The sequence below is a fragment of the Flagellimonas hymeniacidonis genome (assembly GCF_008040165.1).
Taxonomy (GTDB): domain Bacteria; phylum Bacteroidota; class Bacteroidia; order Flavobacteriales; family Flavobacteriaceae; genus Flagellimonas; species Flagellimonas hymeniacidonis.
In genome coordinates, this window is sequence record NZ_VRUR01000001.1 from 380458 (window position 1) to 438128 (window position 57671).

Below are 57671 nucleotides of genomic sequence, written 5' to 3' on the forward strand. Positions count from 1 at the left end.
CAGTGACCGTATAGTCCACCGTTATAACACCACCGCTGCTGTTCGCAACATCAAGGCTGACCGTATATTCCCCCGTGGTCGTGCCAAGCTCCGTGGCCGTCGCATCCGTGGCCGATATCGTGGCAACGGGGTCCGCAGGGGCAACATCATCGCTCGTTATCGTGACATCGGCACTGTTCGGGGCACCAACCGTATAGCCCGTGCCCGCATCCAAGGTCACGGTGACCGTCTCGTCCGGCTCCACATCGGTATCGTCTATGGGGGTCAAAAGTATCGTCGCGGTCTGTTGCGTGTCAGGGATGTCAACACTGCCCGTAAGGGCAACAAAGTCGCTCCCCGAGGTCGCCGTGCCAGTGACCGTATAGTCCACCGTTATAACACCACCGCTGCTGTTCGCAACATCAAGGCTGACCGTATATTCCCCCGTGGTCGTGCCAAGCTCCGTGGCCGTCGCATCCGTGGCCGATATCGTGGCAGTATAAGTGTCATCATCAAGTATCGTGTTGGTCGCCGTTAGGTTTGCAGGCACTGGGTCTAAAGTTGCAGTCCCAGAGGTTACTCCTGTAAGTGTGATTATTACCGTTTCGTTATCTTCATCTATTGCATCTTCAAGTACTGGGATCGTAATCGTTGTACTTAGCTGATTCGCCGTAATGGTAGCAGTGCCGCTTAAAGCAGTATAGTCCGCACCTGAGGTGGCCGTACCAGCGATCGAGTAGCTTACATCTGTATTCGTTATCGTGGTCGAGGTCTGGGTAATTGTCAACACACCATTGGTCACAACACCAGCACCATTCTCAGAGCCATCGGTAGTATTCAAAATGCTTACGGTTTGCCCTAATCCTAAATTAAAACCGAAAAATAAAAGTGCAATAACAAGTATATTCCTTGTACAAGGAATAGAAAAAGACAAATCTGAAGCTTTTTTTAAGAAGGATAACATTACCTATTCAACGATTTTCAGTATAGTTCTTTAATACGGTTAGGTAGGTTATTTGGGAAGAACCAATATTACTAAAAAATGAAGGAACTCCACAACTTAACAGACTAAATCTATCTTTCTCGGATGAAATGCCTTGAAGGTCAGAAAAATCCTAATTTATAAGGCCGCAGAAGCAGTTTCTGCCTCAGAATTTATCTTTCTTACCAAGCCTTGTAACACTTTTCCAGGACCAACTTCAACAAACGATTTTCCTCCATCCTTTACCATTTGCTGCACACTCTGCGTCCATTTTACCGGTGCTGTCAATTGCGAAATCAGGTTAGCTTTAATTTCATCTGCATTAGTAATCGCGGTCGTGGGTACATTTTGATAAATTGGACAGGCTGGGGCATTAAAATTCGTTGCTTCGATTGCCGCTGCCAACTCTTCTCTGGCTGGCTCCATTAATGGGGAATGGAATGCTCCTCCAACTGGCAGTAATAAAGCTCTTCGCGCTCCGGCTTCTTTTAATTTTTCACAAGCAGCATTAACTGCATCAACTTCTCCAGAAATCACCAATTGACCCGGACAATTGTAATTGGCTGGAACGACAATGCCTTGGATTTCGCCACATATTTTCTCAACTACCTCATCTTCTAAACCTAAAACCGCAGCCATTGTACTCGGTTGAATTTCACAGGCCTTCTGCATAGCTAACGCCCTTTGTGATACAAGTTTCAATCCATCCTCAAAATTAAGGGTTCCATTTGCCACAAGTGCAGAAAACTCGCCTAAGGAGTGGCCAGCGACCATATCTGGTTTGAAGTTTTCTCCTAAAACCTTGCTTAAAATAACCGAATGCAAAAAGATTGCAGGTTGTGTTACTTTGGTTTGTTTTAAATCTTCTGGGGTTCCTTCAAACATAATGTCTGTTATGGAAAATCCTAAAATATCATTTGCTTGCTCAAATAAATCTTGAGCCAAAGGATGGTTTTCATACAGATCTAGTCCCATTCCAACGAATTGGGCGCCTTGTCCAGGAAAAATATATGCGTTCATTTAGTTTAGTTTTATAGCGCTGCTAAAATAGGTATAATTTACGCTTTTTGAGGGATAGAAATTTTGGGTATTAGAGGAATAGAATTTCCTTTATTTTTCCATTTCTTCTTTAAACCAACCTGAATAAGTTACATAAGCATCAGCGATACGATTTATTTCTCCAGAACTTAGTTCTGGGCTGACATCCTTAATTTTTTTTGCGGGTATTCCCGCATATATACTCCCTGCTTCCACATGCGTTCCTTGGGTCAAAACTGCTCCTGCTGCTATTATTGAATTACTTTCCACTACACAGTCATCCATAATGATACTTCCCATACCCACCAAAACATTGTCTTTTATGGTACATCCATGCACTAAGGCATTATGCCCAATAGAAACATTGTTTCCAATGGTAGTGGGAGATTTTTGATAGGTGCAATGGATCACGGCACCATCTTGCACATTTACCTTGTTGCCCATTTTAATGAAATGAACATCTCCGCGAATTACTGTACTGTACCATATACTACATTGGTCTCCCATACTTACTTCTCCAACAATTACAGCATTCTCGGCAATAAAACAGTCATTCCCGATCTCCGGTGTTTTTCCTCTAACGGATTTGATGATCATTATAAAAGTTTGAATTTATTGAAAATATGATAATAGCGTTGCCTTTTTAGATGCGGATACGGACAGTTCTTTGCCATTGGAGAGCACTACGCTCCCTCCTTTTCCTTTTTTATATTTTACCACTTCGCCCACATTCACCAAATAAGATTTATGAATTCGTGCAAAAGCATATTCCGTAAGTGCATTTTCAAAGTATTTTAAGGTCTTGCTTACCACAATCCTCTTATGTTCTAAATAGATTTCCGTGTAATTGTCATCTGCCTTACAAAAGTAAATATCTTTAACATCCAAAACCTGAAATCCGTCTTGTTGCGGCAAGGTTATTTTCCCTTCGGTTTTACTTGGCTTTACCTCTAATACTTGTCCCTCCAGAGCATTTTCTTTCTCTTTTACTTCTTTAACATAGTCCACCGCTTTTATCAACTCATCTATATTTATCGGCTTCATTAAATAGTAAGCAGCATGATTGTTAAGGGCATCTATTGCATATTGGTTATAGGCCGTTACAAAAACGGTTTCAAAAGTACGATCAGGGACTTTATCCAACAAATCAAAGGCATTCCCAAATGGCATTTCAACATCTAAAAACACTAGGTTTGGGTTGTGTTTTTGAATCAGCTCCAAACCTTCTGAAATATTGGAAGCTTCGCCTAAAAGTTTTACTCCATCACAATATTTGGTAATATAATTTCGCAGTATCTCCCTGCTATTTGCCTCATCTTCTATTATGATTGCCTGTAAATCCATTAGTCTTTTTTAAGCTTGAGAGAAACTTTGGTTCCGGTTTGGTCATCATATAAATCTGAAATAGACACATCAACCTTATTCTTATACATATCATTAAGAATACGAATTCGTTTTTTGATATTGCCCATTCCTTTTGATTTTTGCTTCTTTTGGTTATCGGTCTTTAATTCTGCTGATTTTTTTCGACCTATTCCATTATCCGTAATTATGATTTCCAAAAGTCCATTCATTACTTCAGCAATTTCAATCTTCAAAAAGCCTTTTTCTTCTTTGTAACGAAGTCCATGCCAAATAGCATTTTCTATATAGGGCTGAAGCAACATCGGAGGGATTTCAAAAGCATCGATGTCTATTTTTTCATCTATTTCGATATTGAAATCAAACTTATCTGAAAAACGCGAATGTTCCAATTTCACATATAGCTCCAACAATTCCAATTCCTTGGAAAGCGGAATAAAATCTTCTTCAGAATTTTCCAGAACACTGCGCATCAAAACCGAAAAATCACTCAAAAAACGATTTGCGCTACGCTCATCACTTTTTGCAATATAATTGTTGACCGAGTTAAGGGCATTAAAAATAAAATGTGGATTCATTTGTGTGCGCAACGATTTTAGCGCCAATAGGTTATTGGCCAATTTCTGCTGTTTATTGCTCCTATAAAACAAGAATGTGGTCAGTGCCATTAGTGCAAGTCCAAAAACCAACGAATAAATAATCCACTTTTGTCTTTTGCTGGTTTCCTCATACAACTCTTGTTCGGTAACCGCCAAACTGTATTTACTCTGAGATAATTCACGTTCTTGTTCTAAACTGGAAATCCGATTCTGTTTGGTAGCAATTTCACGATTGAATCTGGCAGCCCTTGAAATTTCCTGCTCTTTTCGCACATATAAGCTATCTACAACGGCTACATAATCTTGATATGACTCCAAAGCTTTAGTGAAATCACCTTTGTATTTATATACTTCAGAAAGTTTTCTTGTTGCATCTTTTTGCACCACTAAATCATCTTCTGTATCAGCTTCCACAATACTACGCTCCAAATACGGAATGGCTTCATCCAACTTATCCTGAGCTATATAGGCATTTGCAATTTTGTAATTTATACGTTGCGAAGAAATGGAATCAGGTATGGCAATGCCTTTGTTTTCCTTTGCCACCGTTTGTCTGGGAAGTTGTTTTAATTCGTTTAAACTTTTTTTACGAAGTTGAATCTCATCATCATACCTATTTTCATCATTATAAAAATCTGCCACCTTTTCATTCTCTTCAATGAGCCTTTCAGGGGCAACTTTTTTAGACAAATCCAACGAGTTGTTATAAAAGCCCTCGGCTTCTATAAATCGGTTTTCACCGGCATACGCAGCAGCAATTTTGGAATTAAGGTCTATGACCTTGGGTGAAATTTGATTTTTCTGTGCAATCCGAAGCCCTTCTTGATAAAAGTCCAAAGCCTTTTTGAATTCTGACAAAGCTTTATTGGCATCTCCCAATCCTTCATACAATTCAATTCGTTGATACGGAATCATGTTCTTAACCTTTAATAAAGGAGTAAGTGTGGTCTCCGCATTCTGAAATTCGCCATTTAGAATGTATGCCTTACCTAATAGTAAACTGGTTTTGGAAGATTCCCTTGCCGCCAAGGCATCTTTGAAATTTGAAATAGCAAGATCATATTGATTGTGATAGAGGTAAATTTCCCCCAAGGTTGTATAGGAAGACGAAAGCCCATCTTTATTAGCACGCTTGCCTAATTGTGCTATAGATTGAGCAATAAAGTCGATACTCTTTTCTAAATCGGTTCTTTTATAAACATTTGCTGAATCAATAAATCGTTGGTGATTTGAGGCACTTCTTGAACCAAAAATTTCTCTTTTTTTTGACTTCGTTGGAGCACTATACCCTTCTACCAAAACATCGATATCTTCATCCGATTTAATCCTGTGCCGAACGGTTTCGAATTCTGGGCTTTCAAAAATGAGCATGTTTCCAATAGCAGCCTTAATCTTAAATTCCCCTAATCCATTTGTGGTAGTGTAACTTCCAGTATCCGTAGACACTTCCACCCCAGAAATGGGGGCAAAATTCTCTTTTCCCTTCACGGACCCTTCAATTTCAATCTGTAAACGTTCATTGCTTACCTGAGAAAAACCAGAGTACATCGCAATAAAAAAGAAAAATAATATATGTTTTGTTTTAATCATTAAACCTCTAATACTTAGGTAAACTTAGTGCTTCTAGTGCATACTAAAAAATGCCTTCCTCTCCCAAAATGAACAAAAATCCCATCATTTTACCACTTTACAAAACCATTTATACCAGTCACTCATTCCAAGCTGCTGTTCCCTCATTCATAGTTTTTATTCAAAAAAGTTGGAAATACTTTTAACCCATACTTTAAAAACATTGAATTATGAAACATTTTAAACATCTATTAGGAATAACTCTTTTTACTATAGCGATTGGGTCTGCATATGCATGTAACCTTAAAACTCCCGAATATAAAAACACGGCTTTGGTAACTAAATCTATTGGGGACAAACCTGCCAAGCAATTTGTAAAAATTGCATTGTTATTGGATACTAGTAATAGTATGGATGGACTCATCAATCAGGCAAAAGCACAACTTTGGGATATTGTAAATGAATTTACGTATGCTAAGTGCGGAAATGAATCAAGGCCTTCATTACAAATAGCACTTTATGAATATGGTAATGATAACTTGGCTTCTAATGAAGGATATATCAGACAAGTAATAGGGTTTAGTAGTGATTTGGATGAAATTTCTGAAAAGCTTTTTTCACTGACTACCAATGGTGGGGAAGAATATTGTGGACAAGTCATTCAAACTTCCTTAAAGCAATTGGATTGGGGCAAAAACGCTGATGATTTAAAAATGATTTTTATTGCAGGTAATGAACCTTTTACCCAAGGCAGGCTAAACTATAGAGATGCGGCATCTAACGCTACTGAAAAAGACATCATTGTCAATACCATTTTCTGCGGAAATTATGAGCAAGGTATTTCTACTAAATGGAAAAGTGGCGCTACATTAACCGGTGGAGAGTACATGGCTATAGATCATAATAAGCAAGTGGTGCACATTGATACTCCTTATGACGATATCATCATTAAATTGAATGGTCAGTTGAATGGCACTTACATCTCTTATGGAGCTTTAGGTAGAGAAAAGAAAGCAATGCAAGAAGTGCAGGACAGCAATGCTGCTCAAATGAAGCCAGCAGTTGCGGTTAAAAGATCCGTGAGTAAAAGTTCAAGGCTTTATAAAAATTCTAAATGGGATTTGGTAGATGCCATTGAAGATGAAGAACTTGAGGTTGCTGAGCTCAAAGACAAAGATTTACCTTCTGAATTAAAAGGAAAATCTGAAAAAGAGATAAAAGCATACGTTGCCGCGAAAAAAACCGAGCGTGAGGACATACAAAACAAAATTCAAGAATTAAATAAAAAGCGTGAAGCTTATATTGCAAAAAACCAAAAAGAAGAAACAGGTGAATTGGAGAATGCCCTTTTATCAGCTATAAAAAATCAAGCTGCGAGAAAGAATTACAAGTGGGATTAATAATCCAATATTCAAAAGGGAAAGTGGTCCATCATAACAGATGGGCCATTTTTAGTTATTGGCCGCTGGACAATAACAATCATAGCGTTTACCTTGATCACTCTGACCAAAGTCATAACCTAAAGTAATCTGATGAAAGCCTCCATTGTCAAAACGGATATCGCCAGATTGATATGAATAATTATATGAAAACAAAAATTGATTCACATTAACTCCAATAATTGGCGTAAAAAGTTGTAATCGCTGCTCTCCAAAACCGCCATTGGTCTGGAATTGTGCTCCATCAAAACTTCTACGATACGATAGTCCGGCCCATACGGTGCCAAATGCAACATCTTTATACACCTTCGCATTAATATCGACAGTTTTCTCTTTGGTGAAATCAGTCAACTGGAAAAGTACGGAAGGCTCTATTCTAGTTTTTTTACCAAATACATAACCTGCAGAGAGCAAATACCTCCTAAGGTTATCAAACTCGGCAGCTGTATATAAATCACGACCACTCCCAAGAATATTTAAAACAGCAGCATGGGCATAAAATTCAAAAATATTATAGGAAACCCCTAAATCTACATTGAAATAACTGGTGGTGTTTTTAGTTCCAGTCACTACGGGATCAGGAATAACGGACCTAAATTCTGTTTCATCTAAACTACTCAGTATTACTCCGGCACTAAGACCAAACGATATCTGATTTAGCGTCCTAAAATCTCCTGCCAACTGCAAATGATGGGCGTATGTTGCCTTAAAACCTGTTTGTGAGTGATATCCGTTAGAATCATTAAACAAAATACCGCCAACGCCACTTCGTTCACCAACTCTAAAATTTGCATTTAAGGTCTGCAAACTTGGTGCTTCATCTACATTAAACCATTGTTTCCTAGCTGTTAAGCGAATTTTTGCCCCTTCGCTTATTCCAGCCATTGAAGGATAGACTAAGTAATAGTTATCTGCCAAATAATCAAAATATACTGGTATTCCCTCTTGGGCCTTAGCTGACAGCCCAAAAACTAGGGCTATTATTAATGAGGTAAGATAGCGTCTCATGAAACGGTTTTGGGGCTATAGTTGATATTTAAAGGTAATCAAACATTTAGATAACGGTTGAAGCGATACATTATTATATATTTTGCCCCTCATATTTACTTTGGTATTTTTGTACTAAATATGTGCTATGAAAGAATATAACATCACTATAGTTGATACCAACAACCCCAAAATACTAAAATTTGAGGCCAATCACTTCTTGGCGAAAGGCAATTATGAGTTAAAAAACATTGATGAAGCTAAGGATTCACCCCTAGCACAACAGCTATTTTACCTGCCTTTTATAAAAACCGTATATATCTCCGGAAACTTTATCGCCCTTGAACGATTTGATATTGTAGAATGGGAAGATGTAAAAGACGAAGTGGCACAGCAACTTGTAGAATATTTGAACGCTGGAGAGCCCATTGTAAACGAAATCGAAACTACCAAAAAAGAGCCCATTACCGTATATGCTGAAGTTACTCCCAATCCCGCTGTGATGAAGTATGTATCCAACAAACGGATTGTGCCTACTACTTACGAATTTAAAAATATTGATGAAGCATCAGATTCGCAGTTGGCAAGAGAGCTCTTTCATTTTCCTTTTGTAAAAGAGGTGTTTTTTGATGAAAATTATGTCTCTGTTTCTAAATATGAAGTGGCCAATTGGGAGGAAATTACCATGCAGCTTAGAGAATTTATAAGGGATTTCTTGGCAGATGGAAAAGAAGTGGTCTCACAAGCCGCTATAGAAAAATCGAAAGAAACAGCTGAGCAAAGCGTAGCTGACACCCATTATGATGATACATCCAAGCAAATCATTGACATTTTAGAGGAATATGTTAAACCTGCTGTGGCAAGTGATGGTGGCAATATTCTTTTTCAATCTTATGAGGAAGATAGCAAAACGGTAAATGTAATTCTGCAAGGGGCTTGTAGTGGTTGCCCGTCGTCCACATTTACATTAAAAAATGGTATTGAGACCATGCTAAAAAATATGATGGGAGATAAGGTAAATGAAGTCGTTGCACTCAACGGTTAATTTTCAATCTTACCTGCCTCTAATTGTAGTCAATTTTTGCTAACTTGAATAAATTTAAAAATCATTAACTATGTCAGTTTTAAAAGTTATCGAAGTATTGGCAAACTCGGATGAAAGTTGGGAACAAGCCGCAAAAAATGCGTTGGACCATGCTTCCAAGTCTGTTAAAAACATCCGTTCGGTTTATATTAACGAACAAAGTGCCTCTGTAAAAGATGGCAAAATAGACGATTATAGAGTCAATGTAAAAATTACCTTTGAAGTAAAATAATCAAGGGGGTTAGACAAAAAATGCGCCCAAAACGGGCGTTTTTTTTATGTTCAAAACAATCAATATGCTCAACAGAATCACCATTTTAATGGTTTTATTGTCCTTAACCAATGGTTGCACGCAAAAATCAAATAAAGTGACGCACAAACACACCAACGCTTTGGTAAATGAAACCAGCCCATACCTTTTACAACACGCCCATAATCCGGTAAACTGGGAAGCGTGGAAGCCAGAAGTTCTGGAAAGGGCAAAAAAAGAAGACAAACCATTGCTCATAAGCATTGGATATGCGGCTTGCCATTGGTGCCATGTTATGGAAAAAGAATGTTTTGAAGATGAGGAAGTAGCACAAATGATGAATGAAAATTTCATCAACATTAAAATTGATAGAGAGGAAAGGCCAGATGTAGACCAAATTTATATGGATGCCATACAAATGATGTCTGGAAATGGTGGGTGGCCACTTAATATAGTTGCTCTACCCGATGGAAGACCATTTTGGGGAGCTACTTATGTTCCAAAAGATAATTGGGTCAAGTCTTTAAATCAACTCACAGACCTGTATAAAAATGACAAATCTAGAATTGTACAATATGCAACCGATTTATCCAACGGTATAAATGCCATTAACCTAGTAGAGAACAAAGGAGATTCAGATGCATATTCAATGGCCCAGCTTGATACATCAGTGGAAAATTGGTCGAAATATTTTGATAGCTTTTTAGGTGGATATAAGCGAGCACCTAAATTTATGATGCCCAATAATTGGGACTTTCTTTTGCATTATGCAACCGCTAATTCCAAACCTGAAATCATGGAGCACGTTAACGCCACATTGACCCGTATGGCGTATGGCGGTGTTTATGATCATGTAGGTGGGGGATTTTCAAGGTATGCGGTGGACACTAAATGGCACGTACCACATTTCGAGAAAATGTTATATGACAATGGGCAGTTGGCAAGTTTATACGCCAAAGCGTACGCTGTAACCAAAAATGAACTTTATAAAGAAACCGTTGAGCAGACCATTGCTTTTGTGGTAGAAGAACTTTTAGATGAAAATGGAGGCTTTTATTCTTCCCTTGATGCAGATAGTTTGGATGAACATGGCGAGCTTGAAGAGGGTGCCTACTACGTTTGGACCAAAGACGAACTTTCTCAACTTTTAGGAGCCGATTTTGATAGCTTCAAAGATTATTACAACATAAATTCCTATGGGCTTTGGGAAAAAGGAAACTACGTTTTAATTCGAGATAAAACAGATGAGGAAATTGCAAAAAAGCACGACATTTCAGTAGCAGAGTTGAAAAATAAGATGCGTAATTCCCTTACCAAGCTGAAAGAAGTACGTTCCGAACGTCCCAAACCTAGATTGGATGACAAAATATTGACCTCATGGAATGGTCTTATGCTTAAGGGATTGGTTGATGCTTACCGTTACCTTGGCAATGAAGATTATTTGACCCTAGCCCTAAAAAATGCCAAATTCTTAGAAAAAGAGATGATCAAGAATGATGATTCTCTTTTTCGCAATCATAAAGAGGGCACTAGCAGCATAAATGGTTTTTTGGAAGATTATGCATCCGTTATCGAAGCATATCTCGCATTATATGAAGTTACTTTTGATGAAAAATGGTTAAATCATGCAAAAAAACTACTGGATTATACCAGACTGCACTTTTTTGATAAAGCTTCAGGAATGTTCTTTTTCACGTCTGATCAAGATGATTCTCTCATACGAAGAAGCATTGAAACCAATGACAATGTAATTTCAGCATCTAACTCCATTATGGCTAAAAACCTCTTGAAATTCCATAAACTATATCCCGAAGATGGTTATGAGGATATAGCAAAACAAATGGTTAAAAATGTACAAGGTGACTTTGAGGAAAGTGCACAGGGCTTTGCCAACTGGATGCATTTGGTGATTTATGAAAATCAAAACTTCCATGAAATTGCTGTGGTAGGTAAAAACTACAAAGCAATAGGAAAAGAAATTAGCAGTAACTACCTCCCTAACAGCATTTTGGTGGGTGCCGCAGAGGAAGGAGGTATCGACTTGCTTAAAAACCGATATAATGAAGGAGAAACATTGGTTTATGTTTGCATAGAAGGTGCTTGTAAATTACCTGTTACCTCAGCAAACAAAGCGTTAGAACAACTCAAAAATTAATCAAATTTAAAATCAAAACCTTGCACTTCACAAGAGTAAGAATTTGATTTGCAATATAAAAAAGCATGGACGAGCTTCGAAATTTTGAACAACACTTAGAGAAGGCAATTGAATTGTTCTGGGATTTTATACCCAATCTTATCTTGGCAATTGTAATTCTTTTAGTAGGATTATGGATAATTAGACTTATTAACCGTTTGGTATATAAATTCTTTGACCGTAAAGACTATGACCCAACCTTAGAAAGCTTTCTACAAAGCTTTATAAGTATTGCTCTTAAAGTTCTTCTTTTTACAGTAGTTGTAACCCAGCTAGGGGTAAAATCATCATCCTTAGTTGCTATGGTTGGGGCAGCAGGTTTGGCCATTGGTTTGGCATTACAGGGTTCTTTGGCCAATTTTGCAGGAGGTGTGTTGATTCTCCTGTTTAAACCGTTTAAAGTGGGAGATTTTATTTCTGCGCAAGGAATAGACGGCAGTGTAAAACAAATTACCATCTTTAGTACCAAATTGAACACCTTTGGTAATCAGGTTGCCATTATACCTAATGGTCAACTTTCCAATGGAAATATTGTAAATTATAATATGGAAGATACCCGTAGGGGTAAGTTTGATGTAGGAATAGGTTATGGTTCTAACATAAAACAAGCCAAAGAAATATTATTACAAATTTGTGCTGACCATTCAGATATACTAAAAGACCCGGCACCGGAGGTATATGTGGGAGAATTAGGTGATAGTTCCGTCAACCTAACATTACGATTTTGGGCAAAAAATGAGGTTTTCTGGCCAGCACACTTTCATGTAATTGAAGAAACCAAACTTCGTTTTGATGAGGCTGGAATTGAGATTCCGTTCCCACAAAGGGTAGTTCACGATGCAGATTAAGCTTTCTTTTTGGTTTGAAGCACAAAATCTTTAAGATAATAAGGTTCAAAATACGCTACATCTTCAAAAGAACCTTCTTCAAATTTCCGAAAAGCAATTTTTGCCATCTCTCTAGCTGATGGAACTACAGTTGTATCAAAGACAACATTAGAATATCGTATGGGTTCTTTGCACTTTTCTGCACCGCTTCCAATAATATGAATCTTAGTATGGGAGCTGAACTCGCCAAACGAATTCTCATCGATAATTTCCGCCTTTGTAACTCTAATTTCTTTATGATCTGAATTATAAACAGACGAATATACTTCCATTCGTCTTGCATCCAAAACTGGAATGATCACTTCCCCATCCAACACCATCATTTGATTGGCCATACTTTCCAAAGTAGGAACAGAAATCAAAGGTAAATCCAAAGAAAAGCACAGTCCTTTGGCCGCAGACACCCCAATACGAAGTCCAGTATAAGACCCTGGCCCCTTACTCACCGCCACGGCATCTAAATCTGTAAAAGACAAAGAAGCCTCTTGCAAGGCCTCTTTTATAAAAATGTGCAATTGTTCTGAGTGTGAGTAGCTGATTGCATTATTCTCTTTGAGACAAATAATGTCATTTCCCTCTGAAATACTGACCGAACAATTGGTCGTTGCAGTTTCTAAATTTAGTATTCTGGCCATAGCGGCCACAAAGATACTAGTTTAAGGAAATTGGAATACCAAAGTAGAACTCCAATATCTTTAATCGGAAAATATAATCGTATTTGGTACGGATTGCATCTGCTTCTGCATTGTCTACTCGCGATTGTGCTTGACTAAAGTCAAAAGCGTTCATCAGCCCAACATCAAAGCGTTCTTTAGCATATTGGTAGGCCAATCTTCTGGCTTCCAATGTCTTTTCCGCCGCCTCATATGCTTTAAAAAAGGTTGTGACATCCACGTAGGCTTGTTGAATATTGGTCTCTAAATCCAATTTATCCTGTTCAAATTGCAATCTTGCCCTATCCAAATTTATTTTTGAACGTTTTACGTTATTGCGTGTACTCCATCCATTAAAAATGGGAACATTTAACTGGGCTCCGTATGAAATACCATCGAATATCCAAAGTTGATCCGTGAAATTTGGTGTGAACGGGTCGCCATTCCCATCAGGGATTACAGTAACATCTGAATATCTAGTTCCATAATTGAAAAAACCGGTAAGTGTAGGGTAATTTGCCCCTTTTGCAATCACTAAATCTTTTTCGGCCAGTTCTACATTGGATTTTGAAAATTTAATATCATTTCTAAACCCTAGAGCCTTATCAAAAATCACTTTTGCAGAATTATCTAAAATATCTGAAGGCGGAATATCAAAAGATTCATCGGCAACATCAAAATTTTCATAATCGGTTATCTGCAACAACTGAGCCAGATTGATTCTGGAAATCAACACCAAACTTTCTCCATTTACAATTTGCTGTTCTTGGTTGGCAGCAGTGGCCTCGATTTCCAACAAATCCCCTCTAGGGGAAACCCCTGATTCCACCAACTCTTTGGTACGTTTTAAATCTTGTTCCGTAACGGCATATTGAGCGCGAAAGGTTTTAAGGGTTTCTTTGTTTGATATCACCTGCAAATAGGCATTGGCAACGTTCAAACGAATATCATCCTTTAGATCATCCAATCGGTATTGATTTGAAATCGCTGAAAGCCTTGCTCTGTGTAACCTACGGATGTTTCTAAGTCCATTGAACAAGGTAACATTAGAGCTAAAGCCCATATTAACATTGAATGCCGTACTATTTGTAGGCAGGTTATTGGTTGGGTTAATGGAGAATCCTGTATTACTTGAAACCGACGAAGATGCATTTAAGTTGGGAAGCATATTGCCCAAAGCGTCAGATTCATCAATTTGCGAATCTTCTAAATCCAATTGAAACTGCTCTATGGTCAGGTTATTTTCTACAGCAAAGGTTACGCATTCTTGAAGCGTCCATTTTTTCATTTGCGCATTTGTGATGAACATTGCACAAACTATCATGAGTAATGTGATCTTAAATTTCATTCGTTTTTTGATTTTTTTTTGGTTGATTTTGATTGGTTTGCTACTCTAGGAATCGTCATCTTCCTTTTTTTCCAGCTTATTCCAAACTTTGATTTTGGCCTCTTCCTCCAGTCCGGAAACTATCTCAACATCAATTCCATCGCTCACACCCAATTCCAAATCTTTACGCTCAAACTCATTTTCCCCTATTTCAATTTCAACGTATGGCTTTTCTGTTTCTTTATCAAATTGCAACAAAGCTTCTTTTATGGCGAGTACGTCTTTCTTTTCTTCTAATACAATAGAAGCGTTAGCACTATATCCTGCTCTAACGTAGGCACTATCATGAACGACTAAATCTCCTTCTATTCTAAACTGCACCGCTCCCTCTTCCTCAATTCCCTTTGGGGCAATGAATTTTAATTCCGCATTGAACTTGTTTTTTTCAAGGGCACCAAGGCTTATTTCCAAGGGCATTCCCACATGAAGTTTGCCTACTTCCGCTTCATCAACTTCTCCTTCAAAAATCATCTTGGTCATATCTGCAATCGTGGCTATTGTAGTACCATCATTGAAGTTGTTACTTTGAATAACCTGATCGCCTTCTTCTACAGGAATTTCTAAAATGGTACCAGAAACCGTGGCGCGGATGTTAGTGTTGGCACTTGAAGAACCTCCAACAGAACCTTTTCTTATAATCTGATAATCTGCGCGTGAATTCTTTAATTCTTGCTGCGCTTGATCATAGGAAAGCTGTTGGTTGTTAAAATCTTGGCTTGAAATAACACCTTTATCAAATAACGCCTTGTTTCTATCGAACTCAATTTTAGCATTATTCAAGGCCAGCTCCGCATTTCTAACTCGACCTGCAGCCTGATTCAAGGATTGCTCATTGGGTACAACTTTTATTACCGCAATCAAATCTCCAGCCTTAACATTAACTCCTTCTTCCAAATATATTTTATCAATAATTCCAGAAATTTGTGGTTTAATGTTGATTTCATCTTCTGGAATAACTTTTCCCGTCACAATAACTTTATTGACAATGTCCTTTCTTTCCAAAGACTCTGTTTTATATAATTCTGCGGGAGTACTGTTTTGTTTGAGAAAATAAACCATAGCTGCTAAAATGCCTACAACAGCTATACCTATTAACCCGTACTTTACATATTTGTTCATTACTTCTTATTTGATTGTTATCTAATATTTGGCCTATTCTTCTCTTAATGCTTCTATTGGTCTCACTTTTATGGCTTTGTTTGCCGGAATTAATCCAATTAATACGCTCAAACTTACCATAAGCAGAAATGAGATGCTAAATTGTGGAATGCTCACCATAGGGTTTACAAAAGGAAAATCCTTTCCACTTCCCCAAAGGGAATTTAAAATTGATAAAATTCCAACAGAAATGGCAAACCCGATAAGGCCTGCAAAAGCCGTTAGTACGATTGCCTCAACCACAATTTGACGTTTCACCACAATTGGTGTTGCGCCTAGTGCCCTGCGCACTCCTATTTCCTTGGTACGCTCCTTAACCGTAATTAAAAGAATATTACTAATGGCAATAACCCCTGCTAACAGTGTGAAAATTCCAACAAAAAATGAGAACCCTTTTAGCACATTGGTAAAAGATGATATGTTGTTGAAAATCTCTGACATATCAAAACTTCCAATAGCTCTTTCATCATCTGGGTGAATATCATACTTCGCCTTAAGGATATCCTTAATTTGGTTTTCCACTACGGGCACTTTTGTGTTTGGCTCTACCGCAATGGCCATCCATCCCATGCGATCTCCCGAATTGAATGCTTTTTGAAATGTGGTAAAAGGAATAAAAACTGCATTTTCACCATCAATATTGATGTTATTATTTGGTTTGTAGACTCCTACAACAGAAAAGAACACCCCATTGATTCGTATATCTTCCCCGATTGCATTTTCTCCTTTATCAAACAAAAGTTTATAGGTTTCTTCTCCAATAACACAAACTTTTTTAGAGTCTTCAATATCCGTTTTATTCAAAAACCTTCCCTCTACCAATCGCTTTTTGGTAATGTTGTCAATCTCGGGATAATCCCCATAAACCGAGGACCCGCTTGTTTGTCCTTTTCTATAGACCGTCACCACTCCTCTATGATTCCCGAGTTCTATTCTTGGCGCTAAAACCTCAATCTCTGGGATTTGCTTTTTAAGTATTTCTGCATCTTCAATCTTATAGCGTATTCTTCTTCCTCTTTCAAAACCTTTATAAGGTTCAGCAGTGGATTGTCCCCAAACAAAAAGACTATTAGAAGCTGTTCCCGCAAAAACTTTATCAAAACCGTTGCTCATTCCGTTAGCAGAACCAAGTAGCAATATCAAAATAATCATAGCGAATATCACTCCGAGCATAGTTAAAAATGTACGGAACATGTTCTTACCAAGGGTATGAAAAATCTCTATCCATAAATCTCTATCGAACAACCACATTTTACTTATCGCTTAGTGCTACTATTGGTTTAACATTTGCTGCTTTTATCGCTGGAATCAATCCAGCCAATACTCCCGCCACAATTAAAATAATGGTTGCGGTGACTACTGTAGATAGACTTACTGAGGGATTACTGAACGCAGGTGTTTCTATGGTAGGGCCAATCAATGATAGAATAACCCATGCAAAAATCAATCCAATAAAACCTGATAACGCCGTGATAAAAGTAGATTCCAATAGCACCAAATTTATAATTTGTTGTGGCTTGGCTCCTAACGCTTTTCTTACCCCAATTTCTTTGGTACGTTCTTTTATAGTAAACACCATAATGTTCCCGATACCTACGATACCAGCAATTAGAATCAAAAATCCTACACCTATGCTGATAGTGCTCAAAACAGTTGAAAAGCTGCTGATATCACTAAATGCTTCAGCATAGTTCCAAACATTGATACCTGCTTGATCCTCTGGCGAAACCTTATGCCTTCTCTTCATAATATCCTCTAAACGTCCAGAAAACTCAAGCGCTTTTGTTAAATCATACGAAGTATTATACGTTAAGGCTATTGCACTGATATTATTGGTGTTTCCATAAACTCTTTGGAAGGTGCCTATTGGAGCATATATTCTACGCTCAGCATTATCATCACCTTCATCTATAAACACCCCTACAATCCTAAAAAGTGATTCATTAAATTGAACAAACTTTCCTACTGGGTCTTCTTTTTTGAACAGGTCTTCTGCAACTTTTCTGCCGATAACGGCTACTTTCGACTTATTGGTGTGATCCGCATCATTAAAATATCTTCCATTGATCACTATTGTTTTTTCAATCATCTGAAACTCTGGATGCACAGCTTGTATAGGATATGATCCTGTTTCACTTTTATACCTAGCAGATGTGCGACTATAATATCTGGCACTTAAATACTCCACATCTTCTGGAAAACTTTTTCTGATGTATTCCACATCGCCATTCTTAAATTGAATACGACGACCTGCTTCAAAACCAGCATAGGCCTTTGAAGTTGTTCCTGGTCTGATAAAAATGGAATTGGTAGCATCATCATTGAATTGGCCGGTAAATCCATTTTGCATTCCATTTACCGAAGCCAACAACATCACCAAAATAAATATGGCCCACCCAACCGAAAAACCGGTTAGAAACGTCCTCAATTTATTGTTTTTGAGGGTATGAAAGATTTCTTGCCAAATATCTCTATCAAACATACTGTTCGGCCCTTACTTGATCTATTTTTTTGTCTTCAACAATAACACCATCTTTAAGGTGTACAATTCTTTTGCACATATGGGCAATATCCTCTTCGTGGGTTACCACTAAAATGGTATTTCCTTCGTCATTTATCTTTTGAATCAAATCCATTACCTCATATGAAGTGGTACTATCCAAGGCACCGGTAGGTTCATCTGCCAACAAAACTTTCGGTTCTGCCGCCATAGCCCTCGCTATGGCCACCCTTTGCTTTTGTCCACCAGATAGCTCGCTAGGTAAATGTTCTGCCCATTCTTTTAGCCCTACGCGCTCTAAATAACTCATTGCCTTTACCTGACGTTCCTTTCTTCCTACCTTCTGATAATACAAAGGCAAAGCAACATTCTCCAAAGCGGATTTATAATTGATAAGGTTAAAGGATTGAAAGATAAAACCCAAAAACTTGTTTCTGTATTGGGCAGCTTTTGTTTCGGTAAGGTCTTTAATAGGAACACCATCCAAATTATATTCTCCACTATTGGCACCATCCAACATTCCTAAAATGTTAAGTAGTGTTGATTTACCTGATCCAGACGACCCCATTATGGCAACTAGCTCCCCTTCTTCTGCAGTAAAATTAATTCCTTTTAAAACATGGAGGGAATTGCTTCCCATTTTATAGGATTTATGAAGGTCTTTGATTTCTATCATGATTGGTGATGTTAGCTATCTGAGTTTTAACTCCTGTAATAAGACTTACAAGTTGTTAAAATGTTACAAGATTATTTGAAATTTTTTGTTAAATGATTAATTGGCGTCTTCGTCTTCCTCAACAGCATTCCAGACTTTGATTTTGTCTTCTGCATTGAGGCCAGATTTTACCTCAACAAAAATACCATCACTAATGCCCAATTCTATATCCTTACGCTCAAATTGTTGTTCCGAAGTTTCTATTTCTACGAAAGGTTCTTTGGTTTCATCATCAAACTGGACCAAAGCTTCTTTTAAGGCCAAAACACTATCGGCACGAGCCAAGATAATGGAAGCATTAGCACTTAGGCCTGCACGTATAAAGACGGTATCTTGCTTATTAAGTGTACCTTTTATTTCAAATTGAATGGCCCCATTTTCTTCTTTACCCTTTGGAGCAATATAGTCCAATACAGCATCAAAGACTTTGTCTTCAATGGCGCCTACGGTTATTTCTAGCGGTAAATCCTCTTTAATTTTTCCAACCTCTGACTCATCAACTTTGCCTTCAAAAATCATCTTCTCTACATCAGCTATCGCTGCAATGGTAGTTCCCTCATTAAAGTTATTACTCTCTATTACTTGATTTCCGACTTCTACAGGAACTTCCAGCACCATACCGCTCACTGTAGCGCGAATCATGGTATTGGCCGCATTTTTAAAACCGCTTGTGGTTCCTGTTTTTACAATATCGTATCGTTTGTTTGCCGCTCCGTAGGATTGTCTTGCCTGATCATAAGTTACTTGAGCGCGTTCTAAATCAGCTTTAGAAATTACCCCCTTATCAAAAAGTGATACTTGGCGTTCGTAGTTTCTTTTTTGATCATCCAAATTAATTTTGGCCTCGTCTATGGAATTTCTGGCATCATTCAATGCATTTAGATTAGGCACCACCTTTATCCTAGCCAATAAATCACCAGATTTCACATAATCGCCTCCCTCTACATAAATTTCCTCTATCACTCCAGAAATATTAGGTTTTATCAATACTTCCTCTAAAGGAAGGATACTACCAGTGGCAACTGCCTTTTTTACAATGTTCTTCTTAGATAGCTGCTCTATTTCATACACCACGGGGTCTTCAGAATTTTTCTGATATAAATAATACATGGAGCCACCAAAGACGACTACTATAAGCAACAAAATAATAATGGTTACTGACTTTTTCATTTTACTATTAATGGTTTATTTTGATTGATTCTCTTTTTTTTTAATCTGTACGCAATGCTTCAATGGGTCTTACTCTAATAGCGCTCTGTGCTGGTATAAAACCAGCCAAAAGCCCTGAAATCATTAATATAAGTAAAGCCCCACTTACGACCCCTACGCTGACGCTTGGATTTATAAACATGTCCACAGGCCCTATACTATCCAACAAGGAGTTAATTCCATAAATGACCAAAGCGCCAAAAATGATGCCTATCATTCCTGAAATAATGGTCAAGAAAATAGACTCCATCAATATTTGTTTTTTTATGGATATTGGTTGCTCTCCCAAAGCTCTGCGAATCCCAATTTCCTTTGTACGTTCCTTAACTACGATCAGCATAATATTACTTACTCCAATAATACCGGAAAGAAGCACCATTATACCGACCAAATAAGCAATGGCCTTTAGACCAAAAAATAGGCTCTCCACACGATTAAACTGTTCATACAGGTCAAAATAGCCTATAGCTCTGGTATCTTCTGGGTGAACTTTGTGTCTTTCACGCATTACATTGACAATATTTTCCTTTAGTTGAGAAATGGAACTGCCATCGTGGGCCGTGATTGCCATCCAACCAACGTCCTCTCCCCTATTAAAAGCTTGCGAAAAAGAAGTAAAGGGTACAAAAATTTCTTTTTGGGCCTCTTCACCATCTCCATCATTACTGTTTTTCTTGTAAGTACCTATCACCATGAAGTTAACACCCTGAATCTTTATATATGTTCCAAGAACCTCTTCTCCTTTTTCATAGAGTTCTGATTTCACTCCTTGCCCAATAATGGCCACTTTTCGTTTTTGTTGAATGTCATTATGGTTTAAAAATCGTCCTGAAGTGACCGTCATGGGATCCTGATTAATAATTTCTGGATAATCGCCATAAACATTATAAGCGCCAACACGAATTCCTCTAATTACATTTCCGCCACCTCTGAAACCTCCCAGTTGATTTCTCGGGGAGATAAACTTAAGATTGGGTACATTATCTCTTATAGCTTGTACGTCGTCAACCTTGAACTCAAAGCTTCTTCCCTTGGGCAGCCCTTCATACGCTTTTGTTGTGCTTCGAGTCCACATGAACATAGTGTTAGTGGCGATATCCCCAAAATCTTTTCGTATTCCATTTTCAAAACCTTTACCAGCGGCTAAAAGTATAATCAGAATAAAGATTCCCCAGCAAACCCCAAAGGCTGTTAGGAGTGTGCGTCCAACATTACTGGTTAGCACCTCTAAAATTTCTCTCCATCTGTCTTTGTTGAACATGGTATCTTTTTCTATTCTAAACTTACTCTATTCATCCCTTAATGACTCCACCACCTGGACTTTGGCAGCTCTCCATGCCGGAACAAATCCCGCCAGGGTTCCCGCCAAAATAAGCACCATTACGGTTGAAAATGCCACATTAAAGTTTACCGAAGGGTTCACGATATAATCTATTTTAACATGTGGTCCTACAACTTCTAATAAGGTCATACTAAAAATAAGTCCTGTAAAACCTGAAATCGCCGTTACAAAAATGGATTCGTGTAAAATCATCCCAACTATGGACCAAGGTTTGGCACCAAGTGCTTTTCTAATGCCTATTTCCCTTGTGCGTTCCTTTACGACTATGAGCATAATATTGCTCACGCCCACAACTCCTGCAATAATGGTACAAACCCCTACAAACCAAAAGAAAATCTTCATATTACCGGTAATCCCATAATATCTTTTAGCCTCTTCCATGGCACTCCACACCTGTACACCCGAATCGTCTTCAGGTGCTACCACATGTTCTTCCTTAAGGTAGTTCCTTAAATTGTCCTTGAAACTTACAGCTTGAGCTACCGCTTGTTCAAAATTTTCAACCGGAGGTAGTGTATATGATAGTGTATTGAGTTTATCGTCTCCATTAAAAACCCGTTGTGCTGTTGTTAAGGGAATGTATATTCTTTCCTCTTCTCTTTCATTTTGTTCCTTGAACACTCCTATTATGGTAAATCTAATTCCTGAGATGTCAATGATCTCCCCAATAGGAGTATCAACCTTATTAAAAACATCTTGTTTGATTTTTTTACCAACGATGGCCACTTTTCCTAATGAAATCTCATCCTTGTAGTTAATGAAACGGCCTTCTACCGTACTAAAACCTTCTATAAATTGGAATTCTGAGGACACCCCCTGTATACTGTAAACCAAGGCTTCATTGCCGTAGTTAATATTTACATCCCGGACAAAAACTCTTGGGGATTCATATTCTATTTCTTCTTTGAACAGCCGACCTGCCATTTCAAAGTCATTATTCTTAAATCGAATCCGTCTTCCAGGATTTAGTCCCTTGTATGCTTTTGAAGTAGTTTCTGGCCACGCCCATATACTTGTAGTAGCATCTTGCTTGAACTCTTTTTCGATGCCATTTTGCATTCCTTGACCAAAGCCCAATAAAATTACAAGAATAAAAATACCGGAGGCTACGGATAGCCCGGTAAGAAAAGTGCGTAGTTTGTTCTTCCGGATGGTGTCAAATATTTCTTGCCACCTTTCAATGTCGAACATAGTGGTTGGTGTTTGATGATTGATGAAATACGCGTGCGTACTTCTATATGACATAAGCTACATCATATTGTTACACTTTAGCGTTAAAAAAAATGTTAAAATTTTGGAGAGCCCTTTAATTCCGCATCCTTCTGTAGATAAAATAAAACAGTCCGGCCACCAAAACATATGGGATTGCCATCAAATAAACAATACCATTGTTTATGCCTTCCGCTATCTTTCCATCAGCTTCACTTTCCACAACAGCTCTGCACATAGCACATTGTGCTTCTGAGGTTTGAGGTAAAATCAGTAGCAGAAGCAATAGTATGAAAAGTTCTTTTTTCATGAAGTGCTCAATATTGGTAATAGGGTGAAATCATTACATACACTATAACTCCAGTAATTGCAACATATAGCCAAATGGGAAAGGTATACTTGGCCCATTTCCTGTGCGCCACAAAATCATTAAGATAGGCTTTGGCATAAGTTCTCAATACTAATGGAATTACGGCAATAGAGAGTACTATATGGGTGATTAGAATAAAATAATAGAAATATTGAACAACTCCTTCTCCTCCATACCTTGTACTTTCTGAGGTCATATGATAAGCCACGTACATGATTAAAAACAGGGCTGATAATGCAATACAGGTTGTCATAAGTTTTTGATGCAGCCCCTTTTTACCGTTTTTAATAGCTAAAACAGCAAAAATTAATAGTACGGCAGTTAGACCATTGATAGAAGCATAAATTGGAGGCAAAAAGGATAAAGGTTTGGCATTTGGGATTTTATAACCAAACAATAACGCTACCACTATAGGAATTGCTATTGAAATTATTGCAATCCATCTATTAAACCGTTTTTCTCTCTGCGTAACCTCTTCCATTACTTTTCTAGCAATAGTTTTTTAATATCTTCTTTAAGCATCGTAATCTGTTGGGCTCCCCCCTCTTTATTGACACTTTCTTTTTCGGTAATTGTACCTCTATAATAGATTAGTGGGTTTCCGTTTTTGTCATCCCTAGATCGTATAAAACCTTGTTTATCCACTAAAGCAAACATACCGGAGTGCTCAAAACCGCCTGGCGCGTCTTCTACTTCATTTGCAACAATATAAAACCCTTCTTGCGCTAATGCATAGATTTTGCTCTGGTCTCCTGTCATTAGGTGCCAATCTGTATCTGTAATGCCATAACGCGCTGCATATTTTTTAAGTATCGAAGGGGTATCATACCTAGGATTAATGGTAAAAGAAGCCACTCCAAAATCCTCATATTCCTCAAAAGTGTTTTGCAACTCCACCAGATTCTTAGTCATAATAGGGCAAATAGTTGGACAGGTAGTAAAGAAAAATTCAACTACGTACACCTTATCTAGATAGTCTTTGTTGGAAATAAGTATGCTATCCTGATTTAAAAAGGAAAACTCTGGGACTTTTCTTTTTTGCCCATTGCTAATTACAAAACCCACCTCTTTTTGTTGCGACCGAATGCTCATCCGGTCGGTTTCCACTACTGAATTGTTCTTTAATCGATTTACAATTTTTGGGATGAATAGTATTCCAAAAATCAGAATGATCAAGGACACCCAGACGTAGGTATATTTCTTTTTGCTATTTGCTCCTGTTGGCATTGTTTTTCTTTAGCGCTAGACGATATTCTGCAAGAATAATCTTTACATCGTCTTCCATTTTATTGTTAAGTTCCGCGACAGAGTTGGTATTAAAACCATATTTAGTTCCTTCCTCTTCATCATCATTGCGTCCTCTAAGATTTCTGCTTTTATCAATGATGTAAACATATGGTGTTCCCAAATTTTCATCTAAGTACATATTGGTTTTTAACCCTCGGAAAAAGGCCTTGATCTCGGCCTCACTGCCATACGCAAAATTCCATTTTTCAACATCTGAAAGCGTTCCCAACTCGTTCTTCAAGGCCTTGACCTTGTCTTCAGTTCCTTTGGGAACTACCATTACAATTTGAAAATCATTAAAATCGCTAAAGCGCTTATAGATTTTCTGGTTTAGATTGAATGCATTTCCTTTTTTCTGCCCTATTTCACTCCCTAAAAATCCTAAAATGGTAATCTTATTATCAAGATTTACTTCGTTATCCAGTTGGGATACGTTGGGGATATTCTCAGTAAGAATAGGCAGCCTTCCAAAGTTGTTGATACCAGAAGCAAAAAACAAATAGGCCACCAAAGGGAAGACAAATAGAACAATTAAAACAAAGGCCTTTTTCATTGTATTTTTACTTGTGCAAAAATAAAAAAGACGGTTTAAAAACCGTCTTTTTTCAATGTTAATACTTTTCTAGAAGTCCCAAGCTAGGAAACCATCTTTGAATACATTATATATATAATCTGCTTCAAAAAGCAAAATAAAAATCAGGTAGCAAATCAAAAATATCGGCGTCCAAACTATAGCTCTGCGCAAAGCACTTTTCTCATCTCTTAAGTGCATAAAATCCCAAGCAATGTAATAGGCCTTCACCAAGGTTAGGATAATGAAAATCCAATTAAGGAGTTTCATTCCAATGAAGTAGTTTTTGGTAAGGAATTCTGGTTTGGTTATCCCCAAACCTACTTCTACTGCTGTTACTATGGTTAAAAAAACAAGTACACCCCATATTTTTTGGATGTTTGACTTGAATTTTACCAGTCCTCTAAAAATTTCCAGTTTATGCTCGTGTGCCATTTAAAACGTTTATGTTTTGACTTCCATTTTTGCGGAAGTGAAAATTAAAATTTTATACCAAGTAAAAGAATGTAAATACGAATACCCATACCAAATCCACAAAGTGCCAGTATAGACCAACTTTTTCCACCATTTCATAATGTCCTCTGCGTTCATAGGTGCCCAGAATGATATTAAAGAAAATGATAATATTGATTAAGACCCCAGAGAATACGTGGAATCCGTGAAAACCTGTAATAAAAAAGAAAAAGTCAGCAAAAAGTCGGCTTCCGTATTCATTGCGAATAAGGTTAGCTCCTTCTACTACTAAACTTGCATCTTTAAGCTTGGCCAAGGATTCTTGTCGGTTTAATAGTGTTTTTTCTCCTTCTTCATTGATGGTCTCCGTACGAATTAAAATATTAGGACTCGCCTTAAACCCTTCAATTACTTCATTTAAAGAAAAAGAAGTTTTATACCCATCTTTTTGATACCAGATTCCGGCATTACTCTCATGTTTTATCCTGTCTTCTGGCAAGGCTGTAGAGAAATCCCTTAGAGCAGCACGCTCTCCAGTTTCAGCATTTACAAACTGAAGTATTCTACCTCCTTTGGTTTCTATCGCTCCATAATCTCCTTTTATAAAAGTTGCCCATTCCCAAGCCTGTGAACCAACGAATATTGCACCGCCAATAATGGTAGCGAACATATACCAAATGACCGTATTTTTCTTCATTTTATGTCCGGCATCCACAGCAAGCACCATGGTCACAGAGGACATTATCAAAATAAAGGTCATAAACGCCACATAGTACATGGGGTAGTTCCCATGAAAAAAGGGAACGTGGGTAAACACCTCATCGGCAATTGGCCATGTTTCTATAAACTTAAATCTAGAAAAGCCATAAGAAACCAAGAACCCAGAAAATGTTAAGGCATCTGAGACAATAAAAAACCACATCATCATTTTTCCATAACTGGCATTTAGTGGGCGATTTCCGCCTCCCCAAACGCTTTCTTCAGTACCGGTTGTTACCGTTGTATCCATATAAAAGGTCGTTTTAATAAAACTTTCACAAATTTACATTTTTTGGCGTATTCAAAAAGATAAAGTTGAATGAAAACTATTTCTGTTAAAAATTATTTTACGAAATACATAAATAGTATCAAATACACCCAAAGAAAATCCAAAAAATGCCAAAAAGTAGCACCCAATTCCAAACCTAGCATATTGCCTGACATATATTTTCCTTTTAATTGCTGCACCAACACGACTAATAATGAAATTAACCCTGCTATAAGGTGGACAATATGCACTGCCGCAATTAAAAAAACATAGGACATTTTAATACTACTGGTAGGTCCTGTAAAATAGTATCCATTTTCCAACATTTGGGAAAAGCCCACAAATTGCAATGCAATAAAAGAGATTCCCAAAACCAAAGTTGCCAATAAAAAGAGTGTTCCTTGTTTTTGATTATTTCTACCAACGGCTAGTTTAGCCATAAAATAGGTTACACTGCTTAGAATGATTATTGCAGTGCTAATGAAAAAAGCCTGTGGCAATTCTAAATCACTGATCCAATCATCACGTTTGCTGCTCACGATATAGGCACTGGTCCAACCTGCAAAACCCATAATTAGGCTCACAATGCCAAACCAAAGCATCATTTTCTTTGCGCGCCTATTTTTCTGTTCAATACTCCCCTCGGTTAAATCCATACTTTTTAACTAATAAACTTATCTATTACATAAATGATTTGAATCACCGAAATATAGGTGACACTAGCCAGCATTAATCTTCTTGCTGATGCATTATCTCTTTTTTCATACAGTCTGAACGCAAAAGCAAGCATTACCAAGCCGGATAGCAATACAATAATTGCCGCAGGAATAGACAGATGAAGTCTTCCTGTAAATCCAAAAGCCGGCATGATGGAGATTACGATCATCCAAATGGTGTACAATATAATTTGTAATGCTGTTCCCGTATCTTTTTTACCTGTGGGCAGCATTTTAAAGCCTCCTTTTTTGTAATCGTCATCCAGCATCCAGCCTAATGCCCAAAAGTGTGGAAACTGCCAAAAAAATTGAATCATAAAAAGGGTGCCAGGTTCTATTCCAAAATCGTCTGTTGCGGCTACCCAACCCAACATAAAGGGAATTGCTCCCGGAAATGCCCCTACAAAAACTGAAAGGGGTGTTTTAGTTTTTAATGGCGTATACACACTTGTATACAGAAATATGGAAATAGCACCGAACATTGCCGTTTTGGGGCTTAATAGATATAGTGCCACCACACCTAAAAGTGTCATGGTTATGGCAATGGCCATTGCTGAATTGACGGACATGCGTCCTGCAGGTATTGGACGATTTTTGGTACGCTTCATCAAGGCATCCAAATCCTTTTCTATAACTTGGTTAAAAGCGTTTGAAGCTCCTACCATACAATATCCCCCAAATGCCAATAAGGCAAGAGAGGTAAAATCAATTTGGTAAGCACCTAAAAAATAACCCGCAATGGATGAAAATAGCACACTAAGAGCCAGTTTGGCTTTGGTGATTTCCTTAAAATCTGAAAAAATCAAGGACCAAGATGTGTTTTTTACAGAACCTACGGCAGACTTCATCCACAATTTATATTGGCTGGCAAAGATAACGTCAGTCCGTATCTTTTCCAACCTATTGTAAGTCTTTATGTTATTTTTGAAGCAGCAATACGTCTTACCATAGAAATCAACGTTAAAACATACACCATGCGCTATTTGATCATTATTGCATTTCTCTCTGCCACATTAGTACAATCCCAAGATAAAGAAGTTACCATTACCGTGGACACCTTAAGCCAAAATGTATATATGCTTACTGGACGAGGGGGTAACATCGGCCTCTATGTTGGAAAGGAAAAAGTCTTTATGATTGATGATCAATTTGCCCCTTTAAGTGCTAAAATTAAGACGACCATAGCAACACTTACAAATAAACCTATTACGTATTTGGTAAATACCCATATGCATGGAGACCATACAGGAGGAAACGTAAATTTTAATACTGATGAAACCACCATAGTAGCCCAAGATAATGTTCGCAAGCGATTACAAACCCGAGGACAGCAAAATGTGGCAGCCAAAAAGTTGAGTCAGGCAGATTATTTGAAAACGTTACCAGAAATTACCTTTTCTGAAGACTTGGCCTTTTATGATGGTGATGAAACCATTATGGCCTTTCATGTGCACAACGCACATACGGATGGGGATAGTATGATCTATATTGTGAACGAAAATGTGCTACATATGGGTGATACTTATTTTTCGGGCCGCTATCCTTATATCGATTTAAAGAGCGGTGGAAGTATTGATGGCTATATCGCTGCCCACAAAAAAGCATTGTTGGTTATTGATGAGAATACAAAAATAATTCCAGGGCACGGAAGGCCTTCCAATAAAAGTGAATTGCAGACGTATGTAAACATGCTGGAAGATATTAGAAGCATTGTACAAAAGGAAATTGCAGCCGGTAAGACTTTGGAGCAGATAACAGCGGATGCCCAACTACTTTCCAAGTATGATGGTACCCATGGCAACGGCTATATTAATCCTGAAAAGATGCGAACTACGGTTTATACGAGTTTGGTGAAATAGAGTTAAAAAACTCTAATACATTATTGAACTAATCTAGTCTCAAAAACTTGAAGTACAATGTATCATACGATATTACAATCTTAACCGTATCATTGTTTCTTTTCTTAATAAGTCTATATGGACCAGAGAAATCACCCAGTACTGTAGGGTTGTTGTTTGTCTCTAATTTTCGAATCATTGGACAATTGCCAGAAATAGAAACACTATCATCTAATGAAACAACTCCTTTGTAATATTTAACTTTTTTTGCAAATAAGTTAATCTCAGATTCATATTTCAAGGATATATCCTTGCTTGACGTTCTTTCCATAAGTATTACTCCGAAAAAAATCAGAACAAAAACGACTATCAAAATTCCAAATTGGGTTGACTTCATAATTCAGATAATTGACGGCAATTCGCCTACATTGGTAATCTCAATTTAAATGTAATGTAAATTATAAAAAAAAGCCCTAACGTTTCCGCTAGGGCTTTTTCTATTCCTGCCGCAACAAGAATATCATATTTTACTGAAGCTTAAATGTAATTGGAATACTAAAAGGAACTTTCACAGCTCTACCTCTTTGTTTTCCTGGTGTCATTTTAGGAAGCTTATTGATAATACGTAAGGCTTCTTTCTCCAAGTTTTTGTCCGGTCCACGCATTCTAATGTTTCCGATACTACCGTCTTTTTGGATTACGAAAATCACATTTACCCTTCCTTGAACACCCATTTCTTGGGCAATCTCAGGATAACGGAAGTTTTTACGAATATGCTTTTGCATCATATCTTGAAAACACTGCTTTTTATTACTAGCGCCTTCACAACCAGGGAATACTGGTACATCTTCAATTACAGCAAAAGGAACCGAAATATCTTCATCAACTTCCTCAACTTCGACATCTTCAACTTCCATTACTTCTTCTTCTTGGCTGGTCTCTGTTGATTCAATAACAGTTTCTTCAACTTCTTCTTCATCTTCAACAACTTCTATAACCTCTGGTGCAGCTGGTGGCGGTGGTGGCGGTGGAGTTTTTATCTGCTCTGTCATCGGCACCTCTTCATCCAACTGATCTTCGATATTCATTGAGATATCATAGTCATTGGATTTATCATATTTTTTCCACTCCATGGCTCCATAAACCAACCCCAAAACAGCAGCTAACCCTATTACAAAATAGAGGGTACTGTTCTTTCCTACGTCTGCTTTTGGATTCTTTTTTAGTTCCATCGTTTTAATTTTAGTGTTTGCTAATTTAATTATTAATTGGTTAAATAAGCAATTAAATTTTCCATTTTAACGGCCTTTCTTTAGAAAAATACCATTTAATTAAGCGAACTCCTACAATTGCACCTAATGTATTGGCAATTACATCGCCAATTTCGGCCATTCGATTTGAAGTTGCTATATACTGCATTGCTTCAATAAATATGCCATATGCTATTGCTACGAACAATATAATCAACACTGCCTTGCCTAACTTTATTCTGCCCTGTGTACGCTCCCTTACAAACAGGCAACCTAGCACGGAAAAAATCAAATAAAATGAAAAATGGGTTATTTTATCGGCATAAGGGATGTTCACGGTACCGGTATCCAAATCTGAAAAAGAAAATAAGCTGAGCATTGTAATACACAAAACCCAGCTTATAAATAATAAGGTAAAAGTATACTTTTTAAGCACCAATCAATGCTTTGTAATCGTCATCGCTCATTAACGTATCTACTTCAGAAGCGTCACTTATTTTTATTTTGATCATCCAACCTTCCCCATAAGGGTCCGTATTCACCTTCTCGGGCTCATCTTCCAAGGCTTCATTAAATTCCACAATCTCACCACTAAGTGGCAAAAACAAATCAGAAACTGTTTTTACAGCTTCTACCGTACCAAACACCTCGTCCTTATCCAAAGTCTCATCCAAGGTTTCTACTTCCACATAAACGATATCACCTAACTCGCCTTGGGCAAAGTCCGTAATGCCCACTTTGGCAACATCTCCTTCTATTTTAATCCATTCATGGTCCTTGGTATACTTTAATTCTGCTGGTATGTTCATTGTTCAATTTGTATTAGTCAGGTAACAAATGTAAAGGATCAGTCATAGCTTTTCAAGTAAACTTGAAAACAAAATTCCTGTTATCACAAAATGATCTTTTGGCTAATGAAATCCTAGTTCCCGAAGTTATATCTAAGGGTAAAACCAGCATTAACGGTAGTTTGTGGAAATGCAGTGGATACGGCAAATTGTGAAAACGAATGATCATAAAAGAACAAGGCATTTAAACTCTTGCTTAAAGCATAGTCCGCAGTGAACTTGATGGACATTAATTGCTGTCCAGAGGTAATCTGATTATTATCAACATCCAGATTTCTGATGATGGTGATGTTATCCCTTAGGGATAAATCTGCTTTAAGGTTTAGGTCACCCTTCAATCTTGTTTTTTCACCACCAATATTGGTTACAAATTTTACATCTTTAAAGCGATAGCCCAATCCCAAAGTGTACTCCTTACCGTTAATTTCCGTAAGCAAGTTGTTATCAAAACTTAAGGATAAGGTTCTATCCGTTCTCACCTCAGCTAGAAAACTAAACGAATTCTTCATTTCAAAATCTACCCGCATTAATGGATTAAACTGATCGGTAAGCACTACATTGTTGATGATGTTCTCTGGAAGAAAATCTCCAGTTTCTGGGTCTGTGGTAGTATTCTCTCGCTCTAAATTGGTTTGAAACGAGTTGATACTATATGCAGCCCGATAGCCATGACTTAATGAAAAACGCTTGAATTTCTTTTTAAACCATCGGTTTTTCATTAATCCGGTATACTTAATGTTCCAATTTGGAATTGGTATATCTCGGAAAGCATCTAAATTGACACGATCTACATCTTGTCCGGTGTAAGCCGCAAAGAATGCCGGAAGCAATACTTCTTGCTGCGTTTTGCCATAGCGCTCTGGGAATCCATCCGCATCCAAAGTCCCAGGATTTTGTCCTCTATCTGCAACCAATCTGTTGGCAACGGTGATTCTGTTTTCCTTGAATTTATCAAAGGTTTCGGAATCAAATTCGTCACTTTTATTGAATACGGTTCCAATCATTACTGTGGAGATACTGAAATTACCAAAGGTATTCCCGAGTAAATTTTCGTATTCAAACTGACCATTCCCCAAATCGTTCACTTGGAAATTTTCTTGATAGCTATTCGAAATTTGCCGGTCCGCAGTAAAATCGATAGTTAAATCTTGCGTTGGTTGTGCCGTAGCTGTAATATTCAACTGCTTGTTGGTATTCTGCATGTATTGGGAGTTGAACTCAGGAAATGTGGTCAACCATCCATTTCTTGCGGCTTCAAAACGTACATCTGCTTGGCTTCCAAAAATGAATCCAAAACTAGGTCTGGTAGTTCCGATAAAACCTATAGACTGTGTGTAGCCGGGTAATACCTTTCCATTATTTTCGCTATAGTTCACGTTGACACGTTTTACCATAGTTACAATATCAACCAGGGTATTGAAGGCTTTACTGGTTTTTTTCGGTGGTTTTTCATCAGTTGCATCTGAAGCAGGGTTCCCAGCTTTATCTCGTCTCACCCGTGCTTGCGTAGCAGTCACTTTTCCATCTTTCTTTTTAAGCCCTAGAAAGTCGTAAAAACGCTGCATGGTTAAATTAGCAGTTAAATTGTGGGTGTTGGCATTTTGGACTGTATTGATATCCTCAAGTGCAACTTCTCTTAAGGCATCTCCACCTCGTTGCCAGTCAAAATTACTGGTGTAGGTATACTGCGCATTGATGAAATTGAGGAATGGGAATTTACTGAACGGTAATTCGTAATTCAACTGCATTTGCTGCGAATGTCGGTTGGGTTCACCAATATCAAAAAAGCCATCCCATAAATCCAATGCTTGATTAATACCAGAATCAGCATCGTCATCCACATTAAAATAGTTCCGTATTATATTATTGTTAGATGCCGTCAGATTCAAACGTAGCGATTTGGTTATGCTGTAATTTAATGCGTATTGCCAATTGAATAGGTAATTGCGCTGTTGCAGCAAAGGCAGTTCCAACGCATCTACACCAGGTTCCAAAACATCTCTAAAACGCTGTTGGTTAAAGGAACGATTGTAATTAGCGTTTACCGATAAGCTTGTAGGCAATAGATTAAAATTAAGTTCTTTAAGCCATTGCCAGTATTTGCTCATAAACAAGGAATCTTTTTTGACAAATGGGGCAACTGGTGCTGGTTTGAAATTGTGATTATAAACAAAGCCCGTTGTTACATTTTGATCACGTAAATCCGCAACTTCAAAATCCCTGTGATTGGTTTCGTTATACGAATAATTAAAGGTGAAATTTTCAACATCATAGAAGTTTTCTTTAGCTTCATCGCTCCTGTTCTTGCGAACGCCAATGAGGTTGATGCTCGTTCTTTTAGTATAATCTTCGGCCTGTTTTTTAATTGTTTCGGCATCCTCCGGTGTGGTTGCCGCTGCAATACGATCATCAAGTTTTAAATCATCGTAAACAGGATCAAACTCTGGGGTAATCAAGCTTTCCGAAATGCCATAATTAAATGGAAGTTGTATTCCCCACTTTTTTGGCAATAACTGACCTACGTTTACATTGGTCACCACATCATAAGAAATGGCATCTTCCCGTGAACGCTCGTTAGGCATTTGATCTATAGAGCCAAAACCTGAGGTGCTTCTGCTACCTGTTGCTGTTACATTGGCAAAGTCAGCCATGTTGGCATCCAAAGCAGCAATTGCTGCCCAGCCTCCATTATTATCTAAACCTGCTAATCGCAGTTCATTAAACCAAACTTCTCCTCTAGCGGGTAAATCATCAATGTTTTTAACACCGACCATCATTCCACGAATACTCCCTAAGGATGGGTTACCTCGAATTCCTATACGTAACCTTCCTAGTGTTCTTGGTGCAAATTCATCTACTAAAACAGCTTGTCCATCTATAATTTCATAGTAATTGATATCATTAAGCGTTTGCTCCGCAATTCCTCTAGATTTTACCTTGTTCAAGTCGCTTAAGTCGATATCTATCTCATTTACATCTGGCCAAATTTCATCTGGCGATGTTACATTAAAAGGCGTGAACTGAAGTGGTAATTCTATTTGATAAAAATTCTCTGAGAAATCGGTACCTATTCTTAGAAAACCAACCAATGGGGTATCGTCATCAGAATAATCCCCATTCAGTATTTTTTCGGCGTGCATAAACATCTTAATGCGTTCATATTGTCGCACGTCGATATTCACATTTTTGAAGACTCCTCGAGAATCTTCAGATTCCAAATTTTCCACTACAAAAGACAAGGATTGCTCATTCTGCCTTATAATCGTATTGTTATTATTCAATTGCTCTCTTACTACTCCTGGAGGCAATACGTAGGGTATGGGCTGTCTGCCAAAATTCTCTTCTATATTAACTGTATTGACATCGGTTACCGTTCCATCATCCGAAGGGTCATTGTCAATCTCTGGTTGCAAGGAATTGGTATAGGTTCTCCAATCTCCACGCACAAGATCCAACGTAGCAAAACGCAATACCACATCATCGGTAAACCCTGTGAGGTACATTCGCATAAAACTTATGGAACGAAAATCTGTTATTCCTCCAACGGCATCTGTAAAATCACTCAACGGAATTTTATATTGTATCCATCTTCTGTTCAATTGGGTACCGTTAGGAAGATCTGGGGTAAGCCCTTCTCTAATGTCCGTTACATATTGATCATTAATGTCTGTATTTGGTCTAATTTGAATTCGGTATTCATAGTAGCTATTCACCGTATTCATGGTTAAATCCCTGTCAATATCTTCAACATCTGGCAATGTGGTCGACCCTCTATTTGTATTGCTTACTGCAACGGGAGAGTTTCCATCTGGATTGTTAAAATCAAAATAACGTTCTAAAATCCCACCTTCTCTATTTAAATAATACTGATAGTTATCTAATGCTGGATCTTCACTTGGCCCATTATAAATTGCTTGCTCTCCTGCATCGTCCAAACCATCGAAACCGACATCCTGTAATGTTCTATTGGCTTCATCTGCATCAAAAGCATACACCAAAGATTGAGTCGAAGGCACTTGTCCCCAGATGGTGGTTCTAGGAATCTCGTTATTGGTTGTCGCAGGCAATCCATTTTCGTACTGCTTACGTCCATCTTTTAAGATGTCTTCGGATATATTTCCCAAGTTGAATACGAGTTCTCCCGCATTGGTGTTATTCGTTTCACCATCCACATAAGGATCCAATACCCAAAACTGAACAAATTCTACATTGGATTGTTCAAAGTTGGTGCTGCTTAACGGCCTCATAATACCCGCCCACTTATCGTCTGGAGTTTCGGCAGCAAAACTTGGGTTGGCGTTGTAGGGTCCTTTTTCGTCTGGGTAATACACCAAATCCAAGGTTCCTTGTACCTGTGTTTGTCCCTGAGCAATATCTGTTTCTGCAAAAACCTCATCAATAAAAACCCTTCTGGTAGTGTTTAATGAAATGTCATTATCCGACATTCCTGACGGTCTTTGGTTGGTATAAAAAATGGGGTCAATAGTATACCACGCCACTTTGGCTCGTTCGAAACCTACGTCAATATCCGTTCTATCTTCTAAAAACTCAACTGGAGGACTTGCCAAAGTCCATCCTAAAGATGAGCGAATATCGATAAGAGCCTGCGCTCCTTCAAAATCATCTAAATAGGTTGTGGTCTCGCCTTGAAAATCTGCATTCTTTGGGGAATTTGGTTTTAAGAATGCCACTTCACCCCGTACTGATAAATTAGAGGGCACATCGGTATCAATATTGGGAAGCTTGTTTGCAAGTCTGGTCAAAAATGGAATTTCCGTACTGAAGTTTCCGTTCAATCCAAAAATAGTATTGTTAACCGGTTCAACTCCAAAATTTGATTTTTGGGTCAGCGGGCGTTCGTTCAAATTCAAAAGTGTACCGCCCAACACAAAATTTTCATTAAACTGATGTTCCACATTTATTCCAGTAAACCTTCTTGTTTGCTGGCCGAACACGGCATTATTTTCAACGGAAATATTTATTGGCGTATTTGACGCTGCCAAACTAGGGTCCAAAATCTGAACAGTACCGGCCTGATAGTTCACGGTATAATCTATACCTTCTTGCAATTGTCTCCCGCCGGCTGTGACTCTAACCGAGCCTCGAGGCACATTAAACGCTCCAATAGGAATTCCATTATTTCCTTGTGATTTATAGCGTCCTTTTATTTGAAAACGATTTTTTTCAGCATCTTGCAAAGAAGCTGCCTTGGTCTTTGCGTACATGTTTCGAAACACATAGCGTTGCTGATTTACATTATAGCCTTGATCATCATCAACATCATAGGTTCCACCACCCAACTCTCCAAATAGAAATTCTCCAAAGGGCTCTACCTTAGTAAAAATAATTCGTCCCGACTGTGTATCAACTGTTATTCCCGGTACGTAATCAAAGAAACCATCTCCCCCTGGCTGCACATCATTGTATACATTTAATCGATCTAGGTTGAAGATATCAATAAGAATACGTTCTTCATAACCCACTGGCCAACCTGCATTTGGGTCTACCGGTGTGATGTAGTTTCTTGGGGTAGGGTCAGAATATAGAATGTTCAGTTTAAAATCTTCCTCACTTAATTGAAAAGCACCTGTGGCGTAGATATTTTTCATCATCAAATCCCAGATGGGATCATCTACATTGGTGATGTTACTTTTAAGTAGTTTTAGAATAAGTGTATTGTTTTCAATAATGGGATTCACTCCTCCGGAAACCGTAGTTGCGTCCACTCCGCCATTGGCAAACTCCCCCACCTGGAATACTTCTCCATTAATGGTATATTGGAAAGCCACACCCAAAACCTCATCATTACTGAGCCTTTGGTTTAGGGAAATGTACCCCAATTGTGTATCAAATTGGTAGTCTCTGCCTTGTTCCAGTTTACGTGCATTTTCCAGAATAGCATAGTCAAAACCTTGGTTTGCAGTAACGTTAAATCCGGTCTCTACAGTAGCAATATCTCTAATAGCTGAGGTTAATTGCCCGCCATTTCCTATTAATGATGGATCAAAATCATTTGCACCATTTTGTGGTAGTGCCCCTGGCGTAAGAACATTGAAAAATCCTCCCGGAGCATTTCCTTCTTTCCCTATTCTGGTAATTTCTCTACCATCTGCACCTAGCTCAACCTCTCCCAAATCCTGAATAGCAACCACATTCCGAACATTCAACGTCTGTTGGTTACGGTTGGTTACCCAAACTTCTAATCTGGTAATCTGCACCTGGCTTTGAATAAAAGGATAATTAGTAAGGGCACGATCGTAATTATCTCTAAAGTATTGTGCTAAGAAAAAGTGTTTGTCTTCATCATAATCCAAAGCGGTCAATGCAAATTCATTAACGGTACCTCCTCCTTGGGCAACTACTGTGTTGTTCTGTGAACGTTGCTCGGAAAAAACAGCTGTTACTGTTGTCTTCCCAAATTGCAACTGGGTTTTTACCCCAAAAAGGCTTTGGGCACCAGTAATCAGAGAACTGTTCAATGGCATGTTTACATTACCAATCTCTATTTTTCGAAGAATATCATCTTCCGTAGGGGTGTAATCAATTTTTACTAAATTTTGAAAATCGAAGGTAGCCTCTGTATCATAGTTGGCGGTTACTTGAAGACGTTCCCCAACTTTCCCTAATAAACTCAAGCTTATTCTTTGGTCAAAATCAAAAGATAGATTGGTACGGTTTCTTGGTGAAAGAGCTGGGTTATCATTTTTTTGCCATAATATACCCAAATCCATGGCCACAGAACCTTGAGGAATTACTTCAATGGTATTGCCACCAAAAATGGACTCAAAAAAACTACTGTTTACATAGAAATTGGGCAACAAATTTTTTCTGGCTTCCTCACTTCCCTCTTTTTTACCCGTAAAAGCGTCTATTTTATCTTTGAAGTAGGACTTCATCTGTTCTTTTCGAACCAACTCAAAATACTGTTCAGGGGTAAGGATGACAGGATGGCTGATGTCAAAGTCACCAACACTTTCCGAATAGATATAGCGGTCTATTTTAGGGTCATAGGTGTATTTTGCAATAATGCTATCTGGATTTTCCAAAATTAAGCGACCAAGCGCAACACCCGTTTTTACCGAATCTTGTTCTTGCTCATTGGTTTCCTGCCCCATCAAGGTGGTGGCTGTCAGCAAGCATATAAAAAAGAAAAAGTGCCTAAATCTTAAAGATTTAAGTATTGGTTTTGCCCCTCTTTTCAAACTAGTTACAAATTTTTCAGCGCCAATTTTATAATGTCCTCTACGCTTAGTGTTGGATCTTGGGATAAAACCTTGTCCACAACCTTTTCAGATTGCCTTCGAACAAAACCAAGAACCTCTAAAGCAGATAACGCTTCTTCTTTGCTTGTATTGTTTGATTGTAGGGAAACTTCACCCATATCGTAGACTTTTAAAATCTTATCCTTCAAGTCCAAGATTACACGTTGGGCAGTCTTAGCTCCTATTCCCTTGATTGCCTGTATGGAAGGGACGTCTCCATTGGCAATTGCATCTCTTACTTGAATGGGTGATAAAGAGGAAAGCATGGTTCTTGCCGTACTAGAACCAATGCCCGAAACAGAAATTAGAAGTCTGAATATTTCACGCTCCGATTTTTCTACAAAACCAAACAAAGTATGTGAATCTTCCTTGACTTGTAAATGCGTAAAAAGCCGAATGTTTTCTTCATCCTTTAATTGGGAAAAAGTATGCAATGAAATATTCAGAAAGTACCCAACTCCCGCGCATTCGATAATAACAAAAGTTGGATTTTTTTCTACCAGTTTTCCTTGTAAGTGGGTAATCATGATGTAACAGTTAGGTTTTGGGTGAAATTTAATCTTGCTGTGCTACTCTCCCATTTTTGCTTTTTTCCGCTTCTCCCGTTCTTGGGCGTCGATAACAGCTACGGCGGCCATATTCACCATTTCATCAACACTGGCACCTAGTTGCAAAATATGCGCTGATCTGCGAAGCCCCACCATAATTGGACCAATAGATTCAGCATTATTCAATCCCTTCAAGAGTTTATAGGTGATATTGGCTGAGTCTAAATTTGGAAAAATTAAAGTGTTTACTTTTTTTCCTGTAAGCTTTGAAAATGGAAAATTGTTGTGGCATAATTCCTGGCTCAACGCAAAATCGGTTTGGATTTCACCATCGACAATCAGTTCTGGGTTTCGTTCGTGCAAAATTTTAACGGCTTCTCTTACTTTTTGGGCATTAGGATGACTTGACGACCCATAATTAGCATAAGACAACATTGCCATAACGGGGTTAAAGCCAAAGGTGTTGGCCACATTTGCAGTCATCTGGGCTATTTCAGCCAATTCTTCGGCACTTGGATCTACATTGATAGAGGTATCCGCCAAAAATAATGGCCCTCTTTCTGTAATCATGATATTACAGGTTGAAGCATTTTTAACCCCTTTAGCCCTTCCCAAAACTTCAAAAACAGGCTTTAATACTTTAGGATAAGATCGGGAATACCCAGAAATCATTCCATCAGCATCCCCTTCATGAAGCATCATAGCGCCAAAATAATTACGTTTACCCATATTTACGTTTGCGCTGTACTTGGTTTCCCCTTTTCGCTTTCTAGACTCCCATAATTTAAGAGCATATCTATTGCGCATTTCCTTAGACTCATCAGAACGAGGGTCTATTATGGTCACTTCTGCATCAAAATCCAGCTCCTTTTTTAGGTCTTCTATTGTTTCTTTATTTCCCAGTAAAATGGGTATGGCTATCCCTTCATCGTACACAATTTGCGCTGCCTTCATCACATCCAACAATTCCGCTTCTGCAAAAACAATTCGTTTTGGATTCAATCGAGCTCTATTGTGCATCAAACGCACAGCTTTGTTATCATTACCAGACCTTTGATACAGGTCTTCTTCGTACTTCTTCCAATCTTGAATTGGAGCTTTGGCCACCCCGCTCTCGATTGCCGCTTTTGCAACTGCGGGTGGAATTTTGGTGATTAACCTTGGATCAAAAGGTTTTGGAATAATATAATCTTTACCAAAAGTCAACCTAGTGGTATCATAAGCAATATTCACCTGTTCCGGTACTGGCTCTCTTGTTAAATCTGCCAAAGCTCGAACTGCAGCCATTTTCATTTCTTCGTTGATCTTGGTAGCACGAACATCAAGTGCACCCCTAAAAATGAATGGAAACCCTAAAACATTATTCACTTGGTTAGGGTGGTCAGAACGACCCGTAGCCATAATAATATCATCCCGCGTTTTACAGGCAATGCTATATTCAATTTCTGGGTCTGGATTTGCCATAGCAAAAACAATAGGATCTTTTGCCATAGATTTAAGCATTTTCGGTGTCAAAATATTGGCGATGGATAGACCAATAAAAACATCTGCATCCTTCAAGGCCTCATCTAAAGTATCTATCTTTCTGTCAGAAGCAAATTCCAGTTTTTCTTTGGAGAGGTTTTCTCGGTCACTTCGGATAACTCCTTTACTATCCAACATGACAATATTCTTTCCGCTAGCACCAAATGCCTTATACAATCTCGTGCAAGAAACGGCAGCAGCGCCTGCGCCGCTCACCACAATTTTTACTTTTTCTATTTTTTTGTTGGTGATTTCCAATGCATTCAACAAAGCCGCGGCAGAAATAATAGCGGTTCCATGTTGATCATCATGCATCACCGGAATATCCAGTTCTTCCTTAAGCCTTCGCTCTATTTCAAATGCTTCAGGAGCTTTAATATCTTCAAGATTAATCCCTCCAAACGTAGGAGCAATGATCTTTACCGTTTCCACAAACTTATCGACATCCGTGGTATCCAACTCAATGTCCATTCCATCTATATCTGCAAAAATCTTAAATAGAAGGCTTTTTCCTTCCATCACTGGTTTTGAAGCTTCTGGACCAATATTTCCAAGTCCCAAAACTGCTGTACCATTAGAGATTACTGCAACAATGTTTCCTTTGGCGGTATATTTATAAACATCATCCTTATTCTTTTTGATCTCCAAACAAGGCTCTGCCACTCCCGGTGAATAAGCAAGTGCCAAGTCTCGTTGGGTTGCGTAGGGTTTGGTGGGAACAATTTTTATTTTACCTGGCTGGGGTTTGGCATGGTACAATAGTGCTTCCCGACGTTGTTGTTCTTTGTTCATTTTTTACAATTGAAGCTGTAAAGATAAAGGTATTCCATTGTAATGATGAAATACCAATCCATTCTTAATTTATAGTAAGTGTATTTTGAAAAATTACCGTTTATTCTTCTGCTACGTCTGCTAGATTATCCTCTTTAGATACGTTTAATCGCATTGCTAAAATTGATGCGATTACGAAGCAAGCACCAGCAAATAAAATCGCATTCACAGAGTTTGCACCCAGGAAGTTTTTAAAAATTGGGCCAAATGTCAATGTTTGAATACCCATTGGGATTACAATCATCATATTTAAGATGCCCATATATACTCCCCTTCTTTCTTGAGGAACAATCTTTGAAACCATGCTATACGGAATTCCCATCATAGCCGCCCAACCAATTCCGAACAAGACCATTGGGAATAGCACATAAACTGGATCTGCAATATTTGGTATCGCAAATAGCGCTAACGCTGTACCAAAAAGACTTAGGGCATATATTTTCTTTCCACCAAACTTCATGGTCAACGGCACCAATATTAAAGCGACAACTGCAGTAACAACATTGTAAGTAGTACTCATTTTTGCAGCCTGAGCTGCAGCTTCAGAGGTATCATATCCCATGGTAGCCCTAAACAATGGTGTAATAAATTGCCAATAGACAAACAAAGCGTACCACTGAAATAGATAAACCGCAGAAAGTTTCCACATAAATTTTGGCATTTCCTTCACGGCAGCACTAATCTCGATGAATGGTGTCTTAAAACGTTCTATAAACGGGAGGGCCTTATGCCTATTTATTTCTTTTAATTCTTCGTCGCCTGGGGGAATCTCAGGGGTTTTTAAGACGGACCATAAAATGGTGGTGATGGATAAAAATGAGCCAATAAAAAAGGAATAATACAACCATTTGGGAATGGTTCCTGCCACTTCTTCACCTCCCCCAAACCAATCTTGAAACAAAAAGATAGATGCATTGGCCAAAAGAATCCCAGCGCCTACAAACAAGCTTTGCATTTGATACCCCATGCTCAACTGCTTGTCTGGTAATTTATCCCCAACAAAAGCACGGTAAGGTTCCATAGCCATATTGTTTCCTACATCAAGAATCCATAACAATCCTACTGCAAACCATAGGGCTGGACTAAGCGGAAAAGCGAACAAACATAAACTTCCTAAAATGGCACCGATTAGAAAAAAGGGCTTTCTTCTACCCCATCGAGCAGACCAGGTCTTATCCGAAATAGCGCCAATCAATGGTTGAACAATCAAACCTGTAATAGGTCCTGCAATATTCAAAATAGGCAAAATCTCTTCTTTTGCCCCAAGAAAAAGAAAGATAGGATTAATGGCACTCTGCTGAAGTCCAAAGCTATATTGAATGCCGAGAAATCCAACATTCATGTTCCAAATCTGCCAAAAACTTAGTTCAGGTTTTTTAATTTTCATAGTTCGGTCGATGGTTAAACATTAGCAGCATATTCCCTTCTACATCTTATCAATATACTGCTTTCTTTGCTGTTATGATAAAAATCGCTGCTTAAAACAATGAAAATAGCAACGCAAACGATTTCGCTTTATAAAAATTTATTTCAGGAATTTAATATTCCGTTGCAAACCTGAAAATTTGGTTCGTTTTACGGCGGATTTTTTGAAGATTTTTCTAAATACATCCTCCGTGATTTCTTCCCAATCTTTTTTGGTCATTGAAAGCAATTCAGGATGAGGATTAAAAAGTGGTTCGCTATGCGACTTCGAAAAACGGTTCCAAGGGCAAACATCTTGGCAGACATCACATCCAAACATCCAATCATCGAATTTTCCTTGGAACTCATTGGGAATTTCATTCTTCAGTTCAATAGTAAAATAGGAAATACACTTACTCCCATCCACTACATAAGGTTCCACAATCGCTTCCGTTGGGCAGGCATCGATACATGCGGTACATGTGCCGCAATGGTCCGTTACCGGAGTGTCATAGTCCAATTCTAAATCAACAATCAATTCAGCAATAAAATAAAAAGATCCTACTGGTTGGGTGAGCAGATTGCTATGTTTTCCTATCCAACCCAAGCCACTTTTGGCCGCCCATGCTTTATCCAAAACAGGGGCAGAATCCACAAAGGCCCTTCCATGCACTTCACCGATTTCTTCTTGAATAAAATGTAATAGGGATTTGAGTTTATCTTTTATCACAAAGTGATAATCGATTCCATAGGCATACTTAGACACCTTATAGGTGTTTTTTATTTGATTCTGCTCTGGGAAATAATTGAGTAATAGAGAAATTACTGATTTTGAGCCTTCAACCAATTTGGTAGGATCCAATCGTTTGTCAAAATGGTTTTCCATATACTGCATTTCACCATGCCTATTTTGGCTAAGCCATTTTTCCAATCGTGGTGCTTCTTCTTCCAAAAATTCGGCTTTAGAAATACCACAAGACAAAAAACCGAGGCGTTTGGCTTCGGTTTTTATTAAATCAGTATGATTAGTTCTTGAATTCAAATTAAAACAGACCTCCTTGCGTCCCGTCTTTAATTCGTCCTAAGTGTTTATAGGCAAGTTCTGTTACTTCACGACCTCTGGGGGTGCGCATAATGAATCCTTGCTGAATTAAAAAAGGCTCATAGACTTCTTCAATGGTTTCTGCACTTTCTGAAACTGCGGTAGCCAAAGTTGTAATACCTACTGGACCTCCTTTGAACTTATCTATAATGGTAGTTAAGATTTTATTATCCATCTCATCCAAACCATGCGCATCCACATGCAAGGCTTTTAAACTGAACTTGGAAATATCCATATCTATATTTCCGTTGCCTTTTATTTGGGCAAAATCACGTACCCTTCGCAATAAGGCATTACAAATTCTGGGTGTTCCCCTACTTCTGCCAGCAATTTCTATGGCTGCTTCATTGGTGATGGGTACTTTCAGAATCTCAGCACTGCGTTCTACTATAGTCGATAACAACTCCGTATTGTAGTATTGCAATCTACTTTGAATACCAAAACGTGCTCGCATGGGCGCTGTGAGCAGTCCTGATCTTGTGGTAGCGCCAACTAAGGTAAAGGGACTTAGATTGATTTGAACGGTTCTGGCATTGGGACCCGTTTCGATCATGATATCAATCTTGTAATCCTCCATCGCAGAATACAAGTATTCTTCCACAATAGGACTTAAGCGATGAATCTCATCTATAAACAATACATCCCTTTCTTCAAGATTGGTCAACAATCCCGCCAAATCTCCTGGTTTGTCCAAAACCGGGCCTGAGGTAATCTTTATTCCTACCCCAAGTTCATTTGCTAAAATATGTGCAAGTGTTGTTTTTCCTAATCCAGGTGGTCCATGAAAAAGGGTATGATCCAGTGCTTCATCGCGGAGGTTGGCAGCTTGCACAAAAATTTTCAGGTTCTCCAACACCTGCTCCTGACCCGTAAAATCATCAAAAGTAATGGGCCTTAAAGCTCTTTCAATATCAAGCTCTTCTTGAGAGAAATTCTCTGGTGATGGGTCTAGATTTTCATTCATGTCCTAACAAATATAGTTGAAAACCACATGTGCTAGAAACCATTTTCTCTAAAATACCCAGGTCTAAAGATTCAAGTGCACATCTTAAAAACTAAATCTTAAATTAGATACTTCAAAGAAAGGACACAATTTCCTCAACTTAGCTTTTTATGGTAAAATCTGATTACTCAATAGGCATCTTACAATACATTCCATTTTTTTATGTCATTTGGTCAGATGACCTACTTTCTGCCTCCGAAATATCCGTGGTCAAAAAAACTATTGAGCAGGATTCTGCACTTGAACCGGATGAAAAAGAACAGCTTTCACTTTGGTTGGATAGGGAAAATCCGCCAGCAGATGAAGAACTGAAACATTGGAAACATACTATTACAAATTCCAATGTTAAACTTATTGAAAGTGATACCTATCCTCTTGCATCATTAAGCCAACGTTTAGGGAATTTGTACTGCGACAGTTGCGATTTCAATGACCATTTAAAACACATTGAAATAAACTTGGGGATACAACCCAACCACTACAATCATTTATTTGATGTTGAAGTCATACATCATAAAACATCTGATTTTTACAACGCCAAAGTACTCGATGCTATTTTAAAAGGTCCACATGCTAAAGCAGTTGACGAATTTCGGGGTTTTCTGAATCAACCTATTTTTCACTGGGATGTTAGAAGAAACAAAGAAGATTTTAGGGGGAAAGTATTGGAACAAGTTCAGCTCTTGGGTACTAACGGATATGGCGCTATGGCTTATGATTCCGAATATGGAGGGATTGGCAACATGCCGGCCTACGGAGCAATTTTTGAACATCTTATGTTTGTTGATGGGAGCCTTGCAGTGAAATTTGGGGTTCAATTTGGGCTTTTTGGCGGTAGCATTCAGAAATTGGGCACCAAAAAACATCATGACCAATATTTGGCTAATACTGGAAAAGCAAAATTGCTAGGCTGTTTTGCTATGACAGAAACAGGACATGGCTCTAATGTAAGAGGCATAAAAACAACGGCCACTTATCATAAAAAAAGTGATTCAATCATTATTCACACCCCAGGACAAAATGATAATAAAGAATATATAGGCAATGCCTTGCATTCAACTATGGCATCGGTTTTTGCACAGTTGATCGTAGATGGGAAAAATGAAGGGGTTCATGCTATTTTGGTTCCAGTACGAGATAAAAATCATACTGTATTGGAAGGCATTACTATAGAAGACAATGGCTATAAGCTTGGTTTGAATGGTGTGGACAACGGTAAGATTTGGTTTAATCAGGTGAAAGTCCCCCGTGAAAACTTGTTGGATAAATATGGGGAAATCAGAGATGATGGTAGCTATTTTTCTGCCATTAAGAATCCAAACAAACGATTTTTTACCATGTTGGGTACTCTGGTTGGCGGCCGAATTTGCGTTGCAAAAGGTGCTGTTGGTGGGGCAAAGATGGCATTGAGCATCGCGGTAAAGCATGCATTGAACAGAAGACAATTCAATGACAGCGTTAAAGTGCAAGAAGATCTTATTATGGACTACCCCACCCATCAATTACGGTTGACTCCCGCTATAGCAAGTGCTTATGTTTATCACGTTACTTTGGAGGAAATGATGAAACGGTATAGTGATAATTCACAACCTGATAAAAGAAAAATAGAGACCCAAGTCGCAGGCCTTAAATCCATCATTACATGGTTTGCAAACGATACTATTCAAGAGTGTCGAGAAGCATGTGGTGGGAAGGGATATTTATTAGAAAATAGAATTGCCAATCTAAAAGGGGATGTAGACATATTTACCACTTTTGAGGGAGACAACAATGTATTGTTACAATTAGCAGCCAAAGGTGTTTTATCAGATTTCAAAGCAGAATTCAATAGTGCTGGGTTTACTTCGGTTTTAAAATTATTACGAAGTCAACTCGCAGATAAGTTAAGTACGATAAACCCCATTTACTCCAATAAAGTAGACAAGGAACATTTGTACAATCCGAAATTTCACAAACATGCTTTTAACTACAGGACCCGAAGGCTTACGTATACCCTAGCCATGCGAATAAGAAGCTACATTAAAAAAGGAATCCCATCATATCAAGCCTTTCTAAAAGTTCAGACCCATTTGCTTGCCTTAGGCAAGGCGTATAGTGTAGAGTTGGCTTATACTATTTTCAATGAATTCTGCGCTTCGGTTACTGATGAAAAACACAAAGTTTTATTGGAAAAATTGGGAACACTTTATGCCCTTCATCACATATATAACGACACAGGTTGGTATTTGGAACAGGGGTACATCAGTGGAACAAAGTCCAAAGCTATTAGGCAACGGGTGGAACGATTGTCCACAGAATTACGCCCTCATATTGAGGTTTTGGTAGATGGTTTTGGAATTCCTGAGCATTGCATGACTGCTCCTATTGCCAAATAGATATCACTCTACTTTCTTAATTAATTGTGCCGTATCCAAAAACTCCAGAACAGTAATTTTAGGATTTCCATAGAGATAGATTCTTGAATTTCCTTTGGCACTTAACTCCAAATCCCGATAGGAGTACAAACGCGCATTTGCAGCATTCTCAAGTCGAGCTTTAATGGTCCCTGCCTCCATTTTTTCGCCTTTGTATTTTGAGTTTCCTGTTAAACCAATTTCCATTCTATCCGAAGTACCTTCAAACATCAAAGACCCATTGCCCTCCACATCTACCACACTCACTTCATTTACAGAATATACATAAGCTTCAGCTCTTTTATTAAGGCCTATATTGAGCGAATCCACATCTACATTAAAGTCTCCCTTGCTCATATCTTCCATATTAATATCCATCACAGCGGCATTTGCCTTGATGTCCAACTTTGCATTTGCAAAAGCGTCTACAAACAGCTCATCGCTGCTTATAATATCATTTGAAACAATGCTACCTTCTTTAACGGTTATTGCTCGGAGTTCGGTGTAATTAATGGTAATATCGAATTGTTTTTTGGCGGTAACATCATAAAAAGAGCTTATTACTAATGTACTATCCTCTACTTTAAATTTTAAAATATCTACCAAATTATCATCTGCCACAATTTTGTACCCAGAGCCAAATGATTTTTTTAATACGATGTCCAGATTATCATTTAGTTGTATTGCATTAAACGCAGGTAGTTCCTGATTGACTTCAGTAACAATTCGACTGCCTTTTATTTTAGGTTTTCGCTGTGCCAAAAGGGTTACATGGCACATCAATAAAAGTATAATTACAAGATTTTTCACAAGTGTTCGATTTAAGGTTCTTAAAGATATTACAATTACGGATAACAATTGCTGTACAAAACTCCGTAAACAAAAAACCCATCCGAGTGGGATGGGCTTTGTTATATCTAAAATCTTAGTGATTGAGTTCTTCTTCGTTATCCTGAAGCGGTATGTTCTGCGGAACAAAATCCTGTCCTGGGATAATATACTCACCATTCTCATAGGTCTTGCTATAGTCATACGCCCAACGATGCACATGAGGGATATCTCCTGGCCAGTTTCCGTGCATATGTTCTTGAGGAGCTGTCCATTCAAGGGTATTTGAGCCCCATGGGTTTTGAGGTCCTCTCTTACCATAAAATATGCTATAGACAAAGTTGTAAACGAAAACCAATTGTGCCGCTCCTGCAATAAGTGCAAATACGGTCATTAATACTTGAACATTGGTCAATTCATCAAACATCGGGAACGCCGTATTTTCATAGTAACGTCTTGGCACTCCTGCCATACCAACAAAATGCATTGGGAAGAATACGCCATAGGCACAAATTGCGGTTACCCAGAAATGAACATAACCCAAGTTCTTGTTCATCATTCTACCTTGGAACATTTTCGGGAACCAATGGTATACACCCGCAAAAAGTCCATATAGTGCAGAAATACCCATTACCAAATGGAAGTGAGCTACTACAAAATAGGTGTCATGAACATTGATATCCAATGTGCTATCTCCAAGAATAATCCCTGTAAGACCACCCGATATAAAGGTAGAAACCAAACCTATGGAAAATAACATTCCAGGATTAAGTTGCAGATTTCCCTTCCATAAGGTGGTTATATAGTTGAAAGCTTTTACCGCAGACGGAATTGCAATCAATAAGGTTGTAAACGTAAATACTGACCCCAAAAATGGATTCATCCCCGAGATGAACATATGGTGACCCCACACAATTGTGGATAGGAAAGCAATCGCTAAAATAGAAGCTACCATGGCACGATAGCCAAAGATTGGTTTTCTTGCATTTGTAGACATTACTTCGGACGTAATTCCTAATGCCGGTAACAATACAATGTATACTTCAGGGTGTCCCAAGAACCAAAATAGGTGCTCAAACAATACTGGTGATCCTCCTTGATAATGTAATACTTCACCTTGTATAAAGATATCTGAAAGGAAGAATGATGTTCCAAAACTTCTATCCATAATTAGCAGCAAGGCCGCTGAAAGTAACACTGGAAAGGAAATTACCCCGATAACTGCTGTTACAAAGAATGCCCAAATAGTCAATGGCAAACGGGTCATTGACATTCCTTTAGTTCTTAAGTTGATAACAGTAACAATATAGTTTAATGATCCCAGTAAAGAAGAAGCAATAAATATGGCCATAGAAACTAGCCATAGGGTCATACCCAAACCAGAACCGGGTTGGGCAGAAGGCAATGCGCTTAAGGGAGGATAAATTGTCCATCCTGCTGCGGCAGGACCAGCTTCTACAAACAATGAAATGATCATGACTACTGCAGAGACAAAGAACATCCAAAAAGAAAGCATGTTTAGGAAGCCCGAAGCCATATCCCGAGCACCAATCTGCAACGGAATTAATAGGTTACTAAAGGTACCACTCAATCCTGCGGTAAGCACGAAGAATACCATTATGGTTCCGTGCATAGTAATCAAAGCCAAGTACATATCAGCATCCATAACACCATCTGGAGCCCACTTGCCCAAAAACGCCTCAAAGACAGAGAAGGATTCTCCAGGCCATGCCAATTGCATTCTAAATAGCAACGACATTGCAATTCCAATGAAGCCCATAACCAAAACACCGGTGATAAGATATTGCTTAGCAATCATCTTATGGTCCTGACTAAAGATATATTTGGTTACGAAGGTTTCTTTATGATGATGTCCATGATCTTCGTGTCCGTGTTCGTGTCCAGTAGCTGACATAATCTCTTTTAAATTTTATTATAGTTCTTATCCTAGCCTAACTTATTCCGTTGGTGCAACCGTTTCTTTAAAGGTTACTTGTTCGGCAATCCATTTATTATATTCCTCTTCTGTCTCTACTATAATTTTCATTTGCATATTATAGTGCGATTTTCCACAGATTTTATTACAAAGCAAGATATAGTCAAATTCCCAAGGGTCTGTATTAGGTTTTCCTTCTGCAGCCCATTTTGCTCTTAACGCGTTTGTTCTTTTCACTTTATCCACCACATCAGGATTCAATCTCATTTCTTCCGTTGTAATGGTCGGTGTAAATGAGAATTGTGTGATCATACCTGGAACACAGTTCATCTGTGCTCTAAAGTGAGGCATATAAGCGGAATGTAATACGTCTTGTGAACGCATCATAAAGTTGACTTTTCTTCCCACAGGAAGGTGTAGTTCCTTTACGATTACGTCATCCGCAGCATTTGGATCAGATTCATCCAAACCAAGTACATTTGCTCTATCAATATCAATTAAGCGAACACTTGCGTCTCCAAGAACATTATCATCTCCTCCATAACGTGCAGTCCAGTTAAATTGCTGTGCATATAATTCCACAATCAGTGGATCGTCTTCATCATTTACATCCATGATGTTCGTCCATGTGTATAAGCCCCAAAGGATTAATCCGGCTAAAACAATAACGGGAATGATAGTCCAGATAAACTCTAAACGGTCGTTGTCGGCAAAGAAAAGAGCTTTCTTTCCTTTTTCTCCGCGATATTTATATCCGAAGTAATGCAACAAAAACTGCGTAATGGTCTGTACAAAAAAGATAATGGCAAATGACACCCACATCAATTGATCATATTCCCCACCATGGGCAGAAGATGCTTCTGGCAGAAGCATTTTACTGTACTTGGCAAAGCTAAATATGGTTATACCATAGATAAAAATTACGAATCCAAACAATAGATAACCATTGTACTTATTATCTGAATCTGTGGCTACCTCAGTGTTTTCCGTTTTTAGTTGGGACAATTCAAAAATCTTGGTCATTTGCCAGATTGCGATTGCTACCAGTACTAAAACAGTCAATGTTAATAATGCAGTCATTGTATATCTTTCTAAGCCTTAATCGTATTAATAATGAAATTGTCTACTTTCTTCAAGGAATGGATTGCGCTTGGGTTGCAATGGCGCTTTAGTAAGTGCATTGAACACCCAATACACAAATAATCCCCCAAAGAACAATATTCCTCCAATTTCGGGTAATCCTATATACCATTGATCGCCAACCGTTGCAGGCATGATCATATTGAACACGTCCATATAGTGACCAAAAAGCACTACAAGACCAGCCATGATAACAAACCAATTTACTCTTTTGTAATCACTGTTCATCAATACCAATACTGGGAAGATGAAATTCATGGCTAACATTCCAAAGAATGGCAATTTATAATCTTCAATTCGTGTGATAAAATAGGTTACTTCTTCTGGGATGTTGGCATACCAAATCAGCATAAACTGTGAGAACCATAGGTAGGTCCAAAAAATACTGATACCGAACATGAATTTTGCCAAATCATGAATGTGGCTATCGTTTACATCTTCTAAATAACCTTTTGATTTCAGGTAAATGGCAATCATCGCAATTACCGTAATTCCTGAAACGAACATGCTTGCAAACACGTACCATCCAAATAGGGTACTGAACCAGTGTGGATCCACACTCATGATCCAATCCCAAGACATCATGGATTCTGTAATCAAATAGAACACCAAGAAAGCAGCAGACCATCTAAAATTCTTTACAAAGTTGGTGTTGTCATCAGACTCATCCTGTGCTAATGAAAGTTTTCTGGAATATTCGCGATAGAAAATCCAACCACCCAAGAAAATTGCTGCACGAACCAAAAAGAAGGTAGGGTTCAAGTATCCAGCTTTTCCTTGTAACAATTTATCATGAGCAACAACATCAGCATCCATCCATACAAACATATGATTCATATGTAGTACTGAAAGTACCAAAATCACAAATACGATAATTCCGCCAGGAACTAAATACGCCGTGATTCCCTCCATTACACGGAACAACAAAGGCGACCAACCTGCTTGTGATGCACGTTGTATAGCATAGAAAGCCAAAACGCCCAAGGATATCATAAAGAAGAAAAAGGCAGCTACATATAATGCAGACCAAGGTCTATTTTGTAATTGGTGCAATACATGTTCATCATGCGAAGCATCGTGCTCCTCTCCATGTGCTTCAGCTTCACCGTGTGTATCTTTTTCTGCATGATCTCCTTCTGCGGCATGGCTTGAAGCTTCTTCGCCGTGTCCTCCTCCATGACCATCGTCATGTGCTGAAGCCACCATTGCTTTGGCTTCTTCCACAGTACTGGGAGCAGATAAAAAACCTGTTGCTAAACAAATCAATCCAACTGCCATTGCAATGAAAGATCCTATTTTAAGTCTGTTTGAAAACGTGTACATAGTATCCTCTTATCCAATTATTTTGTTAGGTCTTCCTTTAATTTCATTACGTATTCTGACACTTGCCACATCTCTTCTTCATTGGCCAACTGAGCTGCGTAAGAGCCCATAGAGTTTAAACCGTAATAAATAGTATGGTATGTGCTTCCCACGGTAATATTACGCGCAACGTCATCATAACTGGGAACACCCAATATTTTTTCTCTTTTTACCAAAGTACCTTGTCCTTTTCCTTTAGGTCCGTGACAAATAGCACAGTAAATATCATATAGTTCTTTTCCTTTGGAAAGATTGGATTCCATTTGCAAGGAATCCAACGGGCTTGGTTCTACTCTTGCCAAGTCTTTTCCTTCTGGAGTATTTTCAAACTTGTATGGCATATACCCTCTTGCAATGGTATTTTCTGCCGGAAGCATAGCTTCTGTTCCATTGGGGAACAATCCATTATCCACTCCCTGATAGGTTTCGTACCCTACGGGTTCATACATGTTTGGCATATACTGATAGTTTGGACTGTTCTTGTCAGCACAAGCTGCCAGTGATAGTACCAAAACCAAGACAACACTTATTTTACCTAAATGCTTCATATTTTTAAGAATCCTTTTCTGTAACATTTATTTCAACAGCTCCAGTATCCCACAACAATGCTGTAAGTTCCTTTTCATTATCATGAATACCCAATTCCATTAAAAAATGGTCATCTGTTGTTCTTACATCTGGGTTTTCCGCTTTTTTAAAGGGCCACATTCTACTTCTTAAATAAAATGTGATTACCATTAAATGCGCTGCAAAGAACACCGTTAATTCAAACATAATTGGAACAAAGGCCGGCATATTTTCCAAATAGGTAAAACTTGGTTTACCACCAATATCCTGTGGCCAATCATCAATCATGATATAGTTCATCATAACAATGGCAACAATAAGTCCTAAACAACCATACATAAAGGAAGTGATTGCTATTCGGGTATCTTCTAAGCCCATTGCCTTGTCTAAACCATGCACGGGGAAAGGGGTATACACTTCTTCAATATGATGGTGCTCTGCCCTTACCTTTTTTACGGCATGCATCAATACATCATCATCGGTATAAAGTGCCTGTATAACTTTTGATGCCATAATTATTTTTTATTGTTTAACAATCTAGCTTGACCAGCCCAGTCATCTCTTTGTGCCCGACCTGGAAATTTACCTGTAATGGAATCTAACAAGTCATACTCCTTTTTTGTCATTCTACCTACTTGCGCGTACGTATAGATTCCAATTTCGTTAAGGATTCTTTCCATCTCTGGACCAACACCTTTTATTTTTTTCAAATCATCTGGTGTTTCTTTGGTAGCATCGAATGTTCCTAAAGAACTTAACAATTCATTTACTCCAACCTTGTCTCCTTTCGCAGGAACAACTTCTCCCATTAAAACATCATCTGTAATCGGTTCCTCTATCTCTCCTCGTTTAGGCATTTGGTACAAAGGCTTTCCTGCATCACGTAACTTTTTATATTTTTCTCCAGATGCTTTCAAAATGGATTTTACTTCTGCCTGTGCAATGACCGGGAATGTTCTTGAATATAATAGGAACAACACAAAGAAGAATCCAATGGTTCCTATAAAGATACCCACATCTACAAAGGTAGGAGAGAACATTGTCCATGAAGATGGCAAGTAATCTCTGTGCAATGAGGTTACAATGATCACAAATCGCTCAAACCACATTCCTATGTTCACCACAATAGAAATAAAGAACGAGAACATGATACTGGTACGTAATTTTTTGAACCACATGAACTGCGGAGAGAACACGTTACAGGTCATCATGGACCAATATGCCCACCAGTAGGGTCCAGTAGCTCTATTCAAAAACGCGTATTGTTCGTATTCAACTCCTGAATACCAAGCAATAAACAACTCGGTGATATATGCACATCCAACAATTGAACCTGTAATCATGATTACAATGTTCATCAATTCAATATGCTGTACGGTTATGTATGCTTCAAGACTACACACTTTTCTCATGATAATAAGAAGTGTGTTCACCATAGCAAATCCTGAGAAAATTGCACCCGCAACAAAATACGGCGGGAATATGGTGGTATGCCAACCTGGAATCACCGAAGTGGCAAAGTCAAAGGATACAATGGTGTGTACTGAAAGTACAAGTGGTGTTGCCAAACCGGCCAAAACTAAAGATACTTCTTCAAAACGTTGCCAATCCTTCGCTCTACCTGTCCAACCAAAGCTTAACAAGCTATATATTTTCTTCTGGAACGGTTTTACCGCTCTATCACGAATCATTGCAAAATCCGGCAACAAACCTGTCCACCAGAATACCAAGGAAACGGATAAATACGTTGAAATCGCAAATACATCCCAAAGCAATGGTGAGTTAAAGTTTACCCACAAGGAACCAAATTGGTTTGGAATCGGAAGTACCCAATAGGCCAACCATGGGCGACCCATGTGAATGATTGGAAACAAACCTGCCTGGATAACCGAGAAAATGGTCATTGCTTCCGCAGAACGGTTAATTGCCATTCTCCATTTTTGTCTGAATAACAGCAATACTGCAGAAATCAGTGTTCCTGCGTGACCAATACCTACCCACCAAACAAAGTTTGTAATATCCCAGGCCCAGTTTACGGTCTTGTTAAGACCCCAAACTCCAATACCTGTAGAAATGGTATAAATAATACATCCTAGACCCCAAAGGAATGCAACTAAAGCAATGGTAAATACAATCCACCAATGTTTGTTGGCCTTTCCCTCTACAGGAGCAGCGATATCCACGGTAACATCATGGTAACCTTTGTCTCCAAGTACTAAGGGCTTTCGAATAGGTGCTTCGTAATGCGACGCCATAATTTATCTTCTAGTTACTTCTTATTTATTGATTAAGCCTCGTTGGTGTTTCTCACCTTCACATGATAGAACACATTTGGTTTTGTGCCCACATGTTCTAATAGGTGATACATTCTATCATCCTCTTTCAACTCAGCAATCTTACTGTGATCATCATTGATATCTCCAAAGACCATAGCTCCACTGCCGCAAGCAGCTGAACAAGCCGTTTGGAATTCGCCATCTTTAATGGCACGCCCATCTCTCTTAGCATCTAAAATGGTCTTCTGTGTCATTTGAATACACATAGAGCATTTCTCCATCACCCCTCTAGAGCGTACATTAACATCTGGATTAATCACCATTTTACCAAGGTCATTGTTCATGTTGAAGTTGAACTCGTCATTATCACTATACAAGAACCAATTGAACCTTCTTACTTTGTATGGACAGTTGTTGGCACAATATCTAGTACCTACACAACGGTTATATGCCATTTGATTTTGACCTTGTCTTCCGTGGGAAGTTGCCGCAACCGGACAAACAGTTTCACAAGGTGCATGGTTACAATGTTGACACATGACAGGCTGAAATGCTACCTGAGGATTTGCAGCTGCATCTTCCATCTCTCTAAATCCACCCAAGGAACCATTATCGCCCCAAAGGCCATCCATTCCATCTTTCTTCTCGTTGTCTTGTTCAAATGTATCTTCGGAAGAATAGTACCTATCAATACGCAGCCAGTGCATGTCTCTGGATTTTCTAACCTCCTCTTTTCCAACAACAGGAACATTATTTTCTGCGTGACATGCAATAACACATGCCCCACAACCTGTACAAGCGTTTAAATCAATAGACAAGTTAAAGTGATGTCCGATGGAACGATCAAACTCTTGCCATAAATCTGCATCTGGCGATGTAACAGGAATTTCTTGATGGTCTTTGGACACCTGCGGAACTGCATTCCATTCATGAACATCCTTTGTATTGAAGATTTCCAAGGTAGTTTCCTTGATAATATCTCCTCTACCCATCAATGTTTTATGTAGCTGAACACATGCAAACTCATGCACTCCTTCAGCTTTTTCTATGTTAACTGACTGTACATTAGAAAAGTTGTTATACAGTGCAAAAGCATTTACTCCAGTGGCCATTTCGGCCTTCATTCCTGCTTTCTTTCCATATCCGAAGGAAAGCCCAACGGTTCCAATAGCTTGCCCAGGTTGAATGATTACGGGAACGCTATTCAAAGTAACTCCGTTAACCGTTAAATTAACGTAGCTCCCATTTAGTCCACCATTTGCAACATTAAAGTTCTCAAGTCCCAATCTTTCGGCATCGGCTTTGGCAACAGTAACATAGTTATCCCAAGAAACTCTGGAAACTGGATCCGGGAATTCTTGCAACCATGGGTTACTGGCTTGTCTACCATCACCCATTCCAATTTTAGAATAGAGTACCATCTCTACTCCAGAACTCGTAGTGTTTACCAAAGATCGTATCGCCGAAGCAATTGGAGCGATGCTAGCTTGTGCTTCTTCAGCACCTTCTTCTTCATTGTTGGCAGCAACCAAAGGTTGTTCTGCTGTTTCCTCAACAGCTGGAGCGGTAAACACTCCATCTTGTAATGTTTTATTCCAATCTGAACCTTGCAATACATTCGTACTCCAAGTATCTTTAATGTAATCGTAATAGGTTTGCTCACTGCCCATCCAAGTCAACAAGGCTGACTGAAATTGTCTTGTATCAAAAAGCTCTCGGATGGCGGGCTGCATTAAACTATAATGTCCCTTTTTCAATTGTGCATCACCCCAAGATTCAAGATAATGTGAGGCCGCTGCAACATATTTAGTAGCTTGAGCTGTTTCATCATTATTGAAAGCAAAGTCAACTGAAACATCCACTTTTTCAAGGCCTGAGATAAAATCTGCAGCATTTGGTAATGAGTACGCTGGATTCACACCATCGATAATCAAAGCGCCAACACGGCCAGCATTCATATCTGCAACCAACTTGTTCACTTTTGAGATACTCCCTTGGCGTACATATTTTGGATGCTCAGTATCAAACGCTTCACTTGACAATAATTCATTAATTGCAAGTACTACGGTTTGTGCGTTAATATCATTCAATCCAGTAACAACAACAGCTTTACTTCCAGCTTTTCTAATTTGTGCCGCTATACTATCTACAGCTTCATCAACATCTGAAGTACCTCCACCAACATTGCTGCCATTTAATTTTCCATACAACTTTGCCAAGGCAATTTTTTGTTGCGTAGGCGTCATTGGGTAGCGTTTGTCCGCATTGGCCCCGGTCAAGGACATATTGGATTCCATCTGCACATGCTTGGACATCTTTCCGTGTTCGGGAACACGTCCTTTGGCATATCCACCATCATATCCCCCTCCTTGCCAATCTCCCAAGAAATCAGCACCAAAAGAGACAATTAAATCTGCTTTTTCAAAATCGTAATCTGCAAGAGCTCTTTCACCATACGCGGCATCAAAAGCATTTAGGGCAGCATCTTCAGAAATGGCATCGTACACTACATGGTTTACGTTTTCACCATATTCAGCCTTAAAATCAGCTATCAATCTATCCGTAGATGGGCTAGCATACGTCTGGGTCAAT

At 38.5% G+C, this 57671-nt stretch carries 48 protein-coding genes (1 of these 48 running past the window's edge); 7 read left to right on the forward strand and 41 right to left on the reverse strand.

Annotated features, from left to right (window positions below):
- The 5 genes from FVB32_RS17655 to FVB32_RS01770 all read right to left on the reverse strand — a co-directional run.
- On the reverse strand, window positions 1–820 hold an 820-nt coding region (locus tag FVB32_RS17655; protein ID WP_317132193.1), incomplete at its 3' end, for a Calx-beta domain-containing protein.
- A gap of 279 nt (window positions 821–1099) precedes the next feature.
- A complete protein-coding gene (fabD, locus tag FVB32_RS01755; RefSeq protein WP_147740870.1) occupies window positions 1100–1981 on the reverse strand; it encodes an ACP S-malonyltransferase in 882 nt (293 codons plus the stop codon).
- Between the two features lie 90 nt (window positions 1982–2071).
- Window positions 2072–2596 (reverse strand): gamma carbonic anhydrase family protein, encoded by a 525-nt coding sequence (locus FVB32_RS01760; RefSeq protein WP_147740871.1) that lies wholly within the window; start codon window positions 2594–2596, stop codon window positions 2072–2074.
- Between the two features lie 15 nt (window positions 2597–2611).
- Window positions 2612–3343, reverse strand: coding sequence for a LytR/AlgR family response regulator transcription factor (locus FVB32_RS01765; protein WP_147740872.1), 732 nt, complete (start codon window positions 3341–3343; stop codon window positions 2612–2614).
- Complete coding sequence (locus FVB32_RS01770) at window positions 3343–5550, reverse strand: histidine kinase (protein WP_147740873.1); 2208 nt, start codon at window positions 5548–5550, stop codon at window positions 3343–3345. The genes FVB32_RS01765 and FVB32_RS01770 overlap by 1 nt, the downstream gene beginning before the upstream one ends.
- A gap of 209 nt (window positions 5551–5759) precedes the next feature.
- Here FVB32_RS01770 and FVB32_RS01775 point away from each other — a divergent pair, with 209 nt between their 5' ends.
- Window positions 5760–6929 (forward strand): vWA domain-containing protein, encoded by a 1170-nt coding sequence (locus tag FVB32_RS01775; protein ID WP_147740874.1) that lies wholly within the window; start codon window positions 5760–5762, stop codon window positions 6927–6929.
- Window positions 6930–6980: 51 nt separating this feature from the next.
- On the opposite strand, the gene FVB32_RS01780 is transcribed toward FVB32_RS01775, so the two are convergent.
- Window positions 6981–7976, reverse strand: coding sequence for a PorP/SprF family type IX secretion system membrane protein (locus tag FVB32_RS01780; RefSeq protein ID WP_147740875.1), 996 nt, complete (start codon window positions 7974–7976; stop codon window positions 6981–6983).
- Window positions 7977–8103: 127 nt separating this feature from the next.
- On the opposite strand from FVB32_RS01780, the gene FVB32_RS01785 reads away from it, so the two are divergent.
- The 4 genes from FVB32_RS01785 to FVB32_RS01800 all read left to right on the forward strand — a co-directional run bounded on the left by FVB32_RS01785 (window position 8104) and on the right by FVB32_RS01800 (window position 12331).
- Window positions 8104–9000 (forward strand): NifU family protein, encoded by an 897-nt coding sequence (locus FVB32_RS01785; protein WP_147740876.1) that lies wholly within the window; start codon window positions 8104–8106, stop codon window positions 8998–9000.
- A 70-nt stretch (window positions 9001–9070) separates the two neighbouring features.
- Window positions 9071–9271 carry a dodecin family protein gene (locus tag FVB32_RS01790; RefSeq protein WP_109658996.1) on the forward strand — a complete coding sequence of 67 codons (201 nt, stop codon included), beginning with the start codon at window positions 9071–9073 and terminating at the stop codon, window positions 9269–9271.
- Between the two features lie 64 nt (window positions 9272–9335).
- Entirely contained in the window at window positions 9336–11444 is a 2109-nt protein-coding gene (locus FVB32_RS01795; protein ID WP_147740877.1) for a thioredoxin domain-containing protein, read from the forward strand.
- 65 nt (window positions 11445–11509) lie between these two features.
- A complete protein-coding gene (locus FVB32_RS01800) occupies window positions 11510–12331 on the forward strand; it encodes a mechanosensitive ion channel family protein (RefSeq protein WP_147740878.1) in 822 nt (273 codons plus the stop codon).
- Here FVB32_RS01800 and tsaB read toward each other — a convergent pair.
- The 17 genes from tsaB to cyoE form a co-directional block, all read right to left on the reverse strand.
- Window positions 12328–13005, reverse strand: coding sequence for a tRNA (adenosine(37)-N6)-threonylcarbamoyltransferase complex dimerization subunit type 1 TsaB (gene tsaB / locus FVB32_RS01805; protein WP_147740879.1), 678 nt, complete (start codon window positions 13003–13005; stop codon window positions 12328–12330). The genes FVB32_RS01800 and tsaB overlap by 4 nt on opposite strands.
- A 16-nt stretch (window positions 13006–13021) precedes the next feature.
- The gene (locus tag FVB32_RS01810; RefSeq protein ID WP_147740880.1) at window positions 13022–14371 is read right to left on the reverse strand and encodes a TolC family protein; all 1350 of its coding nucleotides are present in this window, start codon (window positions 14369–14371) and stop codon (window positions 13022–13024) included.
- A gap of 45 nt (window positions 14372–14416) precedes the next feature.
- Complete coding sequence (locus FVB32_RS01815; RefSeq protein ID WP_147740881.1) at window positions 14417–15529, reverse strand: efflux RND transporter periplasmic adaptor subunit; 1113 nt, start codon at window positions 15527–15529, stop codon at window positions 14417–14419.
- Between the two features lie 33 nt (window positions 15530–15562).
- On the reverse strand, window positions 15563–16741 hold the full coding sequence (locus FVB32_RS01820) for an ABC transporter permease (protein ID WP_246139811.1): 1179 nt from the start codon (window positions 16739–16741) through the stop codon (window positions 15563–15565).
- A gap of 79 nt (window positions 16742–16820) precedes the next feature.
- Window positions 16821–17996: an ABC transporter permease gene (locus FVB32_RS01825; RefSeq protein WP_246139812.1), complete on the reverse strand. Its 1176-nt coding sequence runs from the start codon at window positions 17994–17996 to the stop codon at window positions 16821–16823.
- A gap of 46 nt (window positions 17997–18042) precedes the next feature.
- Window positions 18043–18744 (reverse strand): ABC transporter ATP-binding protein, encoded by a 702-nt coding sequence (locus FVB32_RS01830; RefSeq protein ID WP_147740884.1) that lies wholly within the window; start codon window positions 18742–18744, stop codon window positions 18043–18045.
- A 96-nt stretch (window positions 18745–18840) separates the two neighbouring features.
- Window positions 18841–19953, reverse strand: coding sequence for an efflux RND transporter periplasmic adaptor subunit (locus tag FVB32_RS01835; RefSeq protein ID WP_147740885.1), 1113 nt, complete (start codon window positions 19951–19953; stop codon window positions 18841–18843).
- A gap of 40 nt (window positions 19954–19993) precedes the next feature.
- A complete protein-coding gene (locus FVB32_RS01840; protein WP_147740886.1) occupies window positions 19994–21253 on the reverse strand; it encodes an ABC transporter permease in 1260 nt (419 codons plus the stop codon).
- Between the two features lie 27 nt (window positions 21254–21280).
- Complete coding sequence (locus FVB32_RS01845; protein WP_147740887.1) at window positions 21281–22525, reverse strand: ABC transporter permease; 1245 nt, start codon at window positions 22523–22525, stop codon at window positions 21281–21283.
- A 115-nt stretch (window positions 22526–22640) separates the two neighbouring features.
- Window positions 22641–22853, reverse strand: coding sequence for a hypothetical protein (locus FVB32_RS01850; RefSeq protein WP_147740888.1), 213 nt, complete (start codon window positions 22851–22853; stop codon window positions 22641–22643).
- A 7-nt stretch (window positions 22854–22860) separates the two neighbouring features.
- Complete coding sequence (locus tag FVB32_RS01855) at window positions 22861–23394, reverse strand: DUF420 domain-containing protein (protein ID WP_147740889.1); 534 nt, start codon at window positions 23392–23394, stop codon at window positions 22861–22863.
- On the reverse strand, window positions 23394–24140 hold the full coding sequence (locus FVB32_RS01860) for an SCO family protein (protein ID WP_147740890.1): 747 nt from the start codon (window positions 24138–24140) through the stop codon (window positions 23394–23396). Before FVB32_RS01860 ends, FVB32_RS01855 begins: the two co-directional genes overlap by 1 nt.
- Window positions 24121–24753: a hypothetical protein gene (locus tag FVB32_RS01865; RefSeq protein ID WP_147740891.1), complete on the reverse strand. Its 633-nt coding sequence runs from the start codon at window positions 24751–24753 to the stop codon at window positions 24121–24123. The genes FVB32_RS01860 and FVB32_RS01865 overlap by 20 nt, the downstream gene beginning before the upstream one ends.
- A 69-nt stretch (window positions 24754–24822) precedes the next feature.
- A complete protein-coding gene (locus FVB32_RS01870; protein WP_147740892.1) occupies window positions 24823–25206 on the reverse strand; it encodes a cytochrome C oxidase subunit IV family protein in 384 nt (127 codons plus the stop codon).
- Window positions 25207–25258: 52 nt separating this feature from the next.
- Window positions 25259–26233, reverse strand: coding sequence for a cytochrome c oxidase subunit 3 (locus tag FVB32_RS01875; RefSeq protein WP_147740893.1), 975 nt, complete (start codon window positions 26231–26233; stop codon window positions 25259–25261).
- Window positions 26234–26325: 92 nt separating this feature from the next.
- A complete protein-coding gene (locus FVB32_RS01880) occupies window positions 26326–26907 on the reverse strand; it encodes a cytochrome c oxidase subunit 3 (RefSeq protein ID WP_147740894.1) in 582 nt (193 codons plus the stop codon).
- Between the two features lie 5 nt (window positions 26908–26912).
- Window positions 26913–27815 (reverse strand): heme o synthase, encoded by a 903-nt coding sequence (cyoE, locus tag FVB32_RS01885; protein ID WP_147740895.1) that lies wholly within the window; start codon window positions 27813–27815, stop codon window positions 26913–26915.
- A gap of 126 nt (window positions 27816–27941) precedes the next feature.
- On the opposite strand from cyoE, the gene FVB32_RS01890 reads away from it, so the two are divergent.
- Entirely contained in the window at window positions 27942–28826 is an 885-nt protein-coding gene (locus FVB32_RS01890; protein ID WP_147740896.1) for an MBL fold metallo-hydrolase, read from the forward strand.
- A 28-nt stretch (window positions 28827–28854) separates the two neighbouring features.
- Here FVB32_RS01890 and FVB32_RS01895 read toward each other — a convergent pair whose 3' ends face one another.
- From FVB32_RS01895 to ruvB, 10 genes are all read right to left on the reverse strand, one after another.
- Window positions 28855–29202, reverse strand: coding sequence for a hypothetical protein (locus FVB32_RS01895; RefSeq protein WP_147740897.1), 348 nt, complete (start codon window positions 29200–29202; stop codon window positions 28855–28857).
- A 130-nt stretch (window positions 29203–29332) separates the two neighbouring features.
- A complete protein-coding gene (locus FVB32_RS01900) occupies window positions 29333–30037 on the reverse strand; it encodes an energy transducer TonB (RefSeq protein WP_147740898.1) in 705 nt (234 codons plus the stop codon).
- Window positions 30038–30089: 52 nt separating this feature from the next.
- A complete protein-coding gene (locus FVB32_RS01905) occupies window positions 30090–30434 on the reverse strand; it encodes a VanZ family protein (protein WP_147740899.1) in 345 nt (114 codons plus the stop codon).
- 49 nt (window positions 30435–30483) lie between these two features.
- Window positions 30484–30864, reverse strand: coding sequence for a glycine cleavage system protein GcvH (gene gcvH, locus FVB32_RS01910; RefSeq protein ID WP_147740900.1), 381 nt, complete (start codon window positions 30862–30864; stop codon window positions 30484–30486).
- A 113-nt stretch (window positions 30865–30977) separates the two neighbouring features.
- Complete coding sequence (gene sov, locus FVB32_RS01915) at window positions 30978–38105, reverse strand: T9SS outer membrane translocon Sov/SprA (RefSeq protein ID WP_147740901.1); 7128 nt, start codon at window positions 38103–38105, stop codon at window positions 30978–30980.
- Window positions 38106–38110: 5 nt separating this feature from the next.
- Complete coding sequence (ruvA, locus tag FVB32_RS01920) at window positions 38111–38692, reverse strand: Holliday junction branch migration protein RuvA (RefSeq protein ID WP_147740902.1); 582 nt, start codon at window positions 38690–38692, stop codon at window positions 38111–38113.
- Window positions 38693–38734: 42 nt separating this feature from the next.
- Window positions 38735–41029 carry an NADP-dependent malic enzyme gene (locus FVB32_RS01925; RefSeq protein ID WP_147740903.1) on the reverse strand — a complete coding sequence of 765 codons (2295 nt, stop codon included), beginning with the start codon at window positions 41027–41029 and terminating at the stop codon, window positions 38735–38737.
- Between the two features lie 100 nt (window positions 41030–41129).
- Window positions 41130–42455 carry an MFS transporter gene (locus tag FVB32_RS01930; RefSeq protein WP_147740904.1) on the reverse strand — a complete coding sequence of 442 codons (1326 nt, stop codon included), beginning with the start codon at window positions 42453–42455 and terminating at the stop codon, window positions 41130–41132.
- 138 nt (window positions 42456–42593) lie between these two features.
- On the reverse strand, window positions 42594–43514 hold the full coding sequence (gene queG, locus FVB32_RS01935; RefSeq protein WP_147740905.1) for a tRNA epoxyqueuosine(34) reductase QueG: 921 nt from the start codon (window positions 43512–43514) through the stop codon (window positions 42594–42596).
- 1 nt (window position 43515) lies between these two features.
- Complete coding sequence (gene ruvB, locus FVB32_RS01940; protein ID WP_147740906.1) at window positions 43516–44538, reverse strand: Holliday junction branch migration DNA helicase RuvB; 1023 nt, start codon at window positions 44536–44538, stop codon at window positions 43516–43518.
- A 149-nt stretch (window positions 44539–44687) separates the two neighbouring features.
- On the opposite strand from ruvB, the gene FVB32_RS01945 reads away from it, so the two are divergent.
- The gene (locus FVB32_RS01945) at window positions 44688–46952 is read left to right on the forward strand and encodes an acyl-CoA dehydrogenase family protein (RefSeq protein WP_147740907.1); all 2265 of its coding nucleotides are present in this window, start codon (window positions 44688–44690) and stop codon (window positions 46950–46952) included.
- A 3-nt stretch (window positions 46953–46955) separates the two neighbouring features.
- Here FVB32_RS01945 and FVB32_RS01950 read toward each other — a convergent pair whose 3' ends face one another.
- The 8 genes from FVB32_RS01950 to FVB32_RS01985 form a co-directional block, all read right to left on the reverse strand.
- Window positions 46956–47780 carry a GIN domain-containing protein gene (locus FVB32_RS01950; RefSeq protein ID WP_187269475.1) on the reverse strand — a complete coding sequence of 275 codons (825 nt, stop codon included), beginning with the start codon at window positions 47778–47780 and terminating at the stop codon, window positions 46956–46958.
- 115 nt (window positions 47781–47895) lie between these two features.
- Window positions 47896–49713, reverse strand: coding sequence for a cytochrome c oxidase subunit I (locus tag FVB32_RS01955; protein ID WP_147740909.1), 1818 nt, complete (start codon window positions 49711–49713; stop codon window positions 47896–47898).
- 42 nt (window positions 49714–49755) lie between these two features.
- Window positions 49756–50814 carry a cytochrome c oxidase subunit II gene (locus FVB32_RS01960; RefSeq protein WP_147740910.1) on the reverse strand — a complete coding sequence of 353 codons (1059 nt, stop codon included), beginning with the start codon at window positions 50812–50814 and terminating at the stop codon, window positions 49756–49758.
- A 27-nt stretch (window positions 50815–50841) separates the two neighbouring features.
- Complete coding sequence (locus FVB32_RS01965; protein ID WP_147740911.1) at window positions 50842–52197, reverse strand: quinol:cytochrome C oxidoreductase; 1356 nt, start codon at window positions 52195–52197, stop codon at window positions 50842–50844.
- 17 nt (window positions 52198–52214) lie between these two features.
- On the reverse strand, window positions 52215–52784 hold the full coding sequence (locus tag FVB32_RS01970) for a c-type cytochrome (protein ID WP_147740912.1): 570 nt from the start codon (window positions 52782–52784) through the stop codon (window positions 52215–52217).
- A 4-nt stretch (window positions 52785–52788) separates the two neighbouring features.
- The gene (locus FVB32_RS01975; protein WP_147740913.1) at window positions 52789–53316 is read right to left on the reverse strand and encodes a DUF3341 domain-containing protein; all 528 of its coding nucleotides are present in this window, start codon (window positions 53314–53316) and stop codon (window positions 52789–52791) included.
- A 2-nt stretch (window positions 53317–53318) separates the two neighbouring features.
- A complete protein-coding gene (nrfD, locus tag FVB32_RS01980) occupies window positions 53319–55058 on the reverse strand; it encodes an NrfD/PsrC family molybdoenzyme membrane anchor subunit (protein WP_147740914.1) in 1740 nt (579 codons plus the stop codon).
- Window positions 55059–55090: 32 nt separating this feature from the next.
- On the reverse strand, window positions 55091–57671 hold the 3' portion of the coding sequence (locus tag FVB32_RS01985; protein ID WP_147740915.1) for a TAT-variant-translocated molybdopterin oxidoreductase. The gene runs 554 nt beyond the window's last position; the window shows 2581 of its 3135 coding nt (coding positions 555–3135); its start codon lies beyond the right edge, outside the window; its stop codon occupies window positions 55091–55093.

What these genes read in the sequence shown, in the direction of transcription:
- fabD (WP_147740870.1), bottom strand. Translation starts at nt 1,981, where the DNA reads ATGAACGCATATATTTTTCCTGGACAAGGCGCCCAATTCGTTGGAATG.
- FVB32_RS01760 (WP_147740871.1), bottom strand. Translation starts at nt 2,596, where the DNA reads ATGATCATCAAATCCGTTAGAGGAAAAACACCGGAGATCGGGAATGAC.
- FVB32_RS01765 (WP_147740872.1), bottom strand. Translation starts at nt 3,343, where the DNA reads ATGGATTTACAGGCAATCATAATAGAAGATGAGGCAAATAGCAGGGAG.
- FVB32_RS01770 (WP_147740873.1), bottom strand. Translation starts at nt 5,550, where the DNA reads ATGATTAAAACAAAACATATATTATTTTTCTTTTTTATTGCGATGTAC.
- FVB32_RS01775 (WP_147740874.1), top strand. Translation starts at nt 5,760, where the DNA reads ATGAAACATTTTAAACATCTATTAGGAATAACTCTTTTTACTATAGCG.
- FVB32_RS01780 (WP_147740875.1), bottom strand. Translation starts at nt 7,976, where the DNA reads ATGAGACGCTATCTTACCTCATTAATAATAGCCCTAGTTTTTGGGCTG.
- FVB32_RS01785 (WP_147740876.1), top strand. Translation starts at nt 8,104, where the DNA reads ATGAAAGAATATAACATCACTATAGTTGATACCAACAACCCCAAAATA.
- FVB32_RS01790 (WP_109658996.1), top strand. Translation starts at nt 9,071, where the DNA reads ATGTCAGTTTTAAAAGTTATCGAAGTATTGGCAAACTCGGATGAAAGT.
- FVB32_RS01795 (WP_147740877.1), top strand. Translation starts at nt 9,336, where the DNA reads ATGCTCAACAGAATCACCATTTTAATGGTTTTATTGTCCTTAACCAAT.
- FVB32_RS01800 (WP_147740878.1), top strand. Translation starts at nt 11,510, where the DNA reads ATGGACGAGCTTCGAAATTTTGAACAACACTTAGAGAAGGCAATTGAA.
- tsaB (WP_147740879.1), bottom strand. Translation starts at nt 13,005, where the DNA reads ATGGCCAGAATACTAAATTTAGAAACTGCAACGACCAATTGTTCGGTC.
- FVB32_RS01810 (WP_147740880.1), bottom strand. Translation starts at nt 14,371, where the DNA reads ATGAAATTTAAGATCACATTACTCATGATAGTTTGTGCAATGTTCATC.
- FVB32_RS01815 (WP_147740881.1), bottom strand. Translation starts at nt 15,529, where the DNA reads ATGAACAAATATGTAAAGTACGGGTTAATAGGTATAGCTGTTGTAGGC.
- FVB32_RS01820 (WP_246139811.1), bottom strand. Translation starts at nt 16,741, where the DNA reads ATGCTCGGAGTGATATTCGCTATGATTATTTTGATATTGCTACTTGGT.
- FVB32_RS01830 (WP_147740884.1), bottom strand. Translation starts at nt 18,744, where the DNA reads ATGATAGAAATCAAAGACCTTCATAAATCCTATAAAATGGGAAGCAAT.
- FVB32_RS01835 (WP_147740885.1), bottom strand. Translation starts at nt 19,953, where the DNA reads ATGAAAAAGTCAGTAACCATTATTATTTTGTTGCTTATAGTAGTCGTC.
- FVB32_RS01840 (WP_147740886.1), bottom strand. Translation starts at nt 21,253, where the DNA reads ATGTTCAACAAAGACAGATGGAGAGAAATTTTAGAGGTGCTAACCAGT.
- FVB32_RS01845 (WP_147740887.1), bottom strand. Translation starts at nt 22,525, where the DNA reads ATGTTCGACATTGAAAGGTGGCAAGAAATATTTGACACCATCCGGAAG.
- FVB32_RS01850 (WP_147740888.1), bottom strand. Translation starts at nt 22,853, where the DNA reads ATGAAAAAAGAACTTTTCATACTATTGCTTCTGCTACTGATTTTACCT.
- FVB32_RS01855 (WP_147740889.1), bottom strand. Translation starts at nt 23,394, where the DNA reads ATGGAAGAGGTTACGCAGAGAGAAAAACGGTTTAATAGATGGATTGCA.
- FVB32_RS01860 (WP_147740890.1), bottom strand. Translation starts at nt 24,140, where the DNA reads ATGCCAACAGGAGCAAATAGCAAAAAGAAATATACCTACGTCTGGGTG.
- FVB32_RS01865 (WP_147740891.1), bottom strand. Translation starts at nt 24,753, where the DNA reads ATGAAAAAGGCCTTTGTTTTAATTGTTCTATTTGTCTTCCCTTTGGTG.
- FVB32_RS01870 (WP_147740892.1), bottom strand. Translation starts at nt 25,206, where the DNA reads ATGGCACACGAGCATAAACTGGAAATTTTTAGAGGACTGGTAAAATTC.
- FVB32_RS01875 (WP_147740893.1), bottom strand. Translation starts at nt 26,233, where the DNA reads ATGGATACAACGGTAACAACCGGTACTGAAGAAAGCGTTTGGGGAGGC.
- FVB32_RS01880 (WP_147740894.1), bottom strand. Translation starts at nt 26,907, where the DNA reads ATGGATTTAACCGAGGGGAGTATTGAACAGAAAAATAGGCGCGCAAAG.
- cyoE (WP_147740895.1), bottom strand. Translation starts at nt 27,815, where the DNA reads ATGAAGTCTGCCGTAGGTTCTGTAAAAAACACATCTTGGTCCTTGATT.
- FVB32_RS01890 (WP_147740896.1), top strand. Translation starts at nt 27,942, where the DNA reads ATGCGCTATTTGATCATTATTGCATTTCTCTCTGCCACATTAGTACAA.
- FVB32_RS01895 (WP_147740897.1), bottom strand. Translation starts at nt 29,202, where the DNA reads ATGAAGTCAACCCAATTTGGAATTTTGATAGTCGTTTTTGTTCTGATT.
- FVB32_RS01900 (WP_147740898.1), bottom strand. Translation starts at nt 30,037, where the DNA reads ATGGAACTAAAAAAGAATCCAAAAGCAGACGTAGGAAAGAACAGTACC.
- FVB32_RS01905 (WP_147740899.1), bottom strand. Translation starts at nt 30,434, where the DNA reads ATGCTCAGCTTATTTTCTTTTTCAGATTTGGATACCGGTACCGTGAAC.
- gcvH (WP_147740900.1), bottom strand. Translation starts at nt 30,864, where the DNA reads ATGAACATACCAGCAGAATTAAAGTATACCAAGGACCATGAATGGATT.
- ruvA (WP_147740902.1), bottom strand. Translation starts at nt 38,692, where the DNA reads ATGATTACCCACTTACAAGGAAAACTGGTAGAAAAAAATCCAACTTTT.
- FVB32_RS01925 (WP_147740903.1), bottom strand. Translation starts at nt 41,029, where the DNA reads ATGAACAAAGAACAACAACGTCGGGAAGCACTATTGTACCATGCCAAA.
- FVB32_RS01930 (WP_147740904.1), bottom strand. Translation starts at nt 42,455, where the DNA reads ATGAAAATTAAAAAACCTGAACTAAGTTTTTGGCAGATTTGGAACATG.
- ruvB (WP_147740906.1), bottom strand. Translation starts at nt 44,538, where the DNA reads ATGAATGAAAATCTAGACCCATCACCAGAGAATTTCTCTCAAGAAGAG.
- FVB32_RS01945 (WP_147740907.1), top strand. Translation starts at nt 44,688, where the DNA reads ATGGTAAAATCTGATTACTCAATAGGCATCTTACAATACATTCCATTT.
- FVB32_RS01955 (WP_147740909.1), bottom strand. Translation starts at nt 49,713, where the DNA reads ATGTCAGCTACTGGACACGAACACGGACACGAAGATCATGGACATCAT.
- FVB32_RS01960 (WP_147740910.1), bottom strand. Translation starts at nt 50,814, where the DNA reads ATGACTGCATTATTAACATTGACTGTTTTAGTACTGGTAGCAATCGCA.
- FVB32_RS01965 (WP_147740911.1), bottom strand. Translation starts at nt 52,197, where the DNA reads ATGTACACGTTTTCAAACAGACTTAAAATAGGATCTTTCATTGCAATG.
- FVB32_RS01970 (WP_147740912.1), bottom strand. Translation starts at nt 52,784, where the DNA reads ATGAAGCATTTAGGTAAAATAAGTGTTGTCTTGGTTTTGGTACTATCA.
- FVB32_RS01975 (WP_147740913.1), bottom strand. Translation starts at nt 53,316, where the DNA reads ATGGCATCAAAAGTTATACAGGCACTTTATACCGATGATGATGTATTG.
- nrfD (WP_147740914.1), bottom strand. Translation starts at nt 55,058, where the DNA reads ATGGCGTCGCATTACGAAGCACCTATTCGAAAGCCCTTAGTACTTGGA.